Origin of the sequence: Lysinibacillus sp. NPDC097214, from assembly GCF_050277945.1 — a bacterium.
In the GTDB taxonomy this organism is placed as follows: Bacteria; Bacillota; Bacilli; order Bacillales_A; family Planococcaceae; genus Lysinibacillus; species Lysinibacillus xylanilyticus_B.
Map to the genome: position 1 here is coordinate 1 of NZ_JBNNSS010000015.1, position 57,671 is coordinate 57,671.

Consider the following 57,671-nt stretch of genomic DNA (forward strand, 5'->3'; position numbering starts at 1 on the left):
AAATTGTTTTGCTGGCATCATGTTTGATGTCCAAAATTTTGTTTTGTTCACTAACTCAAGGTTAGCTACTAAAAACTTTATTGATTACGTTTTGCTTGTTCAGTTTTCAAGGTTCATTTGTTCGTCACATTTAAGTGACTTTCTATACTTTAACACGTTGTTAACTCTATGTCAACTAGTTATGTTAGTATTTTTTTGTTGTTGTTGTTTGTTTCGTAACAACGTTTATAAATATATCACCTTAATATTAAGTTTGCAAGCGAATTATTAAAGTAAAACTATTCTAATTAATGAAAAGGAGTTTCTTCTATAATATATAAATAACTTCACATGAATGTTATATGTTCCACAGTGACACTATAATCGCTTATTTCAATTTCTCCTGATTTCTTATATTAGTGGCTTCCCTTTTCTCCTGCATAAATTGATGAAGGTTTTCTTACCATTAAGATCATTTTATATTTTTTTATTCTCCAATAAGAAAAGCACCTACAATTGTTAGTTTCGTTTCTAACAATTGAGGTGCTTTTTATATTTCTAGTGTGTATTTATAATTAGCGTACCCAGATAAAGTATGCAAGGAAGACAAAGAATAATCCATACATCATAGGGTGAATTTCTTTTTTACGACCCGCTAAAAGCATTGTTATTGGATAGAATACAAAACCTATTGCAATACCAGTAGCAATTGAGTAACCAAGAGGCATCATTATTACTGTAAAGAAAGCAGGAACTGCAATTTCGAATTTATCCCAATCGATTAAACGTAATGAAGATACCATCAAAACACCTACAATAACTAGAGCTGGTGCTGTTACCGCTGGAGTTACCACAGCAAGTAACGGTGAGAAGAATAATGCTATCAAGAAAAGTATTGCCGTTACAACAGCAGAGAAACCTGAACGAGCACCTGCTGCTACACCAGAAGTTGACTCTACATACGCTGTAGTTGTTGATGTACCGAATAAAGAGCCAATTGTTGTTGCAAGAGCATCCGCCATTAATGCACGGCTTGCACGTGGTAATTTATTATCTTTTACTAATCCTGCTTGTGTTGCAACTGCCATTAAAGTACCTGCTGTATCAAAGAAATCCACAAACAAGAATGTTAACACAACAACTAAAAATTTAACGTTTAATAATGAATCGAAGTCATGGAAAATTGGATCTAAAGCTACCATAAATGTAGAATCCACGCTCGGAATTGCTGAAACAACTGCTGCAGGTGGATCAATCACACCCGTAATCATACCAACAATCGCTGTTATAACCATCCCTAAGAAAATACCAATACTGCGTAGTTTAATAATAAGAATAATTGAAAGGACAATCCCGAATACAGCTAGTAAAGTTGAACCACTGAATGTTCCTAACGTCACTAATGTAGCTGGGCTATCTACGATAATACCCGCTCCTTGTAACCCTACAAATGTTATAAATAAACCAATTCCTGCTGAAACTGCATATTTAAGTTGAACTGGAATTGCATTAATTACTGTTTCACGAATACCCGTTAGTGAAAGAATGATAAAAATAACCCCTGAGAAGAAAACACCTGTTAATCCAGTCTGCCAAGGAATACCGTAAGCTCCAACTACAGTGAAGGCAAAGAATGCATTTAAGCCCATACCAGGAGCAAGGGAAATTGGGAATTTAGCGAATATCCCCATAATCAGAGAACCGACTGCAGCTGCTAATGCTGTAGCTACGAATACAGCACCTTTATCCATACCTGCATTTTCTAAGATGCCAGGGTTAACAGCTAAAATGTAAGCCATAGCAAGGAATGTAGTAATACCACCTATTATTTCGCGGCGATAATTAGTTCCTAATTCATTGAACATGAAATACTTTTTCATTTTAAAGAAATCCTCCGTATGGTCGTCTTCAATATCGAAAACAAAAAAGACACACTGACTACTCTACTAGTCGCATGTCTACGATACATTTCATCACAGTTATTGTGAGAAATTAATTTAGTGTCTATACATTGGTATATATAACTAAAATCGTAGTCAAGTTATTTACGGTAACTTGGTAGAAACTCACGGGCCTTATCCCCGACATTATACGACGACATATTTAATTTACAATCGTAATATATCATTTCACTTTTTAGATTTCAACCCTATTTCCGAACATTTCTCACAAAAGTTATACGAAAGTTCGTGTAAATTTCTTATTTAATGTTCACATTTCAATAAATCGTTGCAAAAATGGGTTAGGACTGAACGTTGTATCATAGTTATAAAATAAAAAACCCTCTTGAACTCATTCGAATTCTAGAGGATTTTAATACTGTGACCGAGGGAGCGCTCCCTTAATCGACATATATTTAATTCATCACTTTACTTTGTAAGAGCTGAATTCTTTTTTCTAATTTTTGTTTCCAATCTTCTGCTAATGCATCAACCGCTTGTATATTTTTCATCGCATATGCGTCTTTGTTTTTAAAATATACTTCGTTGCAATGCAAAACTGAAACACGCGCAGGGTGCTTTTCCACTAATTCAATTTTTGAATTTGCACAGATTGTGCCTTCTTCCAGTACACGCGCAAGGAAACCCGTATAACCTGTTTCAATTAAACGTTTGAGTAATGTGTTCGCCTCAGTATATTTATCAATTGTACTACATGGTACACGTCCTTGGGTAATTTGGATGACAGCATCACCTATTTTATAAATATCGCCAATATAAATATCCGATTCTAACATATTCGTTACAGTTAGGTTTTCACCGAATGCTGCTGTCGGCAACGGTTTACCCAGTTCCTGTTCCCATTGTATGTAATGCTCTGCAGGATATAAACAAACGGCACGGTCAGGACCACCATGATGTTTTTTATCTGCTACATCGTCCCCTTCAAATCCACGAACGGACAAATAAACCTCTTGTACTTTTCGTTTTTCAATCCCTGTAATCATTGAACGCCCATTACTATATTGCAATTCTTTCGGCATACCAATAGCAAGTGTATGAATCATCGCTTTATTTTTTTCCATTTCAATCCCCCTAAACTAAGCAGCGACATAGAGTCCTATTGACAGTCATTAGTTTACTATACCTAACGATTTATCGTATAACTCTTTCTTTATATTCTACAAAGCAACAAATATTTCCTTTATATTAATTATGCCTGGCATAATTGAGTCCGGAATCGCAAAAATAAAAAGCTTGAAGAAAACCCAATAAAATGAGTACTTCAAGCTTTTTCTATTTGCTATTTAACTATTCCCACTCAATAGTTGCTGGTGGCTTAGATGTAATATCATACAGTACGCGGTTAACGTGTTTTACTTCGTTTACTAGGCGGACAGAGATTTTCTCTAGTACATCCCAAGGAATGCGTGCCCAGTCAGAAGTCATACCGTCGATAGATGTTACTGCACGGATACCGATTGAATAGTCATACGTACGTGCATCACCCATTACGCCAACTGAACGGATGTCAGGTAATACCGTGAAGTATTGCCAAATGTCGCGATCAAGACCAGCTTTTGCGATCTCTTCACGTAAGATGAAATCAGATTCACGTACGATTTCTAGTTTTTCTTCTGTTACTTCACCAAGTACACGGATACCTAGACCAGGACCTGGGAATGGTTGACGCCAAACGATTTTTTCGTCAAGGCCAAGCTCTAATCCTAATGCACGCACTTCGTCTTTAAATAATGTGTTAAGTGGCTCAATTAATTTGAATTGCATGTCTTCTGGAAGACCACCAACGTTATGGTGTGATTTAATCGTTTGTGCAGTTGATGTTCCAGATTCAATGATATCTGTGTAAAGAGTACCTTGTGCTAAGAAGTCCATACCTTCAAGTTTAGCCGCTTCTTCATCGAATACATAAATAAATTCGTTACCGATAATTTTACGTTTTTGCTCTGGATCAGAAACGCCTGCAAGTTTATCCATGAAACGTTGACGTGCATCAATTTTAATAAGATTCATGTCAAAGTCTTCTGTGAATGTTTTCATAACTTGCGCAACTTCACCTTTACGGTTCAAGTTGTGGTCTACGAACATACAAGTTAATTGATCGCCAATTGCTTTATGAATTAGAACAGCCACAACTGATGAGTCTACACCGCCAGAAAGTGCACATAATACTTTTTTGTCACCTACTGTTTCGCGGATTTTTGCGATTTCAAGTTCAATGAAGTTTGCCATTGACCAATCGCCTTTTGCTCCACAAATGTCGAATACGAACTGACGTAATAAGTCGTTACCATATACAGAGTGACGTACTTCTGGGTGGAATTGTACTGCATATAGTTTACGTTCTACATTTGCCATTGCAGAGATAGGGCAAGCAGCACTTGTTGCGATTACTTCAAAACCAGCTGGTACTTCTGTTACATGGTCACCGTGACTCATCCAAACGATTTGTTCAGTTGGTAAGTTACCGAATAACTTGTTTGAAGCTGTTACTTTAATTTCTGCTTTACCATATTCGCGTGTTTCAGCACCTTCAACTTTACCACCTTGCGTATGTGCCATTAATTGCATACCATAGCAAATACCTAGGATTGGTAAGCCTAATTCGAAAATAGCTGGGTCTACATGGAAGGCATTTTCGTCATAAACTGAGTTTGGACCACCTGAAAAGATGATACCTGCTGCGTTCATATTTTTAATTTCTTCTGCTGTAATCGTATGAGGATGTAACTCACTGAAAACACCAAATTCACGTATACGACGCGTAATCAATTGGTTAAATTGGCTACCGAAGTCAAGAACAACGATTTTTTCTTGCTCTAATAAAGGGCTAGCTGACAAAATTTCCACCTCTTCTACTATTTTTAAAGGCGCTTTTCATACATTCAAGAAAAACGCGTATGAAAGTAAAAACTTCCTACGCGTTCATAAGCTCTTGATGTATAAAGGCGAATGCGTCACAAAGAAAAGTGATTTACTAACCTTCTCACCTAACGAAACATTCACCTTCATAGAGAAATCATTTACGGTAATCTCGTAGAAACATCCGAACCTTATTATCGAACTTATATGAAAGCAATCCTCATCTATATATAATTTTTTTCATTTTACTCTTTGTACCTATCAAAATCAACCGATAGTGCGATTGATTAAATATTCCCAACTTTCTTTCAGTTCAATAAAATCTACCTCATGTTTGTCCTTACCATAAATATGTTGTTCATATACAGTGGTAAGTTTTTGCATCTCCTCTGTCTCTAGCGATGCATCTACCCTTGAAGCAAATGCTCTTAATGTTTCGCCATCTTTCCGGCGTAATCCAATACGAGATAATTGCTTCGTTAAAACATGGTATGAAGCATCAAAATTTGTCCAGTCCGCTTCTTTTTTACGAAATGCGCGTACTTGCATTTTAGGTATCCACGTTTTACGTTGCATAAATAAAGCGATGCAAGTGATAATCATCAAACCGACTAGGGCAATCCATACATAAATATGTTTTTTCACCCATGTCCATACAGAGTCAAAGCTAAACGATGTTGAGCTAGAAGTTTCTTTCTTCGGCTCTTGCTCGTCCTTCATTGGTTGCTCTTGCTTTGTTTCTGGCTCCAGTACTTGTTCCTGCTGAGGAGTGTCTTGCTCAATATCATAATCGATATTCACATCTCCCGAAAATCCAATTGTCGGTTCAAACTCCATCCAGCCTGTTCCAGGTACATACGCTTCCACCCACGAGTGTGCATTATCATTTGTAATTTGATACTCCTGTAAACCATCTGATATTCGACCAGGATTACCAGGTGCAAACCCTTTCACCCAACGTGCAGGTATCCCTGCCGAACGGAGGAGCACAACCATTGATGTTGAGAAATTATCACAGTAGCCAACTTTAGTATCAAATAAAAACTGATCAACATAGTCCTGATCCTCAGCTGGGACGGCTACTTCTTTTTTATCGTATCTAAAGCCATGAGATGAAAAATATTTTTCAACCGCTTTAATTTGATCATAGACCGAAGCTTTATCCTGCGTGATTTCTTTCGCTAAATTCCCTACACGTTGTGGAAGTGTATTTGGCAATTGTAAAAAACGGTCAAAGGACGGATCTACTGTTTTTAACGTGGATGGTTTAGCCATTTGGAGCTGTTCCATGCTATATACTGGCTCACTATAAGAAATCGTATAGTTAGATAATAATTTTGACTCACCATTCTGTTGTTCTATTGCTATTTTTTCAGTGTGTCCATCTTGAATAAATAGCGATGAATCTTTGGTAGTCACAGATATCATGCCATATGTTTGAATTAAAAAAGGCATTGGAACTGCAATGTCCATTTGAACCTGTCGCTCGGTTTCAGGAGATCCAACTTGTAACGAAGTTTGGATAGGGGTATCGGTCTGGTAGACGTTTTTTCCAAAATTCCCCTCTGAAAGAATCCAGCCCTTCGAAGTATAAGTATCCTTTGTATCGATACGCCAATAATGACGATCCTGGGAAGATGCTGTGAAAATTAGTGTATTATCACCTTGGAACGGTCCCCCTAATCGGCTATCATCCTCGCTGTAACCAACTGTTTTTCCGCCTGTTCCAGAGTCCCCTTGCCCTGCAATTCCCTTAATAAAAGGTACTGGATCAGCCCAAGTCGGCCCTGTCTTAGGTAAAAAGAATGCCACTCCACTAACAAGCATTACCGAAACAATCATTGGAATAACCAGTTTCCACTTTCCTATGACATTGCTCGGTGCATCTGTTTGAAGCCATAAGCGCTTAACAAAAAGCAAACCTGTCATTATTAACCCAAGCACAATAACTTTAACAATTGCCGTCTTTCCATCATAGTCACTAAATGTATCTAGTGTTGCAATAAAGAATACTGTTAACGCCAAGAAATAGAATATATTTTTCCGCACGGTTATCCAGTGGTGTATTAGGTATATTAACATCCAAATAAGCGCAACGAATAGCACCGTTCTAAATGAATCCGATACTTGTCCAAAATCGCCCGAAAGGATGGCAGTCATATTCCATTTCCATTCATGCATTAAAAACGGTATTGTCTGTCCAGAAAAAAAGGGACTTTCACTATAAACAAACACTATAAACCAAGTAATATAACCAAATTTCACTATGCCTGACAACAATGGATGTACTTGAAATAAACTGAGTGCTAATGATAGACCGATAAACACTAAAAACAAATGAAACAAGCCTGTATTTGTTAGCTGCATTACAGGAATAAGCCATTCACGTAAAATTAGAAAAATAATTACGTAAGCTATTGCTAATTCGATAAAATCTCCTAGTGATTTTTTCACGGCTTCATCACCTCCGTGAACAAATGGTAATAATCTGTTGGATTTACATGTACAACTTGGATTTGCTTATAACGCTTCGCTAGCTCTGTTTGCATAGGTGGCCGTTCAGCTACTACAAAACAAATACAGTTTTTCACCGTATTTGCTAGAGAATGAAGTAATTCATCTGATACTTCATTCGTAACATATAGTAATGTTGCTACATGCTTAAACACTTGCTGATCTCGTAATTGAAATTTGACATTTTCAGCAGGTTTTATAGCAGCTAAATGATGCATTATTTGGTCTAGTTGCTTATTACCTTGGATAATCGGAAACACCTTCGTTTTAGAACTAGCTGAAACAAATGAAATATCTCCACGTTCTTCGACAATTGTTTGTAGCATCGATGCTACAAGCTCAATTTTTTCTTCAAATAAGGGAGACTTTCCAGCATGAAGAACTAGCATTAACTCCTGTGATTGTCGATCTTCAAATTCCTTAGATTGCAACGTTTGTGTTTTCGCAAATGATTTCCAGTGAATCCACGAAAAACGGTCACCTGGAACATACTCACGTAAACCAACAGCCATGGATGTATCCTTAACAATTGAATAAGGTGACATCATTTTACCAACATCAAATTTTGTTTGAAGCGCGGCATATCTCATCTCGCGTACTCTCGGGTAAACTAAAATGACTTGTTCCTTTTCTGCCGCAACTCGCTTTTTTGCCCAGCCAAAAAAATCACAGAAAATAATATTAACACCTAAGTAACGATGCTCGCCACGGGACATATTTTCCAGCACATAATTCCAGCTAAATTTTTTCCTGAAGCCAACGAACTTAATGGTATTCGTTCCTTGTACCCTCGATTGAACAAGGACTTCACTGTTCACAAGTTCCTCCATCATCATATAAGCAAACGGAAAGCGTGTTTTTCGTTCTACCGTAATTGTTACCTTAGCAGATTGCCCACTCTCCACATGGGAGGGCTCAATTTTGCGTTCCACCAGTAAAATATGTTCTTTCACTAGTAAGAAAATAATTGCGTATAACAAAAATGGACTAACTGTAAAAAATACAAACCAACTGACAAATCCACCTTGGAACATGGCATAACAAAACGTTATGATCATTAACAAAGAAACTAATAAGAAATGTTTACTTTTCTCTATTAAAGCTTGCCATTTCTTCATTGCTCTGCAAACCTCTTTGTTGGTACAGGTGTTTTCGCAATAATTCGCTCAATAATTTCCTCTGCCGTTACGTTATCATAGCGAGCATCTGGCTTTAATACTAAACGATGGCTAAAAACAAATGGTACTAAATATTGAACATCATCAGGAGTAACATAACTACGTCCTTTTATAAATGCATAAGCTTGTGAAGCTTTCATTAAAGCAATCGTTGCACGAGGACTTACGCCTAAATGTACATAGCTATTTTCCCTTGTTTGAGTCGCTAATTCGACCATATAGTTTTTGACTGAATCCGCAACATGCACACCCTGTGCAAGCTCCTGCAATTCAATTAATTGCTCAACTTTTAGCACTGCTTCAATTTTTTCAATCGGTTTACCATGCTCAGCACGACGAAGAATCTCCACTTCTTGTGTCCTTGAAGGATAGCCCATTTTTATTTTTAGTAAGAAACGATCTAACTGTGCTTCTGGTAACGGATATGTCCCTTCATGCTCAATTGGGTTTTGAGTAGCCATAACGAAAAATGGTTGATTGATTGTTAATGTTTTACCATCAATAGTGACAGATGCTTCCTCCATTCCCTCAAGTAAAGCAGATTGCGTTTTTGGAGATGTACGGTTAATTTCATCCGCTAAAATTACATCTCCCATGATCGGACCAGGTCGAAATTCAAATTCTAGCGTTTTCGGATTATAGATCGACACCCCTACAACATCTGACGGTAATAAATCAGGTGTAAATTGAATCCTTTTAAATTGTGCCTCAAAGGATTTTGCCAGTGCTCGCACCATCATTGTTTTACCGACACCTGGTACGTCCTCAAGCAAGATATGTCCCTTTGCTAGTAAGGCTACTATACTAAGCTCTGCAACCTCTCTTTTGCCGATCATTACTTTTTCTATATTTTCTAATACATCTTGTATTTGTGAATTCATAAATCAAAAAACCTCCTATTTCACCCAGCAATTATTCGAATTGCGTGATAACTTACTTAAGAATAACGAAATATGTTTAGTAACACAATTATATGAGACGTTCATCGTATTGCTTAAACGCTATAATCCGAGCACTTAGCGAGAAAAGTAATAATACTTCAGCATGAAAAAGAAGGCTTGCCTGAATACAATCAAAGCAAACCTATCTTTTAGTATAACGTCATTACCTATCAGAATGTTACAGATTTAATTTTTTTAACCATAAATTCTCTAACGAAGATGAATTTTCTTGTAAAAGTATTTCCTCTAATTCACCAGAAATTAGTATGTTTCCTTCATGTAAAACTAACACATCGTCCGCTACTTCTTCCGCAAAAGCTAGTAAATGCGTAGAAAATATGACCGTACAGCCCCTTGCTTTTTCCTCTAGCATCATTTTTTTCAACTCCGCAATCCAGAAAGGATCTAGACCATTAGTCGGCTCATCTAAAATAAGCAAAGAGCCCTCACCGAGTAAACTTTGAGCGAGATTAAGACGTTGACGCATCCCCTTTGAGAAATGCTTCACTTTTTGCTTTCGAACATCCCATAAAGCAACGCGCTTCAGTACCTCCTCCTGTTCCTTTTTACCAATCTTCTTCAAAGAGGCAAGTAGCTGCAAAATTTCTGCAGCTGTTAACATAGTCGGAAAATCCACATCATCAGGCATGTATCGAATAGCTTGTGGTTTATGCCATATTATTTCTCCTGATTTTTGCTTTTCCTGCCCAGTAAGCAGGCGAATTAAAGTACTCTTTCCAGCACCATTTCCTCCTACAAGCGCTAAAATACGCCCCGTCTGTAAAGAAAAGGAGGCTTCATGAAGACCTCTATTATTATCATAGATATTCGATAACTTCTTGGTTTCTAATAGCATCATTTTCTATCCCCTTTCTATCAATTATGCCTCGGCATAATTGCGTCCAGAATCGGCTTTGTGCTTAGGCCTGCACGAGGGCCGACACGATGTCTGTCATTTCGGTAATGCCACAGGACGTGGCGTTTTTACCGATGCAGGTCAGTTAGCCGTTATCGCATGGATGCGATGATTTTAGGCTAACATCCTTTATGAACTCCTTTCCGATTCTGTGACATCCGCCGGAGGCTTTATCTTCTTTCACTGAAAGAAGATAAAAGTAGGCTAGTATAAGCTAACGGACATACTATCCAAAGCAATGTCACAGCTACGTATAATGCATAACCTAGTGGCGATGAATAAAACTGCGTTACTTTATAAAATGCTGGACCAAGAACACTCGCCTGATCTGTAAAAATAAAGTAACCAAAGCGTAGCCACTCCACAGGATTAATATGTATCGCAATAATCGTCAGTTTTTGAAGAATATGACCCGCCACGACAGTTCCAATAGCCATTAAAGCGTAAGAGATTAGCAATAAAAAAATAGACCAAAAAACAAGTGACAACGACAATGCAAATAATCTTGTTTTCGCAAAGGCTCCTACTGCAATGGCCAATGACACAAAAATGAAGATGCATAGCAAAGTTAGGACAATGAAGATAAATGGCAAACGCACTCCACCAAGAAATCCACCAAGCGCTACTATTACGCCAAACGCCACGGCAACGACCAAGAAAAAAGCGAGCACTGAGGCAATATACTTTCCTGCAATATATTGCCTACGCGTCATCGGATATGTCTTTAATAATGAAAACCATCCTGATTCCACATCACCAGCTACACTCATACTACCGATCGTTAATATAAACAGCGGCAATAAAAACAACAATACATTTAAAAACGAAGCTGTCTGTCGTGTAAACCCCTCTACATCCGGTAATGCCATTTGCTGAATGACAATGATCGCTGTAAAAACGAATGTGAAAAGTAAGCCTACAAGTTGCATCCAGCGACTTCTGAGCATTTGCTTTAGTTCTAGTTTAATAAGCATACTATTCATCACTTATGGATCCCCCATTTAAAATCATGTAAATCCTTATAGGCTAGTAGCTGACCTTCTCCCTCTGCCGTCATCCATTCCTGCGCCGCTTCCTTCGAATCGAATGCGACTACCCCATAATTCATCGGTGTCCAATACTCCTTGTTGTACACATAAACAGCGTTAAAAACGTCAATCCATTCATTTTTTGCCGCATCTTTAATATAGGCCGCTCCAACCTCATCTTCCCCATTCGCTTTCATATATTCCATAAGACAACCAATATCATCGAAAATTTCATAATCACCATTCTTCAACGCAATCTGACCAGCATATGCATTATGAACGATACTCATATTGCAAATTTTACAAACATCAGTTTCACTAACTATTTCACGAGGCTCATATGTTTTTTCACTACAGCCCACCAATACACCACAACATAGCAATACACACATCATCCATTTTTTCATTCCGTCATTCCTCTTTTCCATAGCCATAAACTACTTAATGCCAAGAATAATCCTAATAGCATTTGCAGCACGTTCATCTTGTTCTTCTCTTGTACATGCTTCATCGCCAATTTCGGCGTATGATCAACAAGCATGTTCTTTTCAGTTTTATTAATTTGCTGATCTAGAGATGTCAGTAAAAGGACGCTCGGAGATGCCACGAAATATTGGTAAACTGGCTGGCGTACCATCCATTGACCAAAGCTTGACATAGCCACATATGGAATATCACCGATACCATTGCCTTTTAAATCAATCCCTGAGTAATCATCATAATAATTATTTATTAGTTGAAAGCCTTGTTGGTCGGAGCGCGCCGTTAAAATATTACCTGTAAAGTTATTATTACTAGCCATTGTGTCGTCACTTGCCTTTGTACCTTCAATAGCTGTTTGATTCATCTGAAAATCATTAGTTTCAATTTGGATAGTTGAACTTTTCTGCATTGCAATACCCGTCCGATTATTTTTGATTGTATTATGCTTAATTTCTGCTTGCTGCACATCATACAGCAGCATACCGTAGCCATTAAAATCAACATGATTTGCTATTGTATTATTTTTGAGGAGTATGTCTGTTGTCATCATAATCATAAGGCCAGTCACATTGTGAACATATGTATTAAAAAGTGCTTCGGCATCACTTGTATACATAAAATGCGTACCATAACGACTGCTTGCCACCTTATTATGTTGAACAACAATATGCTTGACCTCTTCTACATAAATTCCGTCCTGCACTTGCTTAATAGTATTGCCTTCGACGGTGATGTCCTCACTCTTAAAGACAGCCACCCCATTACCTCTTTTGGAATAATGACCTTCAGTACCGGTCACATTGATTTCATGTATGCGTACATTTTTGGAGCGTTGTATATGAACACCTGTATGAACATCTTTAATTTGTAATTTTCGTAGCTCAAGTCCATCTACAGTACTAGCCACGATGGCTTTATTTTTCCCTGATAACGTTATATTTTCCACAGTGACATTAGCAGTGTTTTCAATTCGTAGGGCTGCGTTGTCTCTTACACCGACAAGCTCAGTTCCTTCTTCACCTTGTAACGTTATCGGTTTTGACACAATAAAATTACCTTGGTAACGACCAGCAGGAATATGAACGACCTCCCCTGGCTTTGCTACATTAATTGCTTCCTGTACATCGAAATCGGCGTACACTGTCTGACTCATGAATAGAAAAAATAATAAGGCAAACCCTATTTTTTTCACCAATCCTTACCTCCCAGTTCAGCACGAAAAGACTAGAGGAATTTCCCCTAGTCCATTCGATTAATGGCCATGACCATCAGTTTTCTTTTCTTCCATATGCATAGAATCAGATTCACCTTTGGCTTCTTTTTCAGCTTTTTCTTTCATTTTCTTTTTACGACGCTCTAATGCATCGTCTTTAATTTTTTGTAATTCCTCTACATGTGCAGTTGGATTGTCAGCGATATATTTGTCTGCGTCAGCTTTATTCGTGAAATAAATATAACCCCAGTTCATTGGAGATTTTAGATCAGTTTTAACAATCGTTACATCTTCAACTTTTACCCAATCTTTTGTGATATGATCACGTACAAATTTTTCGTTCGTTTCATTATTGGCAACCTCGGCATTTACTAAACAGCCTATGTCATCATAAAAGGCAGTAGTTCCATCCTCTTTTATTGCTTGGGTAGAGAATTCACCCATATCTTCATCCTTCATATATACTTTCATATTACACATTTCACACATTGTATCTTCTTTTGGCTCTTCTAAACGTGGATCCACTAAAGAAGCGACTTGTTTAGTTTTATCCTTTGCTTCTGCTTCATTTGCTGCAACATCTTGCTTCGTTTCCTCTTTCTTAACTTCTGTTTTTTCTGTACCACAAGCCGCAAGTAAAAGTAAAACTGCTAGTACAGGTAACCATATTTTTTTCACAATTGCTTCCCCCAATTTCGTTTTTCTATTACTAATCATTACTTTACAGGTAAGTTGTGAAATAAGTTGAAAATCACTGTGAAGTATTGGAAAAATTACCTTGAATATTCATTGAACATCTCGACTTCAAATATTTTGAATAAAAAATAAATGCTTTCTATAACTTACATTCAGGATCAATAAATAAAGGTGTACAAGACCTGTTGGCGAAGTTTCGTTTTATTACTATAAATTAGAATGACGTGTCAGAAAATGCAGTCCTTGCCGAAGTGGGTGATCTTCGTTACGACTGGGTGACTCCTTGGGGATCAGCAATAGAGGAACGAAAGCTAAAATCATCACATCCTGTGATAACGCCTTCGTGACCAACATCGTGTTGGCCCGAGACCCTGCAGCGAGCAACGCGAGTGAAGCGGCTCATCGGACGCCCCCAGGAAAGCGCCCAGTCGGAACGGAAATCATCCCCTCGCTTTGCCGAAGAGCCGTTAATATGCTTGAACGGTATTCCCCCTCATTTCAAAGTATCTCAACATTCATATAGATTTTATTGACACCATTTCGTTTTTCAACACACTAAAAAACTCCCTACATCCAGAATGATGTAGAGAGTTCGATTTATGATGTTATATAGAAGAACGGTAACTATTGAGAAACTTCTTTTGCTTGCTGACCAGACTTAGCTTAACAGCAGTTTCATTTAGTTCATTACGTATTTGTAAATCATAAGCATTGTCCACAAAACTAGCCGCTACTTTATTTGGACGTTGCTGCTGAATTTGTCTAGTGTTACTTAATTGCTTTTTATCTTTATTCTTTAGCAAACTGTTTTTAAACTGTTTCTTCGGATTTTGTCCGAAATTATGGCTTAAATCCCCGGCATGTAAATACTGTTGTTCATTACGAAATATACTACTAGTCGTCGAACTTACTCTAGAAGTCCTCATAAATAATTACCCTCCTTTACTTTTTATCAACTTTGTAGGTATATATATCGACATTATATGCTTGAACTTAACAATACAGAACCAAATTGCTTAAAAAAAATAGAAAAGAGATATAAGAAAAAGTGATAAACACTATTTCTTGTAACTCTTTCCCTAAATATTTGTTTACTCGCCACCAAAAGTTGGAGATGATAATTCCATTGTATATAAGTTGATTGGAGTGGAGGCTGGGCGACTCCTCGGGGATCAGCGGTAGAGGATCGAAGGCTAAAACCATCACATCCTGTGATAACGCCTTCGTGACCAACATCGGTGCTGTTGCTGTCGCTGCGCTTTCGCGCAGAAAACATCTGTTGGCCCGAGACCCTGGAGCGCAGCGGGAGGGGAACGAAGGCTAAAAGCATCACGTCCCGTGATAACGCCTTCGTGACCAACATCCTGTCGCTGCCGCTACGTTGCACTGCGCTTTCGCACAAAAAACACCTGTTGCCCCGACGCCCCCAGGAAGCTCTGCTCTGCGCGAAAGCGAAGCGTCAGCGGCAAATGTTTTATCTGTGCGAAAGCGAAGCGACAGCGGCAAATGTTTTATCTGTGCGAAACGAAGCGACAGCAACAAAGCGCCCAGCCGGAACGGAAATCAACCCCACGTTATGATGATAGCTAAATATCACTTCCAAAAATCATCAAATATAGTAATTGGCATATGACGTTTGTGCTGGGAGCGTAAATAATGCCCTTCTAATGTTTTACGAGCTTCTTCAGGGATAACCTTCCCCTCTAAATAATCATCAATTTGGTCATACGTTAAACCAAGAGCTACTTCATCTGGTAATGAAGGACGATCTTCCTCTAAGTCAGCAGTTGGTATTTTTAAATATAAGTGCTCCGGGCAATCAAGCGCTGCTAACAACTCCTTACCTTGACGCTTGTTAAGACGGAAGATTGGCATTAAATCTGCACCGCCATCCCCAAATTTCGTGTAAAAACCTGTAATTGCCTCCGCGGCATGATCTGTCCCTAGCACAACTGCATTATTCATAGCAGCAATAGAATACTGCACCTTCATTCGCTCACGTGCCTTTTCATTCCCTTTGGCAAAATCGCTTAGTTCAATACCCGCATTCGTTAATGCTCTTACACTTGCATCGACAGCATCTTTAATGTTTACTATAAAAGTTTTTGTAGGTTTGATATAGTCAATCGCATCTTGACAGTCCTTTTCATCCGCTTGCACACCATATGGTAAACGAACAGCCCAAAATGAGTACTTCGCTTCTCCCACCTCGGTATTTAATTCGTCAACCGCAAGCTGCGTTAACTTTCCAGTTAATGTGGAGTCTTGACCACCCGATATCCCAAGAACAAATCCCTTAACAAAGCTATAGCGACGCGCATATTCCTTTAAAAAATCAATGGATTTGCGAATCTCTTCCTGCACATCAATAGTAGGTAATACACGTAATTCCTTCATGATTTCTTGTTGTAATGTCATTTTGCCCTTCACTCCTTAGCTTTACAATCGATTGACCATTTCACTTACTTCTTCAATATTGCGCATTTTATTATTCCAGCATTTTTGGCTTAAATCGACTGGGTATTCCTCAGGATTCATGGCACGTTTATATTCGTCCCATAACAACTCTAAATTATCTGCTGCATAATCGCGCATTTCTTCCAAAGTAGGATTTTGATAATGTATTTCTCCATTTTTAATCACATGTTGATGTAAATTCTTAGCTTCGAAGTTTGTAACAAATTTTGATACGAATGTATGAACAGGATGGAACATTTTAATGCGTTCCTCTGATTGAGGATTTTCATCGTGCATCGTAATGTAATCTCCCTCTGCCTTGCCATTCTTTCTATCAATAATGCGATATACATTTTTCAGACCTGGCGTCGTTACCTTTTCAGTATTCGCTGAAATTTTAATCGTATCTTCTAATTGTCCTTCGTTATTTTCAATAGCCACCATTTTATATACAGCCCCTAAAGCAGGTTGGTCATAAGCAGTAATGAGCTTCGTACCAATTCCCCACACATCAACTTTTGCACCTTGAGCCTTTAAGTTTAAGATCGTGTATTCATCTAAGTCATTAGATACGATAATTTTAGCGTTCGGGAAACCTGCTTCATCTAACATACGACGTGCTTCTTTTGACAAGAAAGCAATATCCCCACTGTCTAAACGAATTCCAATAAAATTAATGTTGTCACCAAGCTCCTTAGCTACTTTGATTGCTGTTGGCACACCCGATTTCAACGTATTATAAGTATCTACAAGGAATACACAATCACGATGACGTTTTGCATAGGAATGAAATGCATCATAATCATTTTTATAGGCTTGTACAAGTGCATGTGCATGTGTACCAGATACTGGTATATTAAAGAGTTTACCTGCTCGCACATTACTAGTTGAAGCAAAACCACCAATAAACGCTGCACGCGTTCCCCAAATCGCTGCATCCATCTCCTGAGCGCGTCGTGTGCCGAACTCCATTGCCACTTCATTTTTTATAATTTGTTTAATACGACTAGCCTTCGTTGCAATTAATGTTTGGTAATTCACAATGTTAAGTAATGCGGTTTCAATCAACTGCGCTTCCACTAAAGGTGCTTCAATGCGGACAATTGGTTCATTAGCGAAAACCGTTTCCCCTTCCACCATCGAATACATATCCCCTGTAAAGCGAATATTTTTTAAATACTCGATAAAATCTTCTTTATAACCAACTTCTTCACGCAAATACGCTATGTCCGAATCACTGAAACTAAAATCACGTAAATACTCAAGAATTCTCTCTAATCCCGCAAAAATTGCATAACCATTGCCAAATGGTAACTTTCTAAAATATAATTCGAAAACCGCTTTTCTATTATGTATACCATCAGCCCAATATGATTCTGCCATATTGATTTGGTACAAGTCTGTGTGTAGCGCTAAGCTATCATCTGCATAGTTTGATCTCACAAGAAACCCCTTCTTCCGCTTTGATAATTAGTCCTAGTATACACTATATACCCAAATTCTTGCGTATTACATCCTTCTACTTTCATATTAGATACCCTTGCATAAGGCCCATTTTTTCAGCACCACATATGTATTGTATTTTTAACTTTCGTTTCTTCCATACAAAAAACTGAATCCGCATAATCTTTGGTGAAAATGTTTCCCCAAAGGTTACGCGGATTCTTTTTTATATTCTCTCTAGCTCTAGTAAAAATTCTTTCATTGCTAGCCCACTTCGAAAGCCTGTTAGTTTACCATCTTTGCCAATCACACGATGACAGGGAATTATCGCTAATATCGGATTAGCACCGATTGCACTGCCTACAGCTCTTACTGCTTTCGGATTACCGATTCGGTGTGCAATATCTGAGTATGTTGTAGTTGTACCATATGGTAGCTCCTTCAAAGCATTCCATACTGCTAGTTGAAATGGTGTCCCTTTAACATGAATTGGTAAATCAAACGCAGTAAGCTCCTTATTAAAATAAGCCGATAACTGCTTAACATATTGCTGTAACTTTTCTTTACTCTCTTCAAAGCGATAGCCTTTAAATGGCTTTTTCGCCCACACTTCCACCTCTTCAAATGGTGCATTTGGTGTTCCGATATATACTAGTCCATCATCTGAGGCAACGATATACATTGTGCCTTGTGCATATGTTAATGTATCTACATATAATATATCCATTCTCTATCCCCCTAACTCAATTTAGGATCATCACCAAAACGTGTGGTTGATTTCCGTTCCGACTTGGCGCTTTGTTGCTGTCGCTTCGCTTTCGCACAGATAAAACATTTGTTGCTGTCGCTTCGCTTTCGCGCAGAGCAGAGCTTCCTGGGGGCGTCGGGGCAACAGGTGTTTTTTGTGCGAAAGCGCAGTGCAACGTAGCGGCATCGACAGGATGTTGGTCACGAAGGCGTTATCACAGGATGTGATGCTCTTAGCCTTCGTTCCTCTATCGCTAATCCCCAAGGAGTCGCCCAGTCGTAATGAAGATCAACTTATTTACATAGTAAACGGTTTAACAAAAGTCATCCACAGCCTTTGGTAATGAACCTTAATTTACCCATCACCTGTAAAATGTTAAATAACTTTAGCTTCTCTTTGTTTCATGCTACAGTTATTTTACCTCAGGCATGGTTGATTAGGAAAACAAGGTTTAATATTGGCTGATAAAAGAATTCTTTTGTGGATATTTTGCTAATGTATGCCCATTTTAACTGATTGTAGCGTAGGGCTACTCGACTCCCGCGGGAAAGCGAGACAGACGAGACCCTGAGGCCAACATGATGTTGGTCACGAAGGCATTGTCACAGGACGTGACGCATTTAGCCTTTGTTCCTTCAGCGGAGGAAGCGGCTCGACGCTCGCCCGCAAGAAAGCGAGTAGCCCGTAGCGGAAATCAGAGCCTTCTAAGAATGGATAAAAACGGTTAATCAATACACTTAATTTTACCTATTAGTATAAAGGAGTTTTAACTTTATGAATATGTCATATGAGCCTGCCATTCACTTTCAACAGGTCAGCTTTTCAGCGAATGACAAGACGATATTACAATCGATTACTGGGTCATTCCCTAAAGGAAAAATCACTACATTAGTCGGCCCTTCAGGTGCTGGTAAAACAACTCTACTTAAATTGTGCAATGGACTATTATCTCCTACAGATGGGCAAATATTAATTGATAATCAAAACATTTCTACATACGAGCCAACCGCTTTAAGAAAACATGTGAGCATGGCTCTTCAAGCGGCCCCTATGATAGAAGGGACTGTATTTGATAATCTTGCACTTCCTCGTACGTTACAAGGAGAAAAGCTTGCAGAGCAAGAAGCGACCCAATATTTACAAGATGTCGGACTTGATCAAAGCTTTTTACAACGACCTACGAATAAATTATCAGGTGGGCAACGACAAAAAGTCTCTATTGCAAGAACACTTATTAATCAATCCTCCATTTTATTGCTAGATGAAATCACATCTGCATTAGACCGTCAATCCGTGCAGGAAATTGAGACGCTTATTGCTACAATCAATAAAAAATTTAATGTCACAATCATTTGGATCACTCATAATTTACAGCAAGCACTGACAATCGGCCACTATACATGGGTCATGATGGATGGGGAACTAATAGAAACGGGACAAAGCTCCTTACTTAACGCACCTCAAAATCCACGTGTCGCTGAATTTGTACAGGGGGTGAATGGATGACGTATACTTCGCTTGCCTTAACGTTAATTTTTGTGTTAATCCCTCTTCTACTGTCAAAAACCTTAAAGCTAGGACTTGAAAAAGATACGCTCATAGCTACTATTCGTTCTATTATTCAATTACTTGCCGTCGGTTACATTTTAAAATTTGTCTTTGATGCTCAAAGCTATAGTTATATCTTCCTCATGATTGCATTAATGATTTTAGTAGCAACACTCAATGCTCGTAAAAAAGGGAAAGGTATTAAAGGCATTACATGGAAAATAGCACTAACTCTCATTGTTGTTGAATGTGTTACACAAGGGGTATTGCTTGGTTTTAATATTGTACCATCAACAGCGCAGTATATTATTCCAATTAGCGGCATGATGATTGGTAATTCAATGGTCTTATCAGTTCTATTTTTAAATCGTTTTACATCGGAAATCGCAAGTCATCAGAACGAAATTGAGTTAATATTATCGCTTGGCGGCACACCAAAACAGGCTATTCATCGACAGCTAATGAATGCGATAAAAGCAAGTATGATTCCTACAATCGAAAGCCAAAAAACAATTGGTCTTGTTCAATTACCAGGTATGATGAGTGGCCAAATAATTGGCGGAGCAGACCCTATTCAAGCGGTGCAATTCCAACTATTAATCATTTTCGCCCTGCTAACAGCAGCGACATTATCCAGCATAATGATTGGTTTTTTAAGTTATCCTGCACTATTTAATGAACGCATGCAAATCCTTGAACCAAAATAATCATTATATTAAAAACAATATATATTTTCTAAATTATGCTATAATAAAAAGAAAATGCAGCGAGGAGAATGACCATGTTATTACGCGATTTTTTCATCCATTTATCTGAAAACCAACTATTAAATAGTACTGCAAAAAAATACGGCCTAAAATTAGGAGCACAAAGTGTAGTAGCTGGTATAAATATTGAAGAAACGATTGCTAGTATCAAAGAGCTAAACGCGCATAAAATCTCTTGTACTGTAGACAATTTAGGGGAATTTGTTTCAACTGAAGAAGAAGCAACAAAAGCTAAAGAACAAATCCTTGCTGTTATTGAGGCTATTCACGAAAATAGCGTTGATGCGCATATTTCGTTAAAGCCATCTCAATTAGGTTTAGATATTGATGTTGATTTTTGCTACGATAATTTATATGAGATCGTAGAAAAAGCAGCAGCATATGATATATTCGTAAACTTTGACATGGAAGACTACGATCGTTTACAAACATCCTTTGATATGGTTGAAGAGCTATCCAAAACGTTTAATAATGTAGGTACAGTTATCCAATCTTACTTTTATCGTGCTAAGGACGATATTGAAAAATTCCAAGACTATCGCCTTCGTATCGTAAAAGGCGCTTATAAAGAGCCTGTAGAAGTTGCTTTCCAAGATAAATTAGATATTGATTTAAATTTCATTGAGTTAATTGAATATCATTTACTACATGGCAAATTTACATCCATCGCAACACATGACCATAATGTTATTGCACACGTAAAACGCTTTGTAGAGGATAATAATATTCCACTTGATAAATTCGAATTCCAAATGCTTTACGGCTTCCGTACAGATCTGCAAAAAGAGCTTGCAAAAGAAGGCTATAACTTCTGTGTATATGTACCATTCGGCGAAGATTGGTACGGCTACTTTATGCGCCGTTTAGCGGAGCGTCCTCAAAATCTTAATCTTGTTACAAAACAAGTATTTACGAAAAAAACGAACACAGTCCTTGCTGTAGCAGCAGGTGCATTCGTTCTTGGACGTTTAACAAAATGTAAAAAATAAGCAATTAAAAACCTTATCGTCTCTTTAGGCGATAAGGTTTTTATTGTAGAAAACTATTATGTGAAAAAGGGATTGTTGAAGCTTAGTTTTATCGCTTTAAATTAGAGTGGAAAGCCAGAAAATACACTCTATGTGAAGCGGTTGATTGGAGTGGAGGCCGGGCGACTCCTCGGGGATCAGCAATAGAGGAACGAAGGCTAAAACCATCACATCCTGTGATAACGCCTTCGTGACCAACATCGTGTTGGCCCGAGAACCTGGAGCGGAGCGAAGCGAAGCGGCTCATCGGAAGCCCCCAGGAAAGCGCCCAGCCGCAACGGAAATCAACCCCTCGTTTTGCTGAAGAGCCCTATCATTGACTCTATGAAAACCGTCATCTTTGACGATTAAGTTTTACTACTTATTCCACCCTTTTTCCTTAAAACGTGCTATGGCTTCAATACGATTCCCAACATTTAATTTTTCTAAAATAGTGGAAATATAGTTGCGGACAGTCCCTGCCGATAAAAATAATTCTGCAGCAATTTCTTTTGTCGTCTTCCCCTCTGCAACAAGTGTCAGTACCTGGCTCTCACGATCAGTTAAAGGATTTTCACTATCATCCTCATAGACAAAATCAACGAGTTCAGGCGCATATATTCTTTTGCCGTCCATAATTGTGCGAATAGCACTGGCCAATTCTTCTATCGGACTATCCTTTAGTAAATAGCCACGAACGCTGGCCTTTCTTGCACGCTCAAAATAACCAGGCCTTGCAAATGTCGTTAATATAATCACTTTACAATTAGAACCTGTGCCATGCAGTTCCTCGGCAGCATCCAATCCAGTTTTTACTGGCATTTCAATATCCATAATACAAATATCAGGCTGATGCTCTTCAACAAGCGCCAATGCTTCCTCACCATTTTTTGCTAAGCCGACGACCTCCATATCATCCTCCATACTAAGTAATGAACGGAGTGCACCTAATAGCATACCCTGATCTTCAGCAATTACAATTCGTATCATGTCACAGTCCTCATTTCTTATATGTTCTTCAGATTTTCTTTGACCTTCTGATGCGTAATCGCCACTGGAATCGACACTGTTAATGTAGTGCCCTCTTCACTTTCGATTTTAAAAGAACCGTTTATAAACTCTAACCGTTCTCGCATTCCCTTTAATCCGTTACCAGTTTTCCAAGCTTGCTTTTTGGTGATTCCTTGCCCATTGTCACGAACAACTAAATATACTTCCTTAAAATTTTGATGAAAGGCGATTTCGCATTTTGTAGCACCACTATGCTTAACGACATTATTGACTGCCTCTTTTAAACACATGGATAATACATTTTCTACAAGCGGTGGAACTTGTAATGTATCTTTATCACCATCAAATACAAACTCCATTTCAGCAGCCTTTAATATTTGGGCAATACGCATAATCTCGTCCTCAAACCTAGCCGTTCGCATACCCGATACTAATTCACGTACCTCTTTTAATGCGATACTCGCCGTTTGACGAATATCCTTTATCTCTGTTAGAGCCTGTTGTGGATCACGTTCAATTAATCTTGAAGCTAAGTCACTTTTTAAGCCGATCATCGACAACTTTTGACCGAGAGTATCATGTAAATCCCGAGCAATACGTTGGCGTTCTTCAAAAACAATTAACTCAGCTATTCGTTCATTAGCTGTCTCAAGCTGGCCTTCTAAATTTTCGCGTTTATTTTTTGAATAAATCGTTAGTGGGAGAAGCACAACCGCTAAAATAGTTAAAACAACAAATGGTAATTGTGATAAAAATAAGTTTAGCTCAACGAAGAAGCCAACACCTGTAGAAATAACCGTAAAAGCAATATGTAGACCATATATAATATAGAAGCCAACAGGTTTACGAATATTTCCAATGAAGAAAGCTGTGAAAATTGATAAATATACATAGCCATACATTATGGTCATAACGATATTAATGACCATTTCAAAGCTAATCCACATATAAACAAGACCGTTTTTCGAATTCATGGAAAACCGATAGAAAATAAAATATAGCATTAAAAATGTAATACCAATTGATATTTCTATATAAGATGATTTTCTAAAAATGAAGAAAAACGGTAGGAAACAGAAAATAATCCATAAATATATACTGAGCATAGGACTATTCGGAATAATGCTTTGCCATTTCCTCAACATAATCTCACGCTCTTTCCTAGTTTTCCCTCATTATAACAAGAAAATTTATTTTATGCCTGCACATGATTTTTACAACGCTTGTTGTACAATGTTTACGTAAAACAGCCATCCCTTAGAAGAGATGGCTGAAAAAAATCTACTAAGCAGCTAAACTGCCTCTTTCTTTTCGCTTGATTATTTCATTAACTTCTTTAAAGGTTACAAACTTGCCTTGATCTTCATCATATAACTTGTAGCGTAATGATTCTAGACTTTTACGTAACGTAATAGTCGTTGCAGTGTGTAATGGCGGTATGTCATTATGCGCCTGTTCAAGATTATAGTTCGGTACACGTGGAGCTAAATGATGTACATGGTGGAAGCCAATATTGCCTGTAACCCATTGTAATAGCTTTGGTAATTTATAATACGAGCTACCTTCAACAGCAGCCTTCACATAATCCCACTCTGAGTCATGCTCAAAATAAGAATCTTCATACGTATGTTGGATAAAAAATAACCAAATGCCTAGAGAAGCAGCAACAAACATTGTTACTACATGCACTAATAAAAATGCTTGCCACCCCATAAAGTAAATTAAGGCAATACAGATTCCCGCGATGACTACATTTGTTAAATACGTGTTAAAACGTTCTTTTTGTTTAGCGTCATTTCGATTACGACGATTTAAAATTAACACCATAAACAGTGGACCTAAGCCAAACATTACGAATGGATTACGGTAAAAGCGATACCATAAACGTTGTCCTTTAGATGCTTGTATAAATTCTTCCACTGTCATCATATCAATATCACCGATACCACGCTTATCTAAGTTCGAACTAGTTGCGTGGTGAATTGTATGCTCACGTTTCCATTTTTCATACGGGAATGATGTTAACACCCCAGTTACAAAACCAACCCAGTCGTTTGCTTTTTTACTTTTGAAAAATGAACCGTGTGTACAATCATGGAAAATAATAAAAGTTCGTACGACAAATCCAGCAGAAATTACACTTAACCCAGCTGTTAACCATGGCGAGACATCCACTAACATATAGCCAGCTACCCATAGAGCAATTAAAGGTATAATCGTATTTACCATTTGAAAAATACTTTTAGCTGTATCAGACTTCGCAAAAGGTGCTACATCCTGGCGCAGTCTTTTTGTTTTTTCTTTATCCGTTGCCATTGTTTTTACTCCCTCGTTTCCTTTTACTTATGACCTCATCATAAAACAAGAGTACAATCATGCACAGAAGCAAACATCATAAAAAGGATATGACATTTGTCATACCCTTTTATAATGTTTACAAAGGAATAAAAATAAATTAATATGGCTCCTCACTATAAAGTGGAGTTGATTTCCGTTCCGGCTGGGCGCTTTCCTGGGGGCGTCCGATGAGCCGCTTCACTCGCAAGGCTCGCTCCAGGGTCTCATCTGTGACGCTGATCCCCGAGGAGTCGCCCAGCCTACACTCCAATCAACCTAATATACAACGCGTATTTCATCTCTAACTTTTAGTGATAAGAATGTAGCATTAGTATGAGTAGGCAAGCTGAAAAGATATGACATGTCGAATACTTTCTATACTTTTGGTCCAGGTAACTGTAGTTGATAAAATACAAGATCTAGCCACTGTCCAAATTTATAGCCTGCGTTTTTTATTGTACCCGCATATTCGAAACCTAGTTTTTCATGTACTTTAATGCTTCCGATGTTTTCATCATCAATGCCCGCTACGAGTGTTTTCACATCTTGCTCTTTAGCAATTCGAATAAGCTCATGCATTAATTGTATAGCGATTCCCTTTTGATAATGATCCTTATGCACATATACAGAATGCTCCATTGTATGCTTATAGCCTGGATATGGACGGAACTGACTATATGTTGCAAAGCCGGCTACTGTGCCATTTACTTCAAAGACTAGCAGTGGATTACCGATTGTTTGCTGCTCCTTGAACCATCGTCTTTTTTCTTCTAACGATTGAGTTTCATATCGATAAACTGCTTTGCTCGTTAAAATAATGTCATTGTAAATATCTAAAACACCAGGTAAATCTTTCTCTCCCATTAATCGAATCATCATGCTCACGTCCTACTTCAATTATGCCGAGGCTTTACCCTCATTACATAAAGTTATACCACTTTTTCTAGCATTACACATTAAAATATCGAGCATCTGGATGTGCAAAGACCATCGCTGAAACAGAAGCTTCCGGCTCCATCATAAAGCCTTCCGTTAAGTGCACACCAATGTCCTCTGGTTTTAATATGCCAAACAATTTCTCTTGATCCTCCAAGTTCGGACATGCAGGATAGCCAAATGAGAAGCGCTGCCCTTGATATTTTGCTGCGAAACGATCACGCATTGTAAAATCTGTCGCATCTGGGAAGCCCCATTGATCACGGATTTCTTGGTGCATACGCTCTGCAAAGCCTTCCGCAAGTTCAAGGGCTGTAGATTGTAATGCATGGCTTTCAAGGAATTTCCCTTCCTCTTTTAGCTGACGGGCCTTCACCATAACACCTTGTCCAGCTGTTACTACCATTAAGGCAATATAGTCCATTTCACCGCTTTCAACTGTTTTTAGGAAATCTGCAAGACATAAAAACGGTTCAACTTGCTGACGTGGGAAGGTAAATCGTTCAATTTCTGTTTTGCTATCTGCTGGATCATAAACGACTACATCATCTCCATCTGCTTGTGCAGGGAAAAACTGATACATACCCGATGGCTTTAATAGGTCACTTTGTAAATAATCGTCGACTAAATCTTTTAACTCTGTTGCTCTTGCATCGCCATTATCAAGTAATTGCTGTACTTGCCCTTTTAAGCCTAGGTGATGTCCAAGTAATGTCCGCATATTAACATATGGATATAAATGCGAAACAGCATATTCTCTCTTTACATGGCGTCGCAAATCAGCTGGCAGAAAGACAGATGCTTCCTTTACCGTGCGCACAGGCTTTACAGTTATTTCTTTTGCAGGGCGAGCCGCTCTTTTTTCGTCTGCCTCTAAGCGTTTTTTGCGAGATTCCTCAATTTCAACTAAGAAATCAGCACGTGTATCTGTCCCCATTAACCGATTTACCTGCTCTAATCCTTGCATCGCATCCTTTGAATAAATAACAGGACCATTATATTCGCCGGCGATTTTTGTTTCAGTAAAGCGACGAGATAATGCCGCTCCCCCTACTAAAATAGGTACGTTAATACCCGCTTCCTTGAAATCTTGAGCTGTAATAACCATTTGTTGCGCTGATTTTACAAGTAAGCCTGAAAGCCCGATGAAATCTGGCTTCTCCTTACGAATCGTTTCTATTAACTGAGCAGGTGTTACTTTAATGCCAAGATCAATCACCTTATAGCCATTATTACTTAAAATAATATCGACAAGGTTTTTCCCAATATCATGCACATCGCCTTTTACAGTTGCAAGTACCATCTTCCCTTTGCCAGCACTCTCTTCATCTTTCTCCATAAATTGCTCTAAATGTGCCACTGCTGCCTTCATAACCCCTGCTGATTGTAATACCTCTGCTACGATGAGCTGATTATCGTTAAATAAACGGCCAACTTCTGCCATCCCAGCCATTAATGGTCCATTAATAATATCAAGCGGTGTTTCGAAAATTTCACGAGCAGCCTCTAAATCTTCAATAAGCCCTTCCTTTGTACCTTCTAAAATATAGTAAGCTAAGCGACCTTCTACTGTTTTCGGAATATCTGCCTCTGTTTTTTCCTTCTTTTTATCACGATAGAAATCTGTGAAGACAGCTAATGTTTCATCATTTGTATGAAAGAGTAAATCATTTGCTAGCTTAATTTCCGCCTCAGGAATCGATGCATAACGTTCTAGCTTCTCCGTATTAACAATTGCATAATCTAAACCAGCCTGTGTACAGTGATATAAATACACGGCATTCAATACTTCACGACCTACTGGTGGTAATCCGAATGAAATATTACTTACACCAAGCACCGTTAATGTACGTGGCAATTTTTCTTTAATCAGGCGAATGCCTTCCACTGTTTCAAGTGCTGAGCCAATATACTGTTCATCTCCCGTACCTACTGGGAACATTAGTGGATCAAAGATAATATCTTCAGGAGCAATACCCCACTTTTCTGTTAACAATTTATAGGAACGTTCAGCAATCTCTAGCTTGCGATGTCGATCAACCGCCATGCCCTGCTCATCAATTGTCCCAACTACTAAAGAGGCTCCATATTTTTTCACTAGTGGTAAAACTGCGTCAAAGCGCTCCTCGCCATCCTCTAAGTTAATAGAATTAATGATAGCTTTCCCTTGAGAAAACTTGAGTGCTTCCTCAATTACTTTTTCATCTGTTGAATCAATCACAAGAGGTACTTTTACTTTTTTTACAACCTCCTGCATAAAGCCACGTATATCCGCTAGTTCATCGCGGTCAGGATTTGCTAAACAAATATCGATAACATGTGCTCCATTTTTCACTTGAGCTCGCGCGATTTCTGCCGCTTCCTCAAACTTCCCGTCAATAATTAAATTTTTAAACTTGCGAGAGCCGATTACATTTGTCCGTTCTCCAATAAATAACGGACGCATAGAATCGTCATACACCAATGGCTCGATACCTGATACTACATGACCATGTGTTGCATCTGGTAATTGACGAGGCTTTTCGTCCTTTAGCACTTCTCGAATAGCGACAATATGCGCTGGCGTTGTACCACAGCAGCCCCCAACAATATTTAGCCAGCCCTTTTCTGCAAAGCCTTTTAGCTTTTGTGACAGCGATTCAGGTGACTCATGATAGCAGCCTTCCTCGTCAGGTAAACCTGCATTCGGGTAACAGCTAATATAGCCTGTTGAAAGCTCTGCTAGTGAACGGATATGGTCCGTCATAAACTCTGGTCCCGTTGCACAGTTTAAACCAACTGATAATGGCTTAATATGCTCGATGGAAATGTAAAAAGCATCAATTGTTTGGCCGGCCAATGTTGTTCCCATCGGTTCAATTGTTCCAGATATCATCACAGGTAGCTCTTTTTCAGTTGCCTTAAAAGCACGAGATACCCCCAATGTTCCTGCCTTAACATTCAACATATCCTGACTAGTTTCTAGCAACAGAACGTCCGCCCCGGCTTCGATTAATGCCTTGGCCTGAACATAGAAGTTTTCCTCTAACTCATCAAATGTAATACCACCTGTAACTGACAAGGTTTTTGTGGTTGGTCCCATAGCCCCCGCTACAAAACGTGGCCAATCGGATGTAGTAAACTCATCTACTACTTTACGTGCAATTTCTACAGCACGTGTATTGATTTCTTCTGCCTTCGCACCAAGATCATATTCATTTAATACAAGTGGAGTACTTCCAAATGTATTTGTACAAATAATATCTGCTCCAGCCTCTAAATATTTTCTATGAACTTTTTCAAGCACATCTGGTCTAGTTAGGACAAGATTTTCATTACAGCCATCATATTCCTCGCCGCCAAAATCTTCTGCTGATAAATTTTCATTTTGTAGCATTGTACCCATTGCGCCATCAAGAATTAAAATTCGTTTCTCAAGTTGTTCTTCAATCAAGTGCTTAGCCATTTATACTTACCCCTTTTTTCTGTTCATCCAATTGCTCAATAAATTTCATCAGTTCTAGTGTCATGTCATAGCGTAAAAATGGTGTGATGAGGTAAATACCATTGAAATATTCCGCTGCTACTTCTACTAATTCCTTGGCAATTGCAATCCCTTCTAGTGTTGCGCGTTCCTTATCATCGCCACAAGCTTTCATACGTGCTAACGCATCCTCCGATAGTTTGATGCCTGGCACTTCATGATGTAAAAACTCCGCACTTTTATAGCTCGTTACTGGCATAATACCTATATAAATTGGTGCTTCTAAATGCTTTGTCGCCTCGTAAATTTCCACGATTTTTTCCTTTGAATAAACGGGCTGTGAAATAAAATAATCTGCTCCATGTTCAATTTTCTTTTCTAATCTAGACACAGCACGATCCAGTACACGTACATTAGGATTAAAGGCAGCCGCTACAGAGAAATTTGCCTTTTTACGAAGTGGTTTCCCTGAGAACGATACACCTTCATTTAACTGTTTTATCAATTGAATTAGCTCCATTGAAGATACGTCATAAACGCTTGTGGCCCCTGGGAAATCGCCTACCTTTGTCGGATCTCCAGTCACTGCTAGAATATCGTGAATCCCTAGTGCATTTAATCCCATTAAATGTGATTGAAGACCAATTAAATTACGATCTCGGCATGTTATATGAGTTAACGGTCGTACTCCGTGCGTTTCTTTCAGTAAGGCACCCATTGCGACATTACTAATCCTTGGAGAAGCAAGTGAATTATCTGCCATCATGACTACATCTGCGCCCGCCTCATATATTTTTTTTGCACCTGCAATAAAACCTTCGATTTCTAAATGTCTTGGTGTATCTAACTCCACTATAACTGAGCGCTCACGTTTTACTTTTACATGTAATGGCTCATAATTTGGTGGCTCTGCCTCACGTACAACTTCGACTTTTTCTGGCTTTGCATACTTTTCCTCGACCGGAGATAGCTCCTCTAAGTACTTTTTCGCTGCAGCAATATGCTTTGGTGTCGTACCACAGCACCCACCAATTAAACGTACCCCTTGATCGCGAAGCTCTACTGCTGCTCGACCGAAATAATCTGCCTCTGACTCATAAACGACACGGCCATCCTCCAAATCAAGAAGAGAGGCGTTCGGATACGCTGACATAAATGCCTTCTTAGGAAGCTCTACACCTTCAAATGCTTGTATAGTATGGTGAGGCCCTAAACGACAGTTAACACCTACAATATCAGCACCTAGCGCTTCAAGCTCATGTAGGGCGTTATTTAAGCTCATTCCATTTTGCAAAATTCCTGGTTCATGCATAGAAACTTGAGCAATAATCGGTAATTTAGTTTTAGCTCGTAGCATCGTTAAAGTCGCTGTTAGCTCTTCAAAATCATAATATGTTTCAAGTAAAAGGCCATCTGGATTTCCTGCAAGTAAAACCGTTGCCTGCTCATCAACTGTTGCTAAAATTTCCTCTAACGTTGCATCACTTTTTCGAATACCACGGATTCCCCCAATAGTACCTAAGACAAACTGTCCACCATCTGCTGCTGCTCGTTTTGCAATTGTTATAGCGGCCTCATTAAACTGCTGCACACGAGATTCTAATCCGTAGCGGGCTAATTTTATGGCATTAGCTCCGTAAGTGTTCGTTTGAATAACATCAGCACCAGCTGCTATGTATTCTCTATGAATCTTTTCAATTAATTCAGGTTTTTGTATATTCATTTCCTCATGGCAATACTCCAAACCATAGCCGTATAAAACTGTACCAATTGCACCATCTGCAGTAAGAACATGTGTTTTTAACCTTTCAAGCAATCCCATAAAACTAGCCTCTCTTCCATTATTTATAAAAAAATAAAAAAGCCTTCTTTTACATAAAAAGAAGGCTTTAACGTTTCGTAATTGTTTTTCCTTCTCATCTTCGACACAATGGTCTTCTGGATTTAGCACCTGACAATAAGTTGGTTGCTGAAGCTTCATAGGGCCAGTCCCTCAGCTTCTCTTGATAAGAATGTAGTATGAATTTTTTAAATAATTAAAAGAATCATATCGTTTACGAACGATTGAGTCAAGACTATTTCACAGAACAGAGGATAATTTTTACGAAAAACATTATATTTTAACTTCTTTCAGCAATGTTTTATGTACCGAAAGCGTAGCGACAGGTTCAAAAGTCTCTCACCTCTATAGGTGGTGAGATGAATGCGAATTTAAGTTACTTTTCAGCGTGTGTCCAAACACCCGCTGAAATAGAGGAACTCAGTCTTAGAGCGCCACGTCCTGTGGCAACGACTGAGTGACCAACATCATGCTGTTGCTGACGCTTCGCTTTCGCACAGACAAAACACGTTGCTGACGCTGCGTTAGCACTACGCTTTCGCGCAAAAGACATCTGTTGGCCCAAAGCCTCCGGCGGATGTCACAAAATCGGAAAGGAGTTTCTTAAAGGATGTTAGCCTAAAATCATCGCATCCATGCGATAACGGCTAACTGACCTGCATCGGTAAAAACGCCACGTCCTTGTGGCATTACCGAAATGACCGACATCGTGTCGGCCCTCGTGCAAGCCTAAGTACAAAGCCGATTCCAGACGCAATTATGCCGAGGCATAATTGATTTTATCAATTCAAACAATTACGATAGTTTTTCAACAAGCTCCTCACCAATTTTTTTACCATTTTGAATACACGCACCTATGCCTACTCCGAAATAAGAGCACCCCGCTATTGATAAGTTCGGATAGTTTTTCTCAAGCTCTTGTAAGAGACCTTGCAACGCTTCACGATGTGCCAAATCATACTTTGGCATCTGGTCGATCCATTTTGTCACGTCAACAATAGTTGGTGTTTCCTCAATCCCCAAGCTTTTTCTTACATCCTCTAGAGCAACAGCTGCTAACTCTTCATCTGACATCAAACGCAATCTCTCATACTTAGGATTAATGCTCTTATAAAAAAGTCGTACAAGTAATTTTCCTTCTGCTGAAGTGTGTTTCCACTTGCGACTTGTCCACGTTGCTGCATTACAAATAACATCCGAATTATGTGACACAATATAGCCCGTTCCATCCGCGGGTAATCTATTATCAGGTACATCAAATCCTAAGTAAATCGTAATGGCGGATGCAGTATTGAATTGTTCAAAATAGCCGTTCAAAGATTCATCCTGCAATAAACTTTGTACCGCCTCATTTGGTAGTGCCAGTACAACATGATTCGCTTCAATCATTTTACCGTTTGCTAATGTAACAGCGTATTGATTCTCCTGCTTCTTAACACTGGTAGTGGCAATTCCTTTTATAATTTCTACATCCGTTAATGTTTCTTCAAGTCGATCAATTAGTGATGATAAACCATTTTTAAATGAAATAAATTTTTTATTGGCGGCTTTCACAAATTGTTCCCTGTTTGCATCGAAGCCTTTAATAATACTACCGTAATCGTTTTTGTAATCGATTAAATACGGTAAAGTGGAAGCAATTGAAAGTTGATTTAAATCTCCTGAATATACACCTGCAAGTACGGGCGCTATTTGGTTTTGAACAAGCTCCTCACCTAAATAGTAAGTTAAAAATTCCCCAATCGAACTTTCCTTTGTAAACACTTCATTTGGCATAGTTAAATCTTTTAATGCCTCTTTTTTACCTTTCTCTGATACAAGCGTACTTTCCTCAAGAGATTGTAAGCTCATAGGAATACCGAACGTTGAGTCTGATGGGATAGCATGTAGCTCATTATTTGTGTAAATATACGAAATACCCGTTTCGTTGTACACAAGATTTTGTTCAAAATTAAGCTCCTTTACTAACTCCATGACACCTTTATGACGCGCTACTATAGAATCTGCTCCTGTTTCCATAATAAAGCCTTGTTCATTCGCAGAGTGAAGCTTGCCACCAAGGTATGTATTCTTTTCAACGAGTACAAGCTTTACATGTAAGTTTTTCTCCTGAGCTTGGCGTTGTAAATAATGCATCGTACACAATCCCGTAATTCCGCCACCTAATACAACAACTGTTTTCATATTAACCGCCCCTATTTTTAGTTCTTTATTCAGTATAAACTTTTTTTAACGAAAATTACGTTAAACCCTTTACAAATTTAGCAAAAATGGAGCTACCCAGTTCATGGGATAGCTCCATTTTTGCTATGTTCAATTTGCATATATTGAATTTAACAGCATATAATCGACGGTATCTTTTATCTACCTAGCGGATATTATATATTAACAGTTGATATAGTGTTATTTATACATCACAGGTGTGAAGCACCTTATTTGCTTTGTCTCTTGCTTTTCACTTCATCAATGTAAATTTTGTGCAAAGCTAGCTAGTTCTTCAGCAGAATTTTTTACTTCGTTAAAGGCAATACCTAATTGACTTAGTACTTCTACTATTGCTTGTACTTCTTTTTCCATCTGACCATTTTGTTCTTTGGCTTCGGTCATAGCGTCCAATATGTTAGTAAATTGTCCTTCTGTTTGAACCATATTTTCTTCACCAGAAGCTACCTCTTCTTGAATATTACTAAGCGAATGGACAAGTTTATCTGTCCGCTCATTCGTTTTGTGTAGTAACGTCGCAACCGATGTTACAGATTCCTTTGTTTGAATCGATAGTTTTCTCACTTCATCTGCCACAACACTAAAGCCTTTACCCGCTTCTCCAGCACGAGCCGCTTCTATTGCCGCATTTAAAGCCAACAAGTTTGTCTGATTTGCAATATTTGTCACAACATTCACAATCGATTCCATTTCCCTTGACATATCTGCCAACTGTGTAATATTTTCCGCTATACCATCAAGCGAGTAAATAATATTACTCATATTTTGCGATTGATTCTTTAAGCGTTCACGACCTTCTAATGCCTGACTCTCAGCCATAGTCGACACTTGAAGTGATTGTTTTGCTAGTTGTTTGATTTCATCCGATTGTTCACTTAAGCGATTAAACGAGTTGTTTGTTTCCTGTGATATTGTGGCAAGACCTTCCGAAGACTCTACGATCTTTTTCTCTATCACTTCTTTTCTACGTTCTATTTTTTCATGAAGTTGCTCAATGGTATGCTCGAACGCCTCTAAAACTAACTGTTGCTCAAAATTAGATATTTTTGAGATAGCTCTAATTGTATTGAGTTGATCCATTGGATGATGAACATGTTCTTCAACTAAGTCAATAAATGATGCTGTTAAATCTTGAAAAGCACAAATATACCATTGTGTTTTAAGCCCGATATGGACATGTACTTTAGCAATTTTAACTCGCCTCTGATAAAATTCATCATCAATCGTACCATTAAACATTTCAATAATATGACGTCGTAAAGTAATTTTTAGCTTATTTACAGAACTATGTTCATTAATAATATTTACTAAAGTACGTTCAGTTCCAATCATTTCATAAAATCGATGAACAATGTTATCAATATTGCTTTCAACAAAAGGTTGAAAAGCTTTTAAATATTGTAAATCCCGCTTCGTCAATTTGAGCATATCAATTTGCTTTTTTATTGACTCGCGATTAGCTATATCCATTTTTACCGTATATTGCTCTAAGTCTAACGCCGTTGTCTTTCTCTGTTTTTGAAAAATCACACATTTACCCTCTTTCATGCCGTGTACTTTTAAAAGCTGAGAAAAATATAATTCCAATCACCCATAATATGAAAAAAGCATCGCCATAACGTAGAGTTGATTTCCATTCCAGCTGGACGCTCCTGGGGAATTGTTATCCCTTATGACTCTTTCTCTGTTATGGGCTAAAAAATGGTAACCTTATAATTAGCTATTGCTACTAACTACTCTTTCAAAATCCCTCATATACCTTATACATTTTATAAATAGCTGTCAATTTTCAAATATACATTTTTTTCCACAAATTGAACAAAAAGTACCTACTATCTTACTTATTATCCAAAGCAGAAAAAAAGCTACCACAATACTTTTGGGTAGCTAATTAACATCATCTCTGTTTTTTTTATGCTTATTTTTTCCTTGTTTTAGTTCGAGGTATTACCACTTTATTATATTGATATTTTTACAACCATATAAACCTGATAATATATACCTAATAAACGCCAAAAAACAAAACTTAATACCTATGTGCCAAAAGCGGATAATTGAATCTAAAAACCCATTACTTTTTAATAAAAAATGCTCACATTCCATTCAATTCTTGCAGTAAAATTGCCGCCTCCGCACTTCCTGCATCTGCTGCAAGTCCATACCATTTTATAGCCTCTTTAATATTTCTAGCTATTCCTTCCCCTTTATTGTATATATGCCCTAGTTGTAACTTTGCTTCCGAATCACCTTGAAGGGCAGCCTGTTTAAACCAATGAATACCTTTTTCAATATTCCGTATACCTGTTAACCCTTGGCTCCAAATAAAGCCCAAATCATAAAAGGCATCGACATGATATTGCTTTGCTGCTCTTTCATACCAATATAATCCACGGTTCACATCTTTCGTTTGCCCTAACCGTCCCTCTAAATAGATTCCTCCAAGCCTATATTGTGCCTCAACATAGCCTACTTCAGCAGATTTTTTATAATAGCTACAGGCTTGCTCCTCGTCTTTGTCGACTCCTAATCCCTGCTCGTAAATTATTCCGAGTGTAAACATGGCCTCTGCTACACCTTGTTGTGCGGCAAAGTCGAACCACTTCTTCGCAAGTACCAAGTTTTCTGGTACTCCCTCACCGTTAAAATACATATCCGCTAAATTATTTGCGGCATCTGGATGCCCTTGCTTTGCTGCAGCCTCATACAGCGAAAAAGCCATATTATAGCTTTCTTGTACACCTATACCTTCAAAATAAAAATTACCTAGTGCATATTGTGCATCAGCATTACCTTGTGATGCTGCTAACTCAAACCACTTCACGGACTTTTCTGGCTGGAAATATGCGCCATCAATTGCACTGTAGTATTCACCAAGTTGAAATTGTGCATCCGCATCCTGTTCCTCGATGGCATCTTTATATAAGTCAATAATTACCTCGTGATCTAGATCTTCTTCGTCAAACGCTTCAACCTGCTCATTTTGATGAATTAAATACCATTCCAATATATCAAGTACATCATCAACAACTTCAACACAATTAGCTAACTTCTCCAGTGAAGAAATTTGCCAAACAAAAATATAGATAGGGAGTGGAATTGCTTCGCGCAGTAAATCATCATATTCAGCTAAAAGCGTTAGCACATTCTCCTGTACTGACTGTGTCTGTTCTGGATGTATAATTTGTAAATGTCGTTGTTGTTTTTTTTTCAATAGTCCCTGCACAACTTGATATACAATTTTGTGCAATGTTGCTAACTGTACTTCTTTGACTGCTATCAAATCAATGTTTTGCGTAAAACACGTATCTTGTGTTTGCGCGAGCCTTTGTAGAGACCCTATTCGCTCTTTATTTTTTTTTGCTAAAAATTGCCCATACATTCGTTTTCCCCCCTCGCACACTACTATCGATTTCGCCTCCCCACCTTCAGAGGTGGGAGTTTTCTACTGAATGAAAATAAAATGCGCCTTGCCACTATTATATGGAAGACAGTTCTAAATTGGTTACACATACGCTCTCAATATTAATCCAATGAACAATGTAATAAACAAAAAGACCGTGACATGAATCCATTTATACATTTCTAATAAACCAATAAATTCACGAGTAAATGCATTAGGTACATAATAAAAGGCTGTCTTTGAACCAACACCTTGTGCATCAAGCTTCGCTTTTTTGGCATAAATACTTGCACGAAAAACATGAAAATTATTCGTTACAAATAAGGATCTATATTTTCCCCCTTGAGCATGCTTATCCATAATCTCTTTAGAGAATGCCATATTCTGTTCAGTATTTGTCGATTGATCTTCCATAAATACTTTTTGAGACGGTATTTGATGTTCGTCAACTATATATTTTTTCATGGCATATGCTTCTGATACTTTTTCATCACTTCCCTGTCCACCTGAGACGATAATGTAAGGTCGTTCATCATATTTTTGAAACTGCTTTACTGCCTCGTCTAAACGGCTAGCTAAAAGCGGTGGTACTTTATCTCCGATTAGTCCTGACCCTAACACAATAATATAGTTAGGCTCATAAAGGATAGGCGTAAAATGATATAGAGTGGCGTAGGCCATTATGCTTGTATATAAAAACATTGTATAACCAAAAACCAAGAACCCATAGAAGAAAAGAATATGCCAAATATCATCTTCGATATTCATAAAAATCACAAATACATACCAAATCATCATGATAAAAAAACTCAAACCAAAAACAGCCAACAATAGATTTCGTACTTTACGTCCTTCTTTTTCAAGTAAAACTTTACTATTAAAAAACGTAGCTATCGATAAAACAAACATAATACTCGGGAAACTTCCAAGTATTACGACTATCCCCATCTTCGACACAATCCCCTGCTCATTCGGGAGAAATACTGGATGACTAAGTATTGTGCTTAAAATAAACAACCCTAAAAAACCAAGAACTACTGCATTGAAAAAACGTCTTTTTTCCGTTATATATAACAATAAAAAAATTGAAATTAATAGTAATAATGTTGAAATCATCGTTTCACTCCTTTCTTTCCATATACCCTTTTTAAGGCTTATCCTCTTAACTCGAGGTTGATTTCCGTTCCTACTAGGGGCGGACGTCCAACCTCCACTACAATTAACGATATAAGTAATGCATGTCCAACATTTGTATTAGCATTGTCACTACTTGTTCAAATTTGTGCATATATCTAAATTGATGAAAGCGTTTATTTTATTTTTCGAGATGGTTCATGTAAAATTACTAGTAAGCTTAGTTTATGACAAAACTAAAAATTATATTGGAGGAATGTAAGTAATGAAAAAAATTCTTGCCGCTCTTTTTGCAGCGACACTTATGTTTGCATCTGTAGGTGCAACATTGTTCATCTCAGATACACCAACTGCAGAAGCTAAATCCTATAAGTCAGGTAAAAAAGGCTTCTCAAACAATAATAATAGCTCAAATATCCAAAAATCTCAGGATAAATCTAAAGATCAAAATAATGCAACAACAAATAAAAGCACAAACAAAACGGATTCAACAGCTAAGAAAGGCGGCTTCTTCTCAGGCGGTCTTATGAAAGGCTTAATGCTTGGTGGCTTAGCTGGCTTATTATTCGGAAGTCTTTTCAGTGGTATGGGTATGCTTGGTAATATTTTAGGCTTATTAATTAACGTTGCAGCCATCATGGTTATCATAATGCTAGTTGTAAAAATTGTTAATATGTTTAAAGATAAAAAGCGTAAAGAGGAAGCACAATGGCACAAATAATTAATGAGCAAGATATTATTAATGCAATTTGCTTATCTCAGGCTTACTATAAAAACATTCGCCCTGAGGATGTACTTGTAGAACTAACATACGATGATGACGCAGGTTTCGGTGCAGAAGTTGAAACGAATGGTCAAGTCGAGGTGTTCAATACATCAGCAATGATTGGCGCACTACGTGTATGGATTAAAGATGTCCTACATGGTGATCCATTTTCAACAGGAATCGAATTAGTCTTAGACGATGAAGAAGGCATCATTGCTAGATTATCGTAAATAAGTAAAGAATAGCAGTTCAGTAAATCTTATAGATTTATTGAACTGCTTTGTTATTTTTTCAGACGTTTTTTTACTTGTTCTTTCTTTTCTTCCTCAATTGTAAAATCGACTATTGATCGGCCGAGCATTAATAGCGTAATAAACATGATACCTGTTCCAACGATTAAATAAATCATCGTAAATATCTTTGAAAAATCACTAGTAGGATACAGTCCCGTCTCAACACCTGTTGGAATTAAGCTCACTACTGCAAAATACATGGCATCAATCCAATGCCAGCCTTCCGTCCCTTTATAAAACATTGTCCCTGAAAGAACAATAAAAAATAATGTTGTGAACAAAGATAGAAACTGTGGACGCTTGAATGACTTCCACATGCCTACTAACAATCTTTTCGCAGATAAAATAAATGACAGCATCCCATTCTCCTTTTGATCTATTTTCACTTCAGCATTATTACAATTCTAAATTGGCATAATCAGTGCCTCAACTGTACTAGATATCCATCGCAATAAAAATAACATATGCAAACGCCTAAAGGTAGAGGTTACTATTCACAACCTCTACCTTTAATGATTTCATTTCTTTAATAGACTATTAAATTTTATAAATATTTTCGCTGCATGGCCTCGTTTTGTAGGAGCCTCGGGTGAAAATCCCCCTTCACTACCTATAATAATACCTTGTTCATACAACATAGTTATTGCATGTTTTGTTTCTTCATCGTAAGAGGCAATATCAGAGAATGGAGCTTTCCCTTTCACAGCATAAGGTTGCTTTTGCTGATAATCGTAAGCACGATTAATCATTACTGCTAGTTGAGCGCGAGTAACTGGCAGCCCAGGGTTAAACGTCCCATTCGTCCCCTTAATTAGCCCATATGCATAAGCTGCTGCAATTTCTGACTGAGTTCCGACATCATAGCTTACAATGTCTGTAAATGGTGCCTTTTCTTTCGTCGTTAAACCGAGACTTCTAACAAGCATTGAAGCGGCCTGTGCACGAGTAACACTTTGCTCAGGTTTAAACGTACCATCTGGATAACCGTTCATAATACCCGCTTCAGCTGCCTTTAATATAAACTCCTTTGCCCAATGCTTTTCTATATCGGTAAAGCTTAAAGTTCTTCCAGTATTAAAAGTAACTGTTGGACTTTGAACACTTTCATTACCAGCCGCATCAACCGCTTTAACAGCTACCGTATATGCTGTATTCGCTATTAAATTATCCAAAGTTACAGCGTTTGTTTTAGCATCTTGTGTAAATGATAGCTTACCATTTACATATACGTTGTAACTAGTGACACCTACATTATCCGTCGCTTCCAGCCAGTTTATTTTAACAGTTGTACTATCTTTCATATTTGCTTCGATCGTTTTTGATACATCCCATAACGTACTTGCTTTAATCGCTGGTAAAAACGCTTCGTTCGCTACTGCTAAATAGCCCGCTTCACTTAAATGAATATTTTCCGGATTAGGTAAATAGCTTGGTACATCTTTTTCTACAATATCATATGTCGGTACAAAAACGGCACCCGCTTTTTCAGCAGTTGTTTGTATCGTTGCATTCATAACTTTTAATAGCATTTTAAATTTTTGCTGTACATCCTCACCATAGTAAGGAAAAGAATTATAATAACCCATCACATAAATTTGAGCGCTCTGATTAAGCTTCTTAATTTCTTCTAAAATAGCAGCAATATTTTTTATTGCCCCTTGGGAAGTTTTTAGCATCATTGCTGTATTAATGCCAGTTGTCTGAGACTCTTTTAAAATAGGTATTAAATCATTGGCACCAACGGTTAGAGTAATAATTTCAGCCTCTTTAATAGATGTGCGAACCTTTACCTTCTCACTTTGATAGCCGAATCCTACCACTGACTTTTCCACATTATTTTGTATATCATTTAGTACATCTTTCGTTGTATAACCTGAATAGGCAAATCCCTTATTATAAGAAGTGATGAAACCATCTTGCTGTAAAGTTTGTGCAACAAAATCTGTGTAACCTAACCCGATTATTCCAACCTCATTCATACCATGTGCTAAGGAATCACCCAATGCTACATAATCTGCTTGAGCTATCCAGCTTGGCGCTATGTAGTCTCTTTGTTCCTCAGCATTTGCACCTATTGGTACTACTAATTGACATGCCAGAACGCTAGCCGCTAAAAACCGAAATTTCTTTGATAATTGCACACACTCACTCCTCCAATTTTTACTAATTACCATTTTAATATAAGGAGGATAGAAATGGGATAAATACGAGCAATTATTTTTTTATTCCAGCTGAACCTTCCCATAAATACCGCCACGACCAACTTCGATTGCCAATTGCCCTGTTCTTGCTAAATCAATCATCTTGGCAATTTTATGTGGCACGATTTGTTCGAGTTGTTCTAGCGTAACTCTATGCAAAATATTCATCTCTGTACCAAATGCTTGTAGTAATCGTTCCATCATTTTCGGCCCTAATCCTGGAATAAAGTCTAGTGGTACTTGGTGAATATATGGTGGTCGTGCACGTTTATCAGTCACTTGCTCTGAAAGCTCCTTTATACGTGTTGCAACCCCTTTTATAATTTGCGTGCTTCCACAGTTTGTACAAATTGTTGCCGAATTGCTAAGCCGCCCACCACATTTTGCACAGGCGGTTTGATGATATTTACCAAGCAAAGGATTTAAGCCATAATTGGCTGTTACTGCTCGACCTTGTTGCTCATGAAGCGCCATCTTTAATTCTGTGAAATTTGCATTAGACAGTCTCAATTTTTGATACTCACGTGCAATTTTCCCAAGTGAATGTGCATCAGAATTGCTGACAAATGTATATGCCTGCAGCTCTCTAATGTTACTCACCATATCAGTATCGGAGCTTAAACCAAGCTCTATCGCATCAATAAGCTGAGGGTCAAAAACTTCTGTTAAACTACGATGCACACCTTTACCGAACAAACTTTTAAATGGTGTAAAAACATGGGCAGGAATAAAAAGCCCACCTAATTCATGAACCTTTTGCTGCAATGTTCGCCCATCACAATAAATTCGCTGCGAGCTTAAATGGATATTTTTCATATGATTAGACATCCAATTTGAAAATTCCTTCATGAGCGAAAGTGTTGGAAAATAGGCAAGCACATGGATTGGTCCAAGGCAATGTTGATCATAAATCTCAATTTCACAACCTGGAATAAGTGTAGTTTCTTGAAAACGAAGCCCTCCCTGTTCCAGCTCCTTCAATTCGCCCTGTTCTATCATCTTTGCCATTTCATCCATTACTTCTGGTGAATGACAATCAATAATCCCAATAATCTCTAGACCCTTTCTTGCGCTTGAAGTCTCTAAAATTCTTGCTAATGTTAACGTTTTACTGCCAGTAATTTTAACAGCATGTCCACTTAAAGTACGCCCAATATGAATATGTAAATCTGCATAGAAATCCTGCATCATTGTAACCCCCTATACGCTCTTTACATGAAATAAAAAAACCTCACATTGCTGCAAGGCATTTTATTCTTAATTAATGATTGCTGAGAGTACTATTATTTGACTCAAAGGCACCCGAGCCCTGTGATGGCATTGTTGAAGAATCATAAGCTACTAAGGTCACTCCAATGTTCTTTTCTAGCTCATTAATTCTTTCAAGCTGTTGCTGATCTAGTTGCGCAATCTTTATCTCTTCCATTTTCATCAAATCCTTTCACGAATAAAGTTCCCTAAATAAGAAACATATATACACAAAAACAATGACTGATTGTCAGTCATTATTCATTGACTTTATTTCAGCTATTTTGTAACATAATAAATAAGCAGGCTAAAAGCGAGGGATTCCATGTCAAAAGAAGAGAAAATTATTCAAGCTGCAATTGAAGTTTTTCGTGAAAAAGGAATTGAAAAGACTAAGGTTTCAGATATCGTAAAAGCTGCAGGTATTGCGCAAGGGACATTTTATCTTTATTTTCCATCACGGCTTTCAGTTATGCCAGCCATTGCTAAAGTTATGGTTGAGAAAATTATTGCTGCTATAAACGATGGTATTTCAATACAGGAGCCTTTTGCAAAGCAGCTTGAAAAATTAGTAGATATTGTTTTTTCTCTAACAGAGGAATATCGAGATGTATTTGCACTTATCTATGCCGGTATTACACAAACTGAGCATATGAAAGAATGGGAAAATATATATGCTCCCTATTACGAATGGATGAATAATTTTTTATACGAAGCTCAACAAGTAGGAACAATACGCGAATCTCTAAACACTACACGTTCTTCTAAACTTATCATCGGTCTAGTAGAATCTGCTGCTGAACAAATTTATTTGTATGATGACAGTGAAGAAGAAACAATTAGACTTCAAAAGCTTGAGCTCCTCGACTTTTTACATCATGCACTCGGTTTACGTCACGCCTAAGTGACGTTCTCTTTTACACTAAAAATGACTGAATGTCAGTCATAATCGCGGATAAATGAAAGGAATTTAACGATGAAAAAAGATTGGATTTATGTTGGATTAACTAGTTTGTTTGAATTGTTTTGGATATTTGGTTTTAATGTTGCTAGCGCTTGGTGGCATTGGATTATTATTGTGTCCCTAATTGCGTTGGATTTTCACTTCTTATCAAAGGCTTGTGAAAACCTACCTACAGGCACAGTTTATGCGACTTTTGCAGGGGTCGGTACAATTGGTACTACATTAATGGACATTTTTATTTTTGATGGCGAGTTTAATGCTATTAAAGGTATTTTCATTTTTATTTTAGTATTGGGTGTTATTGGTCTTAATTTAGCTGATAATCCTTCAAAAGATATTGATGAAAAGAAAGGAGCTAATGCATAATGGGTTGGTTACTTGTTTTATTAGCCGCAATTTCAGAGATTATCGGTGTTGTAGGTTTACGCTTTTATAGTCAAAACAAAACTATACGTAATTTATTAATATATGTAGGAGGCTTTGGGATGTCCTTTGCACTTCTATATGCTTCCTTTAACTTTTTACAATTAAGCATCGCCTATGTAGTTTGGGTTGGGATTGGTACAGTTGGCGCTGTACTCGTAAATATTATATTCTTCGGTGAATCTAAAAACCTGACTCGAATTATTAGTATCATCGCCATTGTCATTGGTGTGGCGGGCTTAAAAGCAGTATCTTAATTTGACTTCAATTCTTTAATACTATGAATAAGCCTTTTGAAATAAACTTTTTCGTTGAAACTTTATTTTATAACTATGTAAATAGTGTATCTAGAGGATTTCATCACTATTAATTAGAGTGACAGGCCAGAAGATATGTACTATATGAAGTGGTTGATTGGAGTGGAGACTGGGCGACTCCTTGGGGATCAGCAATAGAGGAACGAAGGCTAAAAGCATCACATCCTGTGATAACGCCTTCGTGACCAACATCGTGTTGGCCCGAGACCCTGGAGCGAGTAAAGCGAGTGAAGCGGCTCATCGGACGCCCCCAGGAAGCTTTGCTCTGTGCGAAAGCGAAGCGTCAGCAACAAAGCGCCCAGTCGGAACGGAAATCAACCCCTCGCTTTGCCAAAAACCATAATTACATCCTTAATTTTTTTGACATAAAGCTTCCTTCGTGAATTGCTCTGGGATATACATTAAATAAGGTTTACCTGTAAGTGGATGTGTTTGAATATCGGCATAAACACCAAATACATCTTGTAATAATTCCGGTGTAAGTACTTCTTCTGGTGTGCCAAAACAAACAATTCGACCTTGCTGTAAAACATAAATTTGATCGCAATACATAGCTGCAATGTTTAAATCGTGGATTGCAGCAACAACTGTTAAATGTAAGGTTTGGATTAGATCCATAAGCTGCAATTGATGTTGAATATCTAGATGATTTGTTGGCTCATCTAAAATAAGCACTTGTGCTTGCTGAGCAAGGGCACGGGCAACCATCACCCGCTTTTTTTCGCCACCCGAAAGAGAGCTATAGCTACGTTTTTCTAAATGAGCGATACCTGTTTGCTTCAGTGCATCCTTTACGATTTGAAAATCTTGTTCTTGATCAAGCTCCAATAGTTTTTTATGGGGAGTTCTCCCCATACTCACTAAATCATGCACTGTAAAATCGAATAAGACCGGTGTTTCTTGACTCACAACTGCTAAATTTTTAGCTATGCTTTTGCTCGATTGCTTTAAAATATTCTGTTCATTTAATAATACTGTTCCACTTTCTGGTTTTAATAAACGATACATATTCTTTAATAGCGTTGACTTCCCACTACCATTAGGACCAATTAGCCCAACAAATTGCCTGTTCTTTATTTGAACACTTACTTCATGTAATATGCGTTCATCAGAAATGGAGAATGATACTTGTTTCGCTTCTAATGTCATATGTTTTAATCTCCTTCACCGAAAGAATAATTGTTACGACGTAGCAGCCAGATGAAAAATGGACCCCCGCAAAAAGCCGTGATAATTCCAATCGGCATTTCCTCAGGAGCAATTAACGTTCGAGCAAGTGCATCTGCCCAAACTAAGAAAATCCCTCCTAATAATGCGCTAATCGGTATAACATATTTATGATTTGAACCTACAATTAGCCGTACAATATGTGGAATGATTAAGCCAACAAATCCGATTGAGCCACTTACAGCAACAAGTACACCCGTTAATAATGATACTAATAAAATAAGCTGTACTCGGAATTGTTGTAAGTTAACCCCTAATGTAACTGCAGCTTCTTCTCCAAGAAGTAATAAATTTAAGCTGCGATAGTGGAGCCATAACAAGGCAAATACTACAATAAAAATGACTGTAGGAATTACAAGAATACTCCATTTCGCACCTGCTAGGCTTCCTAGCATCCAAAACATGACTGCCTTCATTCCCCCCTCTTGCTTCGACAGCATTAATATAAAATTTGAAATGGCAGATAAAATAAATGACACCGCCATCCCTGAAAGTAAAAGTCGAAAGACAGACACCCTACCGCCAACATGTGATAAGAAGAAAACTAACCCCATTGCTGTGAGAGAACCTAAAAAGGCAGATACGGAAAGAGCATAAACGCCTAGAAATGAAAAGGCACCTAAAATGATGACAGCTGTGGCACCAACCGTCGCGCCGGAAGAAATTCCTAAAATATATGGTTCTGCAATTGAATTACGAACGAGTGCCTGAATGGCTGCTCCTGCAATTGCCAAGCCTGCTCCAACGATAGCAGCAAGTAATACACGTGGAGCCCTTATTTGCCAAATGATAATTTCCTGAGAGCGGCTCCAATCTTGTTCGATTGAACTTTGTATAATTGGAATTTTAGAAAGGATAACCTTCCATACATAAAGTGGTGAAACGGAGACCGATCCAACCATAATCGCAATTGTCATTGAAATTATAAGTACTAGAAGAAGGGTCATTGAAAGTAGCATAAATTTTCTATTCATCTGTTTATTAACTCCTAATCATTAAACATCAATTTCACCTTGCCGTAAATTGTAGCTGACGCTTTGCTAACATTAGCAGAACGAAGATAAATGAAAGAAAAAAGGGTATTCCATGCAAATGCGCATGGAAATACCCTAGAGTTTATTATGCCTCGGCATAATGCGTCTTTCAGTGTGTGTTTAGACACATGCTGAAAGAAATTAAACAAAGTTAGATTTTCTTCTACTATTGTCCGTAATCGCTTTCGTCCTCGTGGGCATTACAGGAATAACTAAATGGCAGGTCTCCTGGCTTCGAATCAATGTGCCTATGATTGCCTTCCCATTCTAGAACAGTGGCTACATCATCATAGAACTCCTCGTTACAGTTGCGGGACAGCGTCGGATTTGCACCGATTTCCCTTTTAAGTGACACCTTGTACAAGATGTCACACCATTAGCATCGAATAATATAAAATTATGGCAATTCTATCATATATTTTAATAGTTAGTCTATACTAACAATCATTTATCAAGTTAAGAGAATGTATTTTCGTTAACCAAAAATAATAATCAGGTTGACACAAAAACTTTATTTTTTTACACTATTATTATCAACATTACTTTTTAGGGGTGAAATAATGACAACGGTTGTGGAACATACACATCAAAAATTAAAAACAGTAGATATTGCATACGTTGGACTATTTTCAACATTGATGATGATAGGCGCTAATATTACGTCCATTGTACCTTTCATGGTTGTTGGTGGAGTACCGATCACATTGCAAACATTTTTTGCTATTTTAGCAGGACTTATTCTCGGTAGTAGAAAAGGGGCACTCGCTTGCACTGTTTATATGTGCATCGGTTTAGCAGGAGCACCTGTATTTGCACGTTTCAGCGGAGGCTTTGGACAAATTTTAAGTCCTACTTTTGGTTTCATTGTCTCTTTTATATTAGCTGCATTTGTCGCTGGGCTTATTGTAGAACGCAGTGGAACGAAGAAAAGCTATGTAGTTGCTGCATTAGTTGCAACTGCTATTAATTATTTACTAGGGACAAATTGGATGTACTTTGCCTACAAGCTATGGGCTAGTGCTCCTGATGCTTTCACTTATAAACTAGCATGGCTTTGGATGATGCCTCCTTTGCCAAAGGATATTATTTTAGCTATATTCGCGGGTATTTTTGCATACCGCCTTCAAAAAGTTTTAAAAATAATTCCAATTAAATAAAGGATCATCCCCAAAATGTGGGTTGATTTCTCTCCAACTAGGCATTTTTACCGAATCTCATCGATTGTTCTACCTTTCGCTTCAGTTGACTGGCCAGTTTAGCGGCAGGGTGTCGGAGCATTAACCTCTATCATAAACCCAAAAATGTCCCATCAGTATTTTACATACTAATGGGACATTTTTTTCTATTGTTAAATATATTTTTCCATCCAGTTTAAGAAGTTGTCAATAACTACATCTAGGAATTTAATAGTACCCTCATCTGTTAAATTGCCTTCAGCATCAAATTTAGTGTGTACTGCGCCAATATAAACATCATTACCACTAAGTAATGGTGAATTTACTCCAGGTGAGAATAAAATATCTCGTAAATGTAATTGTGCTTTAACAGTACCTAAGTTACCCATTGATGCCCCCATCATGAATGATGGCTTGCCAATCATTACTTTATCAACGCGAGATAACCAATCGATGGCGTTAACCATAACACCTGGCACTGTACCATTATATTCTGGAGTCAACCATAGTACTGCATCTGCCGCTTTTACTTTTGCTTTAAAATCAAGTACAGGTTGTGGGGCTTCATTTTCGATATCTTGATTATACATTGGTACATCTTTTAAGCTTAATATTTCAAGATCAATTTTCTCTGTATAACGTTTTTGAATAAATTTTGCTAATTGCATATTATAAGATTCTTTACGGATACTCCCTACAATTGCTACTACTTTCACAATATTTCCTCCTAAATGTGCATTAAATTTATTATTTGTAAAGCACTTCTATTTTATACCACCCTAATAATAGGTTGCAAATTCCTCAACTGGTTTACGATAACCACGCAAGCGGCGACTATTTTCTTTTTCCTTACCTATAGTTATCATTAATACAATTTCATGTGTTTCTGGGACATTAAAAAGAGCTCTCATTTGTTGTTGATCAAAGCCAATCATTGGACATGTATCCCATCCGCGATTTTTAGCCGCTAGCATAAATAACATAGCTGAAAGTGAAGCATTACGAATGGCTTCTTCCTTCATAAATTCCTCGCCACGTTCTTCATAAAACTTAGTGTTTTCTTCGACAATATTTTCTAACTCACAAGCATTAATAATGCCCAAGTCTACCATCCCTTGACTAAGGTTGGCAGTATTTTTATAGGCTTCTTTATTTCCTAAAACAAGTATAACCGCTGAGGATGAGTGCACTTTATATTGCCCATATGCTGCTTCTCTTGCTTTTTCTTTTTTTTCTTCATCTAAGACAACGATATAATTGGCATGTTGTAAATTAAAAGCGGATGGAGCAAGTTTAACATCCTCCAAAATGGGACGTATATCTTCTTCGCTCATCTTGATGCCTTCTATAAAATTATTCGCCGAACGACGCTTATCTATTACCTTTGTAAATTCCATCTAACTGCCCTCCATTCATTTTTTAGAAATCGTCTAACTGTTAAGAGTATGTAATCCATTCAGCAGAAGCTAATGTTTCTCTACTGAATGGAATGGAATGAAATGCATTACTCATATTCTTTATCGAACGTAATCGTACTTCTTACAGTGTCGATAGGACGAACAAGCTCTTCAATTTGTGCACGCTTTGGCTCTAAAAACGGTGGCAATGATAATTTTTCACCTAATGTTTCATAAGGCTCATCCCCCATAAATCCTGGGCCATCAGTAGCTAGCTCAAATAAAATTTGTGGTGCAACTCGCGCATAAAGGGATTCAAAGAAGTGACGGTTTACATAACCTGAAGTATTGAAGCCAAAGCTTTCAAATCGTTCTGTCCATTCATCTAATACAGCGCGATCCTCTACGCGGAATGCCGCATGATGTACTGTACCGAAGCCTTGACGAGCTACTGGTAAAACTGCGTTAAACTCTACAACGATTTGTGCACCGTTTCCGCCTTCACCAACCTCAAATAAATGGAAATCCCCTTCCTCTGCAATTTCTGTAAAGAGCATCACTTTTTCTAGCATTTCTTTGAAATATTTAAAGTTAGCAACTCGTATAAAAACCGGACCCAGGCCTGTAATTGCATATTCAAGAGGAATCGGTCCATCTTGCCATGGAGTGCCAGATGCAACGCCTGTATTGTTTTCATCAGAAATAAGTTGATATTGCTGATCATCAAAATCAACGAATGATAAAGTTTTCTTACCAAACTGTTCTTGTATACCTGTATGTTTAACATTTAATCGATCAAAACGTTTTACCCAATAGTCCAATGCCGCATCTGTAGGCACGCGGAATGAGGTTTTGGAAATTTCATTTGTTCCATGCACACCTTTTGGGATGTTTGGGAAATCGAAAAATGTCATATCAGTACCAGCACTACCTTTATCATCTGCAAAGAATAAATGATATGTTTGGATATCATCCTGATTAACTGTTTTTTTCACTAATCGCATCCCTAACACATAAGTAAAGAATTTATAATTCTCTTCTGCACTACTTGTAATAGCAGTAACGTGGTGAATTCCTTTTAAATGATTCATTTTTGTTCCTCCTATTTATCTCGATTTCGAGATATATACGTAAATTTTTTTATTTTTTTTATTTTTCAACTGCGTTTAAACCAACCTTTTTTAAAGACAGAATCATTGTATCCATCTCCTGTTGACCTAATACTTCAAAAATCTCATTAATTTTTTGTTCATGCTTTGGAAATATTTCTTCCATCAACACTTGTCCTTCAGATGTTAATAAAACATATGTGACACGACGATCCTTTGGACAAGCACGTCGATACACAAAACCTTTTTGTTCGAGCTTATCAATAACATACGTAATACTACTGCTTGCAATTAAAATTTTCTTTCCAATTACTTGAATTGGTTGCTCACCGTGGTGATATAAAAACTCAAGTACCGAAAATTCGGTTTGATTTAAATCATATTGAAGTAAATCTCTCTTTGTTGCATCCTGAATCGTTTGATACGCCCGGAACAAGACCGTAAAAGCTTTTAAATTACGATTATTTTCCTTCACACGACTCCCTCTTTTCATTTACTTCGAATTCATTTATCTTTAATTCGAGATAATAATAACATATATAATAATTGACGGCAATCCTTTTGTTTTACTGTAATCTCACAAAAAGGGCATCCCCTAAAATCAGGAGATGCCCCTTCATGTATCGATTACTGATTAATAATAGTAACGGCGGTCGTCGTTTTCCTCATAAACAGCCTTTGCTAGACGAACTGTAGATATTGCCAAATCTGCATACGTCACTTTCCCAGTAGCATTGAATTTATTTTGCTGTCCATCCATTAAGCCCATCGCACTTACTAAAGCAACATAACCTGCGTACGCTGAGTCAATAGAGCTTGCATCAGTAAAGTTTAATTTGTAAATGTCACTATGCTTAGCAACACTTTCTAAATTTAGTATACGTACTAACCATTCTGCAAGCTCTTGACGAGTCAATTCTTTATCTACTGCAAATTGATTCGCCGGTTGTAAAATATCCATTCTTACAGCTTGTTCAACGACTTTGTATAATGGATGTTTTTTGTCAATATTATTAAAGGATTGCTTTTCGTTGTCTCTTCCATTCGGACCGAAATCATATCCGTAAGAAAGTGATTTAACTAAGATTTTCAAAGCTTCTCCCTTGGTTACAGCTGTATCAGCATTAAAGTTTGCAGGGTCTTTAACCTCTAATACATTTTGGTGTAGTAAATAAGTTAATTCTCCTCCAGCTTTCGGATGTGAAATAGCTGGTTTTTCTTTGGCATCATCAACATTTTGAAGCCATTTACCAGTTGTTGCATCAATACCATTGAACAAGCTTCCATTATAAACTGGAGAGTATACTAAATCATAGTGGTGATTATCCTCACCATCCTGTTTTGCGTACTGGAGCTCTACTTTTAACCCCTCACTGAACGTTGCTTTTGCTTTATCTGCAGGAATAGCTTTGTTTACAGACGGCCAATTATCGATTTTACGATTATTAACATGTAAAGCATTTAATTTCCCATCTGCACTGATACCAACAGAAATTTCATCCCCTACTACGGCAATGCCATTGACAATACGTGGGAAAGAGAAGTAATACTGTTTTGAATATTTATCATATGTTGCATCTTCTAGTGGTTTTGAATAATTATGAATATAGGACGGAGCCCATTCTTTTAAGTGGTCGATCGCTTTTGCTAATGCAGCATCTTTTGAAATTGGCTCTACTTTATCATCTGTCTCCATGAAATCTCTACGCATATCCCAGTAGTTTGTAATCTCACCTGTTGCCTTGTTCACTTCAAATGATGTGCCCGAGCCTCCATTTCCAGAATAATACATATAATTTACATCGTAAATTGTTTCGCCATTTTCGTTTTCTCTTTCATCAACCGACTCAATTTGTAGCTTTACTTTGTCTGAATCCACTTTTAAGAGAGATTTAGCTAACTCTTCAACTTCTGCTACTGTAATATCCTTCTTTCTAGGCGCAAGTGGTTGTGATGCAAGTTTTTCTACACCTTTTGCCTTTGGTACTTCAGAAGTGAAACCATTCATTGTTCGCCACTGTCCATTTATTGCATGTACACCATTGAAGCCTGTTGACGGCATATACACAAGCTTAGCACTAGCTTCACCTGTTTGGTAATTATAGTCAGCCATATAACGTAAATCTACTGACAAATTTTCGCGAACTTTTGCAAGTATATCTGACTCATTCTTTTTCTGTTCTAAGTTATCAAATGTTGCCTTACTAGTTGACTCAGTATTACGATACATACTTGTAACTTCACCATTCGCTAGAACTACAATATTGATAGACTCATCACTCATTAGTACACCATTATGTGTTGGTGAATAAGTGAATGAATACCTAATTGGTTCAGTTAAAGGTCTACTAAAACTTAAATCAAAATTACCAAAAATATTGTCTTCACGAAGCTTATAATTCGCAGTATTCGGCAATTTCTTTAGGAAGTCTTGGGCAATTTTCTTTGCCTCCACCTCTGAATACTTCACTGGGTACAATGCATCCAATATATTGGCAGGTTGGTAGTAGAAATTTTCTATTTCTAAATCTTCGCCTTTAAAAGTAAAATTACCAAAAACGTCTTTGCCATTGATTCTCTTATGGAAGTCTAAATCATAGCGTATCGTTTTGTCATCATTATAGTAATGCCCTTGCCCCATTGAAAAATCTTTCTCTGTTACAAAATTGAACTTGCCTGGGAATAGTGTATTCAATTGCTTAATAAGCATATTTTTCGTTACTTTTGTTTCTGTTGAAGCAACTTGTATTGCAACTCTCTCTTGCGGTTCTTTTACATTTGCTGAAGCTTGTGCCATTGGCGAAAGTACACCAACTGAAAATGCAGTAGATGTTAGTATAATACCTAACTTTTTAAAATTTACCAAAATATCACTCCTATATTATTATTTACCATAATTATATTATACTTTTCCACAAATGGAAATGACATTCCCGGATTATTTATGTTTATAAGAAAATAGAATGAACATAGAGCTATTTTAGCTTCATTCAAACAAGTTAAAAAGGCCATCCCCTAAAATCAGGAGATGCCCCTTCATGTATCGATTACTGATTAATAATAGTAATGGCGGCCATCGTTTTCCTCATAAATAGCCTTTGCTAGACGAACTGTAGATATTGCCAAATCTGCATACGTCACTTTCCCAGTAGCATTGAATTTATTTTGCTGTCCATCCATTAAGCCCATCGCACTTACTAAAGCAATATAACCTGCGTACTCTTGTTTAATTGAACTTGCATCAGCAAAGTTTAATTTGTAAATGTCACTATGCTTAGCAGCTTTCTCTAAATTTAGTACACGTACTAACCATTCTGCAAGCTCTTGACGAGTCAATTCTTTATCTACTGCAAATTGATCCGCCGGTTGTATAATACCCATGCTTACAGCTTGTTCAACGATTCCGTATAATGGGTGCTTTTTGTCAATGTTATTAAAGGATTGCTTCTCGTCGCCTCTTCCATACGGACCAAAATCATAATATCCGTATGTTAATGATTTAACTAAGATTTTCAAAGCTTCTCCCTTGTTTACAGCTGCATCAGCATTAAAGTTTGCTGGGTCTTTAACCTCTAATACATTTTGGTGTAGTAAATAAGTTAATTCTCCTCCAGCTTTTGAATGTGAAATAGCTTGTTTTTCTTTGGCATCATCAACATTTTGAAGCCATTTACCAGTTGTTGCATCAATACTATTGAATATGCTTCCATTATAAACTGGAGAGTATACTAAATCATAATGGTGATTATCCTCGCCATCCTGTTTTGCATACTGAAGCTCCAATTTAAGCCCCTTATTGAACGTTTCTTTTGCTTTATCCGCAGGAATAGCTTTGTTTACAGCCGGCCAATTATCAATCTTGTGATTACTAATATTTAAAGAACTTAATTTCCCATCTGCACTAATACCAACAGAAATTTCATCCCCTAGTACAGCAATGCCATTGACAATACGTGGGAAGGAGAAGTAATATCGTTTACTGTCTTTGTCATACATAGTTTCTTCTATTGGTTTTGAATAGTTATGAAGATAGGACGGAGCCCACGCTTTTAAGTAGTCTATCGCTTTTGCTAACGCAGCATCTTTTGCAATTGGTTCTACTTTCTGATCTGTCTCCATGAAATCTCTACGTATATCCCAGTAGTCTGTAATCTCACCTGTTACCTTGTTCACTTCAAATGATGCGCCATAGCCGCTACCATTTCCTAATTCATACATATAATGCACTGAATAAATTGTCTCACCATTTCCGTTTTCTCTTTCATCAACCGACTCAATTTGTAGCTTCACTTTGTCTGAATCAATTTTTAAGAAAGACTTAGCTAACTCTTCAACTTCTGCTAATGTAATGTCCTTCTTTCTAGGTTCAAGAGGTTGCGATGCTAGTTTTTCTACACCTTTTGCCGTTGGTACTTGAGCAGTAAAACCATTCATTGTATGCCACTGCCCATTTAATGCATGTACACCAGTGAAGCTTGTTGGCGGCATATACACAAGCTTAGCAATAGATTCACCTGTTTGGTAGTTAGTGTCAATCATATAACGTAAATCAACTGATAAATTTTCACGAACTTGTGCAAGTATATCTGATTCATTCTTTTTCTGTTCTAAGTTATCAAATGTTGCCTTACTAGTTGACTCAGTATTACGATACATACTTGTAACTTCACCATTTGCTAAAACTGTAATATTGATAAACTCATTATTTAGTGGTACACCATTATGTGTTGGCGAATAAGCGAATGAATACGTAATTGGTTCAGATAAAGGTCTACTAAAACTAAAACCAAAATCACCATACCAATTGTCTTCACGAAGCTTGTAATTCGCAGTATTCGGCAATTTCTTTAGGAAGTCTTGGGCAATTTTCTTTGCCTCCACCTCTGAATACTTCACTGGATACAATGCATCCGCCATATTGGCAGGTTGATAGTGGAAATATTCTAATTCTAAATCTTCGCCTTTAAATGTAAAATCACCATAAACGTCTTTGCCATTGATTGTCTTATGGAAGTTTAAGTTATAGCGTATTGTTTTATCATCATTAAAGTAATGTGCTTCCCCCATTGAGAAGTCTTTCTCTGATACAAATTTGAACTTGTTAGGGAATAATGTATTCAATTGCTTAATAAGCACACTTTTTGTAACCTTTGTTTCTGTAGAAGCAACTTGGATTGCAACTCTCTCTTGTGGTTCTTTTACGTTTGCTGAAGCTTGTGCCATTGGCGAAAGTACACCGACAGAAAATGCAGTTGATGTTAGTATGATACCTAACTTTTTGAACTTACCCAAAATACCCCTCCTAAAATATCATTTACTATCATTATAATATATATTTCCAGAAATGGAAACAGCGTTTCCTAATTGTTAATATTTATCAGAAAAGAGAATGAACTCTTTTGTAGCGAAATCGAGTGCTAACGTAGCGACAGCAACAATTACGCCGAGGCGAAAGTGTTTGCTCCTTAAGATTTCATTTCTTTACTACATCAAAATTCGACCCAATCAATAACCAGTTTTGTGGGAATGGTAAACCTAACTTCCAATAGCCTACTCCACGAAGTTGGTACCGCTTAATTAAATTGAACTTCGCTTGAATGGATCTAGCATCCTCAAACCAGACTACATGTGCTTTACCTTGCTCATCATAGTATTCAAAGAACGGTGCTTGAGATCTCAAATCAAACTGAATAGCAGCATTATATTTTTTAGCAATCTCAATTGCTTTTTGTGGACTAATTGCTTCTGCATTCGGGCCCCCTTGTACAAAAGGAAGTGTCCAGTTATATCCATATAAATTCTGTCCAAGTATAATTTTGTTTCGAGGTATCTCACTTACTGCATATTTTACAACCGCTTCTACCTCTGGAAGTGGCGATACTGCCATAGGTGGTCCTGCAGAATATCCCCATTCATAAGTCATTAACATAACAAAATCCACTATTTCTCCATGTGCTTTATAATCATGCCCCGCCGTCCATGGACCTCGCTCAGTAGCACTTGTTTTGGGAGCTAGCGCTGTCGATACGGTATACCCCTGTGAATGGAATCGACTCACCGCTCTCCTTAAAAAATTGTTATACGCTTCTCGTTGATCTCCCGGCAAATTCTCAAAATCGAAATGAATATCTTTAACGGTTCCTAAACGCTTTGCCTCTTCAAGAATATTATTAAAAAGCAAATCCTGTACTGCTGTACTTTGAAAAATATCTCTCGCCAAATCACCGCTAAAGCTAAAATTCTCTAGGTTTGAGACAACCATTGCTAGAGAAGCTCCTGTATCATTAGCAATTTGCGTCACACCTTGACTCGGAGGACTCTTAAGCGTTCCATCTCGCCTTGCCTCATAGCTAAATAAAGCAAGATACGTTAAAAATGGACCCGCTTCTCTCGCTTGGCTCAATAATGCCTCACTAACGAATGTTCCTCTTGGCTCTAAATATGCCAATGTTTCAGCTTTTGTTTTTGGTTGAGGTGGAATATAAAGTCGCATACCAATCGATAAAGGTTGACTCGGACTTATATTATTTACCTGAGCAAGTGTTGAATAATTTATGCCAAAGCGTTGACCGATTGAATATAGACTATCTCCTGACTGCACATAATAGAAATTTCCGACAATCGGTATCACAAGTGCTTGCCCTATAACTAATCTATTTGGTTCAGGAATTTGATTGGCATCTACAATACTTTGAACTGATGTCCCGTACGACTGTGCAATACCCCATAAGGACTCCCCTGCCCGTACAACATGTATTTGAATGTCAGTGCCTCCTCTTAGCTTGATAAAATCACACCTATAAAGCTTATGAATTAGGAAAGGAAAAGATGTCACTGTTCAATAAGAACAGATTCCCTATAAACAAAAAAAGATCCTTCGCTTATTCTAGCGAATGGACCTTTTTTTCATTAAGTTCTTTATAGTATTTATGACACGTTCGATAATAGAATATAACAAAGAAATAAGAAAACACCTGTAATAAAGAATCTATAAAATGAGTAATTTCTCGCATACTTGTATCAACATTTATTGAAAATGCCTGTATTACGAAGCCGCAAAGCATAAATGCCATGAATTTCTGGTACGTTTTAAATGTTTTAGCTTCAAGAGGTTTATTATTATGAATGTGTAATAATAATTGAAAAACCCAATACATAAAAACGATGAATAAAAATTGCATAAAATCTATTCCAATTTCACCGGGTACTTTATAACCAAGCCATCGAGCTAGCTCCACGAAAAATGACATTATCATTAAAATAATGGCGAAATTTTTTGACCAACGCTTTAAGTTATGAAAAGACGGCAACAAGTGAATACCGTATGCGAAAGATAGATAACCAATGAAATCTGGTAATATATCTGGTAATCCAAAAGCACTTAAATCAATAAAAATAAAACCCATGCCATTAAATAAATAATCGTAAGGAT

General features: G+C 37.6%; 49 protein-coding genes and 4 riboswitches (1 of these 53 running past the window's edge). Of the genes, 9 read left to right on the top strand and 40 right to left on the bottom strand.

Going from position 1 to position 57,671, the window contains the following annotated elements:
* Positions 1–554: 554 nt before the first annotated feature.
* The 15 genes from ACQKMI_RS22395 to ACQKMI_RS22465 form a co-directional block, all read right to left on the bottom strand.
* Positions 555–1,859, bottom strand: coding sequence for an NCS2 family permease (locus ACQKMI_RS22395; protein ID WP_427417051.1), 1,305 nt, complete (start codon positions 1,857–1,859; stop codon positions 555–557).
* A gap of 133 nt (positions 1,860–1,992) precedes the next feature.
* Positions 1,993–2,094, bottom strand: a riboswitch (purine riboswitch).
* A gap of 241 nt (positions 2,095–2,335) precedes the next feature.
* Positions 2,336–3,004, bottom strand: a complete 669-nt coding sequence (locus ACQKMI_RS22400; protein ID WP_427492516.1) for an MOSC domain-containing protein — start codon at positions 3,002–3,004, stop codon at positions 2,336–2,338.
* A 226-nt stretch (positions 3,005–3,230) separates the two neighbouring features.
* The gene (guaA, locus tag ACQKMI_RS22405; protein WP_427492518.1) at positions 3,231–4,781 is read right to left on the bottom strand and encodes a glutamine-hydrolyzing GMP synthase; all 1,551 of its coding nucleotides are present in this window, start codon (positions 4,779–4,781) and stop codon (positions 3,231–3,233) included.
* A gap of 150 nt (positions 4,782–4,931) precedes the next feature.
* Positions 4,932–5,033, bottom strand: a riboswitch (purine riboswitch).
* A 36-nt stretch (positions 5,034–5,069) separates the two neighbouring features.
* Positions 5,070–7,256, bottom strand: a complete 2,187-nt coding sequence (locus ACQKMI_RS22410; RefSeq protein WP_427492520.1) for a transglutaminase TgpA family protein — start codon at positions 7,254–7,256, stop codon at positions 5,070–5,072.
* Entirely contained in the window at positions 7,253–8,434 is a 1,182-nt protein-coding gene (locus ACQKMI_RS22415; protein WP_427492522.1) for a DUF58 domain-containing protein, read from the bottom strand. The genes ACQKMI_RS22410 and ACQKMI_RS22415 overlap by 4 nt, the downstream gene beginning before the upstream one ends.
* Positions 8,431–9,375 (bottom strand): AAA family ATPase, encoded by a 945-nt coding sequence (locus tag ACQKMI_RS22420; RefSeq protein WP_427492524.1) that lies wholly within the window; start codon positions 9,373–9,375, stop codon positions 8,431–8,433. Before ACQKMI_RS22420 ends, ACQKMI_RS22415 begins: the two co-directional genes overlap by 4 nt.
* A gap of 238 nt (positions 9,376–9,613) precedes the next feature.
* Positions 9,614–10,294, bottom strand: a complete 681-nt coding sequence (locus ACQKMI_RS22425; RefSeq protein WP_427492526.1) for an ABC transporter ATP-binding protein — start codon at positions 10,292–10,294, stop codon at positions 9,614–9,616.
* 227 nt (positions 10,295–10,521) lie between these two features.
* Positions 10,522–11,334, bottom strand: a complete 813-nt coding sequence (locus ACQKMI_RS22430; protein ID WP_427492625.1) for an ABC transporter permease — start codon at positions 11,332–11,334, stop codon at positions 10,522–10,524.
* Complete coding sequence (locus ACQKMI_RS22435) at positions 11,334–11,786, bottom strand: nitrous oxide reductase accessory protein NosL (protein WP_427492528.1); 453 nt, start codon at positions 11,784–11,786, stop codon at positions 11,334–11,336. The genes ACQKMI_RS22430 and ACQKMI_RS22435 overlap by 1 nt, the downstream gene beginning before the upstream one ends.
* Entirely contained in the window at positions 11,783–13,015 is a 1,233-nt protein-coding gene (locus tag ACQKMI_RS22440) for a right-handed parallel beta-helix repeat-containing protein (RefSeq protein ID WP_427492530.1), read from the bottom strand. Before ACQKMI_RS22440 ends, ACQKMI_RS22435 begins: the two co-directional genes overlap by 4 nt.
* A gap of 99 nt (positions 13,016–13,114) precedes the next feature.
* Complete coding sequence (locus ACQKMI_RS22445) at positions 13,115–13,753, bottom strand: nitrous oxide reductase accessory protein NosL (protein WP_427492532.1); 639 nt, start codon at positions 13,751–13,753, stop codon at positions 13,115–13,117.
* Positions 13,754–14,376: 623 nt separating this feature from the next.
* Positions 14,377–14,697 (bottom strand): NAD synthetase, encoded by a 321-nt coding sequence (locus ACQKMI_RS22450; RefSeq protein ID WP_427492534.1) that lies wholly within the window; start codon positions 14,695–14,697, stop codon positions 14,377–14,379.
* Between the two features lie 667 nt (positions 14,698–15,364).
* The gene (nadE, locus tag ACQKMI_RS22455) at positions 15,365–16,189 is read right to left on the bottom strand and encodes an ammonia-dependent NAD(+) synthetase (RefSeq protein ID WP_427492536.1); all 825 of its coding nucleotides are present in this window, start codon (positions 16,187–16,189) and stop codon (positions 15,365–15,367) included.
* Between the two features lie 21 nt (positions 16,190–16,210).
* On the bottom strand, positions 16,211–17,671 hold the full coding sequence (locus ACQKMI_RS22460; protein ID WP_427492538.1) for a nicotinate phosphoribosyltransferase: 1,461 nt from the start codon (positions 17,669–17,671) through the stop codon (positions 16,211–16,213).
* Between the two features lie 226 nt (positions 17,672–17,897).
* On the bottom strand, positions 17,898–18,398 hold the full coding sequence (locus tag ACQKMI_RS22465; RefSeq protein ID WP_427492540.1) for a methylated-DNA--[protein]-cysteine S-methyltransferase: 501 nt from the start codon (positions 18,396–18,398) through the stop codon (positions 17,898–17,900).
* A 795-nt stretch (positions 18,399–19,193) separates the two neighbouring features.
* Here ACQKMI_RS22465 and ACQKMI_RS22470 point away from each other — a divergent pair.
* The 3 genes from ACQKMI_RS22470 (at position 19,194) to ACQKMI_RS22480 (ending at position 21,723) form a co-directional block, all read left to right on the top strand.
* Positions 19,194–19,925, top strand: coding sequence for an ABC transporter ATP-binding protein (locus ACQKMI_RS22470; protein WP_427492542.1), 732 nt, complete (start codon positions 19,194–19,196; stop codon positions 19,923–19,925).
* Positions 19,922–20,674, top strand: a complete 753-nt coding sequence (locus tag ACQKMI_RS22475; protein WP_427492544.1) for an ABC transporter permease — start codon at positions 19,922–19,924, stop codon at positions 20,672–20,674. Before ACQKMI_RS22470 ends, ACQKMI_RS22475 begins: the two co-directional genes overlap by 4 nt.
* A 74-nt stretch (positions 20,675–20,748) precedes the next feature.
* Positions 20,749–21,723: a proline dehydrogenase family protein gene (locus tag ACQKMI_RS22480; RefSeq protein ID WP_427492546.1), complete on the top strand. Its 975-nt coding sequence runs from the start codon at positions 20,749–20,751 to the stop codon at positions 21,721–21,723.
* Between the two features lie 396 nt (positions 21,724–22,119).
* Here ACQKMI_RS22480 and ACQKMI_RS22485 read toward each other — a convergent pair whose 3' ends face one another.
* The 11 genes from ACQKMI_RS22485 to ACQKMI_RS22535 all read right to left on the bottom strand — a co-directional run bounded on the left by ACQKMI_RS22485 (position 22,120) and on the right by ACQKMI_RS22535 (position 38,067).
* Positions 22,120–22,731, bottom strand: coding sequence for a response regulator transcription factor (locus ACQKMI_RS22485; RefSeq protein WP_323651140.1), 612 nt, complete (start codon positions 22,729–22,731; stop codon positions 22,120–22,122).
* 17 nt (positions 22,732–22,748) lie between these two features.
* Positions 22,749–23,897, bottom strand: a complete 1,149-nt coding sequence (locus tag ACQKMI_RS22490; RefSeq protein ID WP_427492548.1) for a sensor histidine kinase — start codon at positions 23,895–23,897, stop codon at positions 22,749–22,751.
* Between the two features lie 139 nt (positions 23,898–24,036).
* Positions 24,037–25,068, bottom strand: a complete 1,032-nt coding sequence (locus ACQKMI_RS22495; RefSeq protein ID WP_427492550.1) for a fatty acid desaturase — start codon at positions 25,066–25,068, stop codon at positions 24,037–24,039.
* Between the two features lie 396 nt (positions 25,069–25,464).
* A complete protein-coding gene (locus tag ACQKMI_RS22500; protein WP_427492552.1) occupies positions 25,465–25,965 on the bottom strand; it encodes an N-acetyltransferase family protein in 501 nt (166 codons plus the stop codon).
* 73 nt (positions 25,966–26,038) lie between these two features.
* The gene (gene metH / locus ACQKMI_RS22505; protein ID WP_427492554.1) at positions 26,039–29,470 is read right to left on the bottom strand and encodes a methionine synthase; all 3,432 of its coding nucleotides are present in this window, start codon (positions 29,468–29,470) and stop codon (positions 26,039–26,041) included.
* Entirely contained in the window at positions 29,463–31,310 is a 1,848-nt protein-coding gene (locus ACQKMI_RS22510; protein ID WP_427492556.1) for a bifunctional homocysteine S-methyltransferase/methylenetetrahydrofolate reductase, read from the bottom strand. The genes metH and ACQKMI_RS22510 overlap by 8 nt, the downstream gene beginning before the upstream one ends.
* A 91-nt stretch (positions 31,311–31,401) precedes the next feature.
* Positions 31,402–31,501, bottom strand: a riboswitch (SAM riboswitch).
* Positions 31,502–31,704: 203 nt separating this feature from the next.
* Positions 31,705–31,893 (bottom strand): hypothetical protein, encoded by a 189-nt coding sequence (locus ACQKMI_RS22515; RefSeq protein WP_427492557.1) that lies wholly within the window; start codon positions 31,891–31,893, stop codon positions 31,705–31,707.
* A gap of 230 nt (positions 31,894–32,123) precedes the next feature.
* A complete protein-coding gene (locus ACQKMI_RS22520; protein WP_427492559.1) occupies positions 32,124–33,512 on the bottom strand; it encodes a protoporphyrinogen oxidase in 1,389 nt (462 codons plus the stop codon).
* Positions 33,513–33,791: 279 nt separating this feature from the next.
* Positions 33,792–35,081: a methyl-accepting chemotaxis protein gene (locus tag ACQKMI_RS22525; protein ID WP_427492561.1), complete on the bottom strand. Its 1,290-nt coding sequence runs from the start codon at positions 35,079–35,081 to the stop codon at positions 33,792–33,794.
* 562 nt (positions 35,082–35,643) lie between these two features.
* On the bottom strand, positions 35,644–36,930 hold the full coding sequence (locus ACQKMI_RS22530; RefSeq protein WP_427492563.1) for a tetratricopeptide repeat protein: 1,287 nt from the start codon (positions 36,928–36,930) through the stop codon (positions 35,644–35,646).
* Between the two features lie 123 nt (positions 36,931–37,053).
* Positions 37,054–38,067: a YdcF family protein gene (locus ACQKMI_RS22535; RefSeq protein WP_427492565.1), complete on the bottom strand. Its 1,014-nt coding sequence runs from the start codon at positions 38,065–38,067 to the stop codon at positions 37,054–37,056.
* Between the two features lie 283 nt (positions 38,068–38,350).
* Between ACQKMI_RS22535 and ACQKMI_RS22540 the strand changes: the two genes are divergently transcribed.
* Together ACQKMI_RS22540 and ACQKMI_RS22545 are read left to right on the top strand one after the other, a co-directional pair.
* A complete protein-coding gene (locus ACQKMI_RS22540) occupies positions 38,351–38,806 on the top strand; it encodes a hypothetical protein (RefSeq protein WP_427492567.1) in 456 nt (151 codons plus the stop codon).
* On the top strand, positions 38,794–39,081 hold the full coding sequence (locus tag ACQKMI_RS22545; RefSeq protein WP_427492569.1) for a DUF2653 family protein: 288 nt from the start codon (positions 38,794–38,796) through the stop codon (positions 39,079–39,081). The genes ACQKMI_RS22540 and ACQKMI_RS22545 overlap by 13 nt, the downstream gene beginning before the upstream one ends.
* A gap of 53 nt (positions 39,082–39,134) precedes the next feature.
* Here ACQKMI_RS22545 and ACQKMI_RS22550 read toward each other — a convergent pair whose 3' ends face one another.
* The 4 genes from ACQKMI_RS22550 to ACQKMI_RS22565 all read right to left on the bottom strand — a co-directional run bounded on the left by ACQKMI_RS22550 (position 39,135) and on the right by ACQKMI_RS22565 (position 42,771).
* Positions 39,135–39,503: an ion channel gene (locus ACQKMI_RS22550; protein WP_427492571.1), complete on the bottom strand. Its 369-nt coding sequence runs from the start codon at positions 39,501–39,503 to the stop codon at positions 39,135–39,137.
* Positions 39,504–39,662: 159 nt separating this feature from the next.
* Positions 39,663–41,285: an S-layer homology domain-containing protein gene (locus tag ACQKMI_RS22555; protein ID WP_427492573.1), complete on the bottom strand. Its 1,623-nt coding sequence runs from the start codon at positions 41,283–41,285 to the stop codon at positions 39,663–39,665.
* An 81-nt stretch (positions 41,286–41,366) separates the two neighbouring features.
* Positions 41,367–42,533: an endonuclease Q family protein gene (locus ACQKMI_RS22560; protein WP_427492575.1), complete on the bottom strand. Its 1,167-nt coding sequence runs from the start codon at positions 42,531–42,533 to the stop codon at positions 41,367–41,369.
* A 73-nt stretch (positions 42,534–42,606) separates the two neighbouring features.
* Positions 42,607–42,771, bottom strand: coding sequence for a hypothetical protein (locus tag ACQKMI_RS22565; protein ID WP_323651124.1), 165 nt, complete (start codon positions 42,769–42,771; stop codon positions 42,607–42,609).
* A gap of 147 nt (positions 42,772–42,918) precedes the next feature.
* Here ACQKMI_RS22565 and ACQKMI_RS22570 point away from each other — a divergent pair, with 147 nt between their 5' ends.
* The 3 genes from ACQKMI_RS22570 (at position 42,919) to ACQKMI_RS22580 (ending at position 44,237) form a co-directional block, all read left to right on the top strand.
* Positions 42,919–43,497 (top strand): TetR family transcriptional regulator, encoded by a 579-nt coding sequence (locus ACQKMI_RS22570; RefSeq protein WP_427492577.1) that lies wholly within the window; start codon positions 42,919–42,921, stop codon positions 43,495–43,497.
* Between the two features lie 72 nt (positions 43,498–43,569).
* Complete coding sequence (locus ACQKMI_RS22575; RefSeq protein ID WP_427492579.1) at positions 43,570–43,923, top strand: DMT family transporter; 354 nt, start codon at positions 43,570–43,572, stop codon at positions 43,921–43,923.
* Positions 43,923–44,237 (top strand): DMT family transporter, encoded by a 315-nt coding sequence (locus tag ACQKMI_RS22580; RefSeq protein ID WP_427492581.1) that lies wholly within the window; start codon positions 43,923–43,925, stop codon positions 44,235–44,237. Before ACQKMI_RS22575 ends, ACQKMI_RS22580 begins: the two co-directional genes overlap by 1 nt.
* A gap of 411 nt (positions 44,238–44,648) precedes the next feature.
* Here the strand turns inward: ACQKMI_RS22580 and ACQKMI_RS22585 are convergent, their stop codons facing one another.
* Together ACQKMI_RS22585 and ACQKMI_RS22590 are read right to left on the bottom strand one after the other, a co-directional pair.
* A complete protein-coding gene (locus tag ACQKMI_RS22585; RefSeq protein ID WP_427492583.1) occupies positions 44,649–45,446 on the bottom strand; it encodes a heme ABC transporter ATP-binding protein in 798 nt (265 codons plus the stop codon).
* Positions 45,447–45,451: 5 nt separating this feature from the next.
* Positions 45,452–46,498 (bottom strand): FecCD family ABC transporter permease, encoded by a 1,047-nt coding sequence (locus tag ACQKMI_RS22590; protein ID WP_427492585.1) that lies wholly within the window; start codon positions 46,496–46,498, stop codon positions 45,452–45,454.
* A gap of 261 nt (positions 46,499–46,759) precedes the next feature.
* Positions 46,760–46,951: riboswitch (cobalamin riboswitch) on the bottom strand.
* 167 nt (positions 46,952–47,118) lie between these two features.
* Between ACQKMI_RS22590 and ACQKMI_RS22595 the strand changes: the two genes are divergently transcribed.
* Complete coding sequence (locus ACQKMI_RS22595) at positions 47,119–47,715, top strand: biotin transporter BioY (RefSeq protein WP_427492587.1); 597 nt, start codon at positions 47,119–47,121, stop codon at positions 47,713–47,715.
* Between the two features lie 191 nt (positions 47,716–47,906).
* On the opposite strand, the gene ACQKMI_RS22600 is transcribed toward ACQKMI_RS22595, so the two are convergent.
* The 8 genes from ACQKMI_RS22600 to ACQKMI_RS22635 form a co-directional block, all read right to left on the bottom strand.
* The gene (locus ACQKMI_RS22600; protein WP_427492589.1) at positions 47,907–48,449 is read right to left on the bottom strand and encodes an NADPH-dependent FMN reductase; all 543 of its coding nucleotides are present in this window, start codon (positions 48,447–48,449) and stop codon (positions 47,907–47,909) included.
* A 63-nt stretch (positions 48,450–48,512) separates the two neighbouring features.
* Positions 48,513–49,130: a nitroreductase family protein gene (locus ACQKMI_RS22605; RefSeq protein WP_427492591.1), complete on the bottom strand. Its 618-nt coding sequence runs from the start codon at positions 49,128–49,130 to the stop codon at positions 48,513–48,515.
* Positions 49,131–49,237: 107 nt separating this feature from the next.
* Positions 49,238–50,221: a ring-cleaving dioxygenase gene (locus ACQKMI_RS22610; RefSeq protein WP_427492593.1), complete on the bottom strand. Its 984-nt coding sequence runs from the start codon at positions 50,219–50,221 to the stop codon at positions 49,238–49,240.
* Between the two features lie 58 nt (positions 50,222–50,279).
* Positions 50,280–50,714, bottom strand: coding sequence for a MarR family winged helix-turn-helix transcriptional regulator (locus ACQKMI_RS22615; protein WP_427492595.1), 435 nt, complete (start codon positions 50,712–50,714; stop codon positions 50,280–50,282).
* Between the two features lie 159 nt (positions 50,715–50,873).
* Positions 50,874–53,105, bottom strand: a complete 2,232-nt coding sequence (locus ACQKMI_RS22620) for a YcdB/YcdC domain-containing protein (RefSeq protein ID WP_427492597.1) — start codon at positions 53,103–53,105, stop codon at positions 50,874–50,876.
* A 188-nt stretch (positions 53,106–53,293) separates the two neighbouring features.
* Positions 53,294–55,531, bottom strand: coding sequence for a YcdB/YcdC domain-containing protein (locus ACQKMI_RS22625; protein ID WP_427492599.1), 2,238 nt, complete (start codon positions 55,529–55,531; stop codon positions 53,294–53,296).
* Between the two features lie 181 nt (positions 55,532–55,712).
* Entirely contained in the window at positions 55,713–56,885 is a 1,173-nt protein-coding gene (locus ACQKMI_RS22630; protein ID WP_427492627.1) for a glycosyl hydrolase family 18 protein, read from the bottom strand.
* Positions 56,886–57,120: 235 nt separating this feature from the next.
* Positions 57,121–57,671, bottom strand: partial view of a hypothetical protein gene (locus ACQKMI_RS22635; RefSeq protein ID WP_427492601.1) — the 3' portion only. 7 nt of this gene lie beyond the right edge of the window; the window shows 551 of its 558 coding nt (coding positions 8–558); its start codon lies beyond the right edge, outside the window; the stop codon is at positions 57,121–57,123.

Bases quoted from the DNA above. Each gene is read 5' to 3' on its own strand.
- ACQKMI_RS22395 (WP_427417051.1), bottom strand. From the start codon at position 1,859: ATGAAAAAGTATTTCATGTTCAATGAATTAGGAACTAATTATCGCCGC.
- ACQKMI_RS22400 (WP_427492516.1), bottom strand. From the start codon at position 3,004: ATGGAAAAAAATAAAGCGATGATTCATACACTTGCTATTGGTATGCCG.
- ACQKMI_RS22415 (WP_427492522.1), bottom strand. From the start codon at position 8,434: ATGAAGAAATGGCAAGCTTTAATAGAGAAAAGTAAACATTTCTTATTA.
- ACQKMI_RS22420 (WP_427492524.1), bottom strand. From the start codon at position 9,375: ATGAATTCACAAATACAAGATGTATTAGAAAATATAGAAAAAGTAATG.
- ACQKMI_RS22425 (WP_427492526.1), bottom strand. From the start codon at position 10,294: ATGATGCTATTAGAAACCAAGAAGTTATCGAATATCTATGATAATAAT.
- ACQKMI_RS22430 (WP_427492625.1), bottom strand. From the start codon at position 11,334: ATGAATAGTATGCTTATTAAACTAGAACTAAAGCAAATGCTCAGAAGT.
- ACQKMI_RS22435 (WP_427492528.1), bottom strand. From the start codon at position 11,786: ATGAAAAAATGGATGATGTGTGTATTGCTATGTTGTGGTGTATTGGTG.
- ACQKMI_RS22440 (WP_427492530.1), bottom strand. From the start codon at position 13,015: ATGAGTCAGACAGTGTACGCCGATTTCGATGTACAGGAAGCAATTAAT.
- ACQKMI_RS22450 (WP_427492534.1), bottom strand. From the start codon at position 14,697: ATGAGGACTTCTAGAGTAAGTTCGACGACTAGTAGTATATTTCGTAAT.
- nadE (WP_427492536.1), bottom strand. From the start codon at position 16,189: ATGACATTACAACAAGAAATCATGAAGGAATTACGTGTATTACCTACT.
- ACQKMI_RS22465 (WP_427492540.1), bottom strand. From the start codon at position 18,398: ATGGATATATTATATGTAGATACATTAACATATGCACAAGGCACAATG.
- ACQKMI_RS22470 (WP_427492542.1), top strand. From the start codon at position 19,194: ATGAATATGTCATATGAGCCTGCCATTCACTTTCAACAGGTCAGCTTT.
- ACQKMI_RS22475 (WP_427492544.1), top strand. From the start codon at position 19,922: ATGACGTATACTTCGCTTGCCTTAACGTTAATTTTTGTGTTAATCCCT.
- ACQKMI_RS22480 (WP_427492546.1), top strand. From the start codon at position 20,749: ATGTTATTACGCGATTTTTTCATCCATTTATCTGAAAACCAACTATTA.
- ACQKMI_RS22485 (WP_323651140.1), bottom strand. From the start codon at position 22,731: ATGATACGAATTGTAATTGCTGAAGATCAGGGTATGCTATTAGGTGCA.
- ACQKMI_RS22490 (WP_427492548.1), bottom strand. From the start codon at position 23,897: ATGTTGAGGAAATGGCAAAGCATTATTCCGAATAGTCCTATGCTCAGT.
- ACQKMI_RS22495 (WP_427492550.1), bottom strand. From the start codon at position 25,068: ATGGCAACGGATAAAGAAAAAACAAAAAGACTGCGCCAGGATGTAGCA.
- ACQKMI_RS22500 (WP_427492552.1), bottom strand. From the start codon at position 25,965: ATGATTCGATTAATGGGAGAGAAAGATTTACCTGGTGTTTTAGATATT.
- metH (WP_427492554.1), bottom strand. From the start codon at position 29,470: ATGGCTAAGCACTTGATTGAAGAACAACTTGAGAAACGAATTTTAATT.
- ACQKMI_RS22510 (WP_427492556.1), bottom strand. From the start codon at position 31,310: ATGGGATTGCTTGAAAGGTTAAAAACACATGTTCTTACTGCAGATGGT.
- ACQKMI_RS22520 (WP_427492559.1), bottom strand. From the start codon at position 33,512: ATGAAAACAGTTGTTGTATTAGGTGGCGGAATTACGGGATTGTGTACG.
- ACQKMI_RS22530 (WP_427492563.1), bottom strand. From the start codon at position 36,930: ATGTATGGGCAATTTTTAGCAAAAAAAAATAAAGAGCGAATAGGGTCT.
- ACQKMI_RS22535 (WP_427492565.1), bottom strand. From the start codon at position 38,067: ATGATTTCAACATTATTACTATTAATTTCAATTTTTTTATTGTTATAT.
- ACQKMI_RS22540 (WP_427492567.1), top strand. From the start codon at position 38,351: ATGAAAAAAATTCTTGCCGCTCTTTTTGCAGCGACACTTATGTTTGCA.
- ACQKMI_RS22545 (WP_427492569.1), top strand. From the start codon at position 38,794: ATGGCACAAATAATTAATGAGCAAGATATTATTAATGCAATTTGCTTA.
- ACQKMI_RS22550 (WP_427492571.1), bottom strand. From the start codon at position 39,503: ATGCTGTCATTTATTTTATCTGCGAAAAGATTGTTAGTAGGCATGTGG.
- ACQKMI_RS22560 (WP_427492575.1), bottom strand. From the start codon at position 42,533: ATGCAGGATTTCTATGCAGATTTACATATTCATATTGGGCGTACTTTA.
- ACQKMI_RS22565 (WP_323651124.1), bottom strand. From the start codon at position 42,771: ATGGAAGAGATAAAGATTGCGCAACTAGATCAGCAACAGCTTGAAAGA.
- ACQKMI_RS22570 (WP_427492577.1), top strand. From the start codon at position 42,919: ATGTCAAAAGAAGAGAAAATTATTCAAGCTGCAATTGAAGTTTTTCGT.
- ACQKMI_RS22575 (WP_427492579.1), top strand. From the start codon at position 43,570: ATGAAAAAAGATTGGATTTATGTTGGATTAACTAGTTTGTTTGAATTG.
- ACQKMI_RS22580 (WP_427492581.1), top strand. From the start codon at position 43,923: ATGGGTTGGTTACTTGTTTTATTAGCCGCAATTTCAGAGATTATCGGT.
- ACQKMI_RS22585 (WP_427492583.1), bottom strand. From the start codon at position 45,446: ATGACATTAGAAGCGAAACAAGTATCATTCTCCATTTCTGATGAACGC.
- ACQKMI_RS22590 (WP_427492585.1), bottom strand. From the start codon at position 46,498: ATGAATAGAAAATTTATGCTACTTTCAATGACCCTTCTTCTAGTACTT.
- ACQKMI_RS22595 (WP_427492587.1), top strand. From the start codon at position 47,119: ATGACAACGGTTGTGGAACATACACATCAAAAATTAAAAACAGTAGAT.
- ACQKMI_RS22605 (WP_427492591.1), bottom strand. From the start codon at position 49,130: ATGGAATTTACAAAGGTAATAGATAAGCGTCGTTCGGCGAATAATTTT.
- ACQKMI_RS22610 (WP_427492593.1), bottom strand. From the start codon at position 50,221: ATGAATCATTTAAAAGGAATTCACCACGTTACTGCTATTACAAGTAGT.